This window comes from Asanoa hainanensis, from assembly GCF_900188485.1.
Taxonomy (GTDB): Bacteria; Actinomycetota; Actinomycetes; order Mycobacteriales; family Micromonosporaceae; genus Asanoa; species Asanoa hainanensis.
This window is the reverse complement of sequence record NZ_FZPH01000001.1, coordinates 623764-679721: the sequence shown is the minus strand read 5'-3', so window position 1 is coordinate 679721 and position 55958 is coordinate 623764. Positions and strand designations below refer to the sequence as shown.

General features: G+C 72.2%; 53 protein-coding genes (2 of these 53 only partly in view). 25 read left to right on the top strand and 28 right to left on the bottom strand.

The features are described 5' to 3' along the window. Positions 1–106 carry the 3' portion of an NAD(+) diphosphatase gene (gene nudC, locus CHC05_RS03180; protein ID WP_089244402.1) on the top strand. 800 nt of this gene lie to the left of the window's left edge, so only the last 106 of its 906 coding nucleotides appear in the window; its start codon lies off the left edge, out of view; it ends in the stop codon at positions 104–106. On the opposite strand, the gene CHC05_RS03175 is transcribed toward nudC, so the two are convergent. The 5 genes from CHC05_RS03175 to CHC05_RS03155 are packed head-to-tail and all read right to left on the bottom strand — an operon-like array spanning position 89 to position 4211. Then, positions 89–769 carry an ElyC/SanA/YdcF family protein gene (locus tag CHC05_RS03175; RefSeq protein ID WP_089244400.1) on the bottom strand — a complete coding sequence of 227 codons (681 nt, stop codon included), beginning with the start codon at positions 767–769 and terminating at the stop codon, positions 89–91. The two genes, nudC and CHC05_RS03175, sit on opposite strands and share 18 nt — an antisense overlap. A gap of 28 nt (positions 770–797) precedes the next feature. Beyond that, complete coding sequence (locus CHC05_RS03170) at positions 798–1646, bottom strand: ADP-ribosylglycohydrolase family protein (protein WP_089244398.1); 849 nt, start codon at positions 1644–1646, stop codon at positions 798–800. 27 nt (positions 1647–1673) lie between these two features. Continuing rightward, positions 1674–2603 (bottom strand): NAD-dependent epimerase/dehydratase family protein, encoded by a 930-nt coding sequence (locus CHC05_RS03165; protein WP_089244396.1) that lies wholly within the window; start codon positions 2601–2603, stop codon positions 1674–1676. 41 nt (positions 2604–2644) lie between these two features. After that, complete coding sequence (locus tag CHC05_RS03160; protein ID WP_089244394.1) at positions 2645–3424, bottom strand: NAD(P)H-binding protein; 780 nt, start codon at positions 3422–3424, stop codon at positions 2645–2647. A gap of 10 nt (positions 3425–3434) precedes the next feature. Further along, positions 3435–4211 (bottom strand): SDR family NAD(P)-dependent oxidoreductase, encoded by a 777-nt coding sequence (locus tag CHC05_RS03155; protein ID WP_245870632.1) that lies wholly within the window; start codon positions 4209–4211, stop codon positions 3435–3437. A gap of 190 nt (positions 4212–4401) precedes the next feature. On the opposite strand from CHC05_RS03155, the gene CHC05_RS03150 reads away from it, so the two are divergent. The 3 genes from CHC05_RS03150 (at position 4402) to CHC05_RS40505 (ending at position 7595) form a co-directional block, all read left to right on the top strand. Next, positions 4402–6573, top strand: coding sequence for an MMPL family transporter (locus CHC05_RS03150; RefSeq protein WP_245870644.1), 2172 nt, complete (start codon positions 4402–4404; stop codon positions 6571–6573). Positions 6574–6673: 100 nt separating this feature from the next. After that, positions 6674–6943: a hypothetical protein gene (locus CHC05_RS03145; protein ID WP_089244392.1), complete on the top strand. Its 270-nt coding sequence runs from the start codon at positions 6674–6676 to the stop codon at positions 6941–6943. 253 nt (positions 6944–7196) lie between these two features. Beyond that, positions 7197–7595, top strand: coding sequence for a hypothetical protein (locus CHC05_RS40505; protein ID WP_144022456.1), 399 nt, complete (start codon positions 7197–7199; stop codon positions 7593–7595). Between the two features lie 57 nt (positions 7596–7652). Here CHC05_RS40505 and CHC05_RS03140 read toward each other — a convergent pair whose 3' ends face one another. The 8 genes from CHC05_RS03140 to CHC05_RS03105 all read right to left on the bottom strand — a co-directional run bounded on the left by CHC05_RS03140 (position 7653) and on the right by CHC05_RS03105 (position 13487). Continuing rightward, a complete protein-coding gene (locus CHC05_RS03140; protein ID WP_089244390.1) occupies positions 7653–8018 on the bottom strand; it encodes a hypothetical protein in 366 nt (121 codons plus the stop codon). 191 nt (positions 8019–8209) lie between these two features. Further along, complete coding sequence (locus CHC05_RS03135; RefSeq protein ID WP_089244388.1) at positions 8210–9583, bottom strand: hypothetical protein; 1374 nt, start codon at positions 9581–9583, stop codon at positions 8210–8212. Beyond that, complete coding sequence (locus tag CHC05_RS03130; protein WP_089244386.1) at positions 9580–10080, bottom strand: SigE family RNA polymerase sigma factor; 501 nt, start codon at positions 10078–10080, stop codon at positions 9580–9582. The genes CHC05_RS03135 and CHC05_RS03130 overlap by 4 nt, the downstream gene beginning before the upstream one ends. 62 nt (positions 10081–10142) lie before the next feature. Continuing rightward, positions 10143–10505, bottom strand: a complete 363-nt coding sequence (locus CHC05_RS03125) for a hypothetical protein (RefSeq protein WP_089244384.1) — start codon at positions 10503–10505, stop codon at positions 10143–10145. An 8-nt stretch (positions 10506–10513) separates the two neighbouring features. Next, entirely contained in the window at positions 10514–11071 is a 558-nt protein-coding gene (locus CHC05_RS03120) for a hypothetical protein (RefSeq protein ID WP_089244382.1), read from the bottom strand. Next, positions 11064–11645, bottom strand: a complete 582-nt coding sequence (locus CHC05_RS03115; RefSeq protein ID WP_179266027.1) for an RNA polymerase sigma factor — start codon at positions 11643–11645, stop codon at positions 11064–11066. The genes CHC05_RS03120 and CHC05_RS03115 overlap by 8 nt, the downstream gene beginning before the upstream one ends. 196 nt (positions 11646–11841) lie before the next feature. Then, on the bottom strand, positions 11842–12462 hold the full coding sequence (locus tag CHC05_RS03110) for a DAK2 domain-containing protein (protein ID WP_089244381.1): 621 nt from the start codon (positions 12460–12462) through the stop codon (positions 11842–11844). 8 nt (positions 12463–12470) lie between these two features. Beyond that, positions 12471–13487, bottom strand: a complete 1017-nt coding sequence (locus tag CHC05_RS03105; protein WP_089244379.1) for a dihydroxyacetone kinase subunit DhaK — start codon at positions 13485–13487, stop codon at positions 12471–12473. Between the two features lie 162 nt (positions 13488–13649). Here CHC05_RS03105 and CHC05_RS03100 point away from each other — a divergent pair, with 162 nt between their 5' ends. Then, on the top strand, positions 13650–14495 hold the full coding sequence (locus tag CHC05_RS03100; protein ID WP_089244377.1) for a methyltransferase domain-containing protein: 846 nt from the start codon (positions 13650–13652) through the stop codon (positions 14493–14495). A 180-nt stretch (positions 14496–14675) separates the two neighbouring features. Here CHC05_RS03100 and CHC05_RS03095 read toward each other — a convergent pair whose 3' ends face one another. Beyond that, a complete protein-coding gene (locus CHC05_RS03095) occupies positions 14676–17702 on the bottom strand; it encodes an AfsR/SARP family transcriptional regulator (RefSeq protein ID WP_089244375.1) in 3027 nt (1008 codons plus the stop codon). Between the two features lie 80 nt (positions 17703–17782). Here CHC05_RS03095 and CHC05_RS03090 point away from each other — a divergent pair, with 80 nt between their 5' ends. The 6 genes from CHC05_RS03090 to CHC05_RS03065 all read left to right on the top strand — a co-directional run bounded on the left by CHC05_RS03090 (position 17783) and on the right by CHC05_RS03065 (position 25346). Then, positions 17783–18304 (top strand): PadR family transcriptional regulator, encoded by a 522-nt coding sequence (locus CHC05_RS03090; protein ID WP_089244729.1) that lies wholly within the window; start codon positions 17783–17785, stop codon positions 18302–18304. Next, a complete protein-coding gene (locus CHC05_RS03085; protein WP_089244373.1) occupies positions 18301–18978 on the top strand; it encodes an ABC transporter ATP-binding protein in 678 nt (225 codons plus the stop codon). Before CHC05_RS03090 ends, CHC05_RS03085 begins: the two co-directional genes overlap by 4 nt. Next, positions 18975–21209 carry an ABC transporter permease gene (locus CHC05_RS03080; RefSeq protein WP_089244371.1) on the top strand — a complete coding sequence of 745 codons (2235 nt, stop codon included), beginning with the start codon at positions 18975–18977 and terminating at the stop codon, positions 21207–21209. The genes CHC05_RS03085 and CHC05_RS03080 overlap by 4 nt, the downstream gene beginning before the upstream one ends. 62 nt (positions 21210–21271) lie before the next feature. Further along, entirely contained in the window at positions 21272–22036 is a 765-nt protein-coding gene (locus CHC05_RS03075; RefSeq protein WP_089244369.1) for a YaaA family protein, read from the top strand. Positions 22037–22121: 85 nt separating this feature from the next. Continuing rightward, on the top strand, positions 22122–24290 hold the full coding sequence (locus tag CHC05_RS03070; RefSeq protein ID WP_089244367.1) for an MMPL family transporter: 2169 nt from the start codon (positions 22122–22124) through the stop codon (positions 24288–24290). Positions 24291–24341: 51 nt separating this feature from the next. Continuing rightward, complete coding sequence (locus CHC05_RS03065) at positions 24342–25346, top strand: hypothetical protein (protein WP_089244365.1); 1005 nt, start codon at positions 24342–24344, stop codon at positions 25344–25346. On the opposite strand, the gene CHC05_RS41270 is transcribed toward CHC05_RS03065, so the two are convergent. The 4 genes from CHC05_RS41270 to CHC05_RS03045 form a co-directional block, all read right to left on the bottom strand. Beyond that, the gene (locus CHC05_RS41270) at positions 25336–26466 is read right to left on the bottom strand and encodes a Gfo/Idh/MocA family protein (protein ID WP_179266026.1); all 1131 of its coding nucleotides are present in this window, start codon (positions 26464–26466) and stop codon (positions 25336–25338) included. The two genes, CHC05_RS03065 and CHC05_RS41270, sit on opposite strands and share 11 nt — an antisense overlap. Then, entirely contained in the window at positions 26463–28865 is a 2403-nt protein-coding gene (locus tag CHC05_RS03055) for a glycoside hydrolase family 38 N-terminal domain-containing protein (protein ID WP_089244361.1), read from the bottom strand. The genes CHC05_RS41270 and CHC05_RS03055 overlap by 4 nt, the downstream gene beginning before the upstream one ends. Continuing rightward, the gene (locus CHC05_RS03050; RefSeq protein ID WP_089244359.1) at positions 28862–30736 is read right to left on the bottom strand and encodes a glycoside hydrolase family 127 protein; all 1875 of its coding nucleotides are present in this window, start codon (positions 30734–30736) and stop codon (positions 28862–28864) included. The genes CHC05_RS03055 and CHC05_RS03050 overlap by 4 nt, the downstream gene beginning before the upstream one ends. Positions 30737–30806: 70 nt before the next feature. Continuing rightward, a complete protein-coding gene (locus tag CHC05_RS03045; RefSeq protein WP_245870631.1) occupies positions 30807–31853 on the bottom strand; it encodes a LacI family DNA-binding transcriptional regulator in 1047 nt (348 codons plus the stop codon). A 258-nt stretch (positions 31854–32111) separates the two neighbouring features. Here CHC05_RS03045 and CHC05_RS03040 point away from each other — a divergent pair, with 258 nt between their 5' ends. The 6 genes from CHC05_RS03040 to CHC05_RS03015 are packed head-to-tail and all read left to right on the top strand — an operon-like array spanning position 32112 to position 41023. Continuing rightward, positions 32112–33515: an ABC transporter substrate-binding protein gene (locus tag CHC05_RS03040; RefSeq protein ID WP_089244357.1), complete on the top strand. Its 1404-nt coding sequence runs from the start codon at positions 32112–32114 to the stop codon at positions 33513–33515. Next, positions 33512–34462, top strand: a complete 951-nt coding sequence (locus CHC05_RS03035; protein WP_089244355.1) for a carbohydrate ABC transporter permease — start codon at positions 33512–33514, stop codon at positions 34460–34462. Before CHC05_RS03040 ends, CHC05_RS03035 begins: the two co-directional genes overlap by 4 nt. A 14-nt stretch (positions 34463–34476) precedes the next feature. After that, positions 34477–35328 carry a carbohydrate ABC transporter permease gene (locus tag CHC05_RS03030; protein ID WP_089244353.1) on the top strand — a complete coding sequence of 284 codons (852 nt, stop codon included), beginning with the start codon at positions 34477–34479 and terminating at the stop codon, positions 35326–35328. A gap of 3 nt (positions 35329–35331) precedes the next feature. Continuing rightward, complete coding sequence (locus tag CHC05_RS03025) at positions 35332–37368, top strand: MGH1-like glycoside hydrolase domain-containing protein (protein ID WP_089244351.1); 2037 nt, start codon at positions 35332–35334, stop codon at positions 37366–37368. Continuing rightward, a complete protein-coding gene (locus CHC05_RS03020) occupies positions 37365–39971 on the top strand; it encodes a glycoside hydrolase family 2 protein (protein WP_218824407.1) in 2607 nt (868 codons plus the stop codon). The genes CHC05_RS03025 and CHC05_RS03020 overlap by 4 nt, the downstream gene beginning before the upstream one ends. Then, positions 39968–41023, top strand: coding sequence for a glycoside hydrolase family 172 protein (locus CHC05_RS03015; RefSeq protein ID WP_245870630.1), 1056 nt, complete (start codon positions 39968–39970; stop codon positions 41021–41023). The genes CHC05_RS03020 and CHC05_RS03015 overlap by 4 nt, the downstream gene beginning before the upstream one ends. Here the strand turns inward: CHC05_RS03015 and CHC05_RS03010 are convergent. Continuing rightward, positions 41016–41546, bottom strand: a complete 531-nt coding sequence (locus tag CHC05_RS03010) for an LOG family protein (RefSeq protein ID WP_089244347.1) — start codon at positions 41544–41546, stop codon at positions 41016–41018. The genes CHC05_RS03015 and CHC05_RS03010 overlap by 8 nt on opposite strands. Before the next feature lie 33 nt (positions 41547–41579). Between CHC05_RS03010 and CHC05_RS03005 the strand changes: the two genes are divergently transcribed. After that, on the top strand, positions 41580–42524 hold the full coding sequence (locus CHC05_RS03005; protein ID WP_089244345.1) for an NAD(P)-dependent alcohol dehydrogenase: 945 nt from the start codon (positions 41580–41582) through the stop codon (positions 42522–42524). Here the strand turns inward: CHC05_RS03005 and CHC05_RS03000 are convergent. Both CHC05_RS03000 and CHC05_RS41985 read right to left on the bottom strand, forming a co-directional pair. After that, positions 42517–42846 (bottom strand): hypothetical protein, encoded by a 330-nt coding sequence (locus CHC05_RS03000; protein WP_144022455.1) that lies wholly within the window; start codon positions 42844–42846, stop codon positions 42517–42519. The two genes, CHC05_RS03005 and CHC05_RS03000, sit on opposite strands and share 8 nt — an antisense overlap. A gap of 60 nt (positions 42847–42906) precedes the next feature. After that, positions 42907–43218 (bottom strand): dihydrofolate reductase family protein, encoded by a 312-nt coding sequence (locus CHC05_RS41985; RefSeq protein ID WP_218824406.1) that lies wholly within the window; start codon positions 43216–43218, stop codon positions 42907–42909. Between the two features lie 343 nt (positions 43219–43561). On the opposite strand from CHC05_RS41985, the gene CHC05_RS02990 reads away from it, so the two are divergent. Then, the gene (locus CHC05_RS02990; protein WP_089244341.1) at positions 43562–44497 is read left to right on the top strand and encodes an RNA polymerase subunit sigma-70; all 936 of its coding nucleotides are present in this window, start codon (positions 43562–43564) and stop codon (positions 44495–44497) included. Here the strand turns inward: CHC05_RS02990 and CHC05_RS02985 are convergent. Both CHC05_RS02985 and CHC05_RS02980 read right to left on the bottom strand, forming a co-directional pair. Beyond that, positions 44494–44964 carry a PPOX class F420-dependent oxidoreductase gene (locus tag CHC05_RS02985; RefSeq protein ID WP_089244339.1) on the bottom strand — a complete coding sequence of 157 codons (471 nt, stop codon included), beginning with the start codon at positions 44962–44964 and terminating at the stop codon, positions 44494–44496. The two genes, CHC05_RS02990 and CHC05_RS02985, sit on opposite strands and share 4 nt — an antisense overlap. A 9-nt stretch (positions 44965–44973) precedes the next feature. Continuing rightward, positions 44974–45984, bottom strand: a complete 1011-nt coding sequence (locus CHC05_RS02980; protein ID WP_089244337.1) for an aldo/keto reductase — start codon at positions 45982–45984, stop codon at positions 44974–44976. 55 nt (positions 45985–46039) lie between these two features. On the opposite strand from CHC05_RS02980, the gene CHC05_RS02975 reads away from it, so the two are divergent. Together CHC05_RS02975 and CHC05_RS02970 are read left to right on the top strand one after the other, a co-directional pair. Then, complete coding sequence (locus CHC05_RS02975; RefSeq protein ID WP_089244335.1) at positions 46040–46720, top strand: TetR/AcrR family transcriptional regulator; 681 nt, start codon at positions 46040–46042, stop codon at positions 46718–46720. A 27-nt stretch (positions 46721–46747) separates the two neighbouring features. Beyond that, the gene (locus tag CHC05_RS02970) at positions 46748–47587 is read left to right on the top strand and encodes an aldo/keto reductase (protein WP_089244333.1); all 840 of its coding nucleotides are present in this window, start codon (positions 46748–46750) and stop codon (positions 47585–47587) included. 160 nt (positions 47588–47747) lie between these two features. Here CHC05_RS02970 and CHC05_RS02965 read toward each other — a convergent pair whose 3' ends face one another. Beyond that, a complete protein-coding gene (locus CHC05_RS02965) occupies positions 47748–48587 on the bottom strand; it encodes an alpha/beta hydrolase (RefSeq protein ID WP_089244331.1) in 840 nt (279 codons plus the stop codon). A gap of 90 nt (positions 48588–48677) precedes the next feature. After that, positions 48678–50204, bottom strand: a complete 1527-nt coding sequence (locus CHC05_RS02960; protein WP_089244329.1) for an alkaline phosphatase D family protein — start codon at positions 50202–50204, stop codon at positions 48678–48680. Between the two features lie 201 nt (positions 50205–50405). Here CHC05_RS02960 and CHC05_RS02955 point away from each other — a divergent pair, with 201 nt between their 5' ends. Next, on the top strand, positions 50406–50642 hold the full coding sequence (locus CHC05_RS02955) for a hypothetical protein (RefSeq protein ID WP_144022454.1): 237 nt from the start codon (positions 50406–50408) through the stop codon (positions 50640–50642). Here the strand turns inward: CHC05_RS02955 and CHC05_RS02950 are convergent, their stop codons facing one another. After that, positions 50643–51662, bottom strand: a complete 1020-nt coding sequence (locus CHC05_RS02950; protein ID WP_089244325.1) for an aldo/keto reductase — start codon at positions 51660–51662, stop codon at positions 50643–50645. A 95-nt stretch (positions 51663–51757) separates the two neighbouring features. Here CHC05_RS02950 and CHC05_RS02945 point away from each other — a divergent pair, with 95 nt between their 5' ends. Together CHC05_RS02945 and CHC05_RS02940 are read left to right on the top strand one after the other, a co-directional pair. Then, the gene (locus CHC05_RS02945; RefSeq protein ID WP_245870629.1) at positions 51758–52324 is read left to right on the top strand and encodes a TetR/AcrR family transcriptional regulator; all 567 of its coding nucleotides are present in this window, start codon (positions 51758–51760) and stop codon (positions 52322–52324) included. A gap of 28 nt (positions 52325–52352) precedes the next feature. Further along, positions 52353–53477 (top strand): alpha/beta hydrolase, encoded by a 1125-nt coding sequence (locus tag CHC05_RS02940; protein ID WP_089244321.1) that lies wholly within the window; start codon positions 52353–52355, stop codon positions 53475–53477. Positions 53478–53732: 255 nt separating this feature from the next. Here the strand turns inward: CHC05_RS02940 and CHC05_RS02935 are convergent, their stop codons facing one another. Then, positions 53733–54296, bottom strand: a complete 564-nt coding sequence (locus CHC05_RS02935; protein WP_089244319.1) for a TetR/AcrR family transcriptional regulator — start codon at positions 54294–54296, stop codon at positions 53733–53735. Between the two features lie 80 nt (positions 54297–54376). Here CHC05_RS02935 and CHC05_RS02930 point away from each other — a divergent pair, with 80 nt between their 5' ends. Further along, entirely contained in the window at positions 54377–55282 is a 906-nt protein-coding gene (locus CHC05_RS02930) for an SDR family oxidoreductase (protein ID WP_089244317.1), read from the top strand. Here CHC05_RS02930 and CHC05_RS41980 read toward each other — a convergent pair. Then, positions 55264–55958, bottom strand: the 3' portion of a protein-coding gene (locus tag CHC05_RS41980; protein ID WP_218824405.1) for a sigma-70 family RNA polymerase sigma factor. The gene runs 271 nt beyond the window's last position; 695 of the gene's 966 nt are visible here — the last part of the coding sequence; its start codon lies beyond the right edge, outside the window — the gene reads right to left on this strand; it ends in the stop codon at positions 55264–55266. The genes CHC05_RS02930 and CHC05_RS41980 overlap by 19 nt on opposite strands.

Here is a 55958-nt window from a genome sequence, read left to right as displayed (position 1 = left end):
GCGCATCGTCGACGGCCCGGGCTCAGGCCCGGTCGACTCGATCGGCGGCCACCTGTTGCGCTCCTGGGCCGGCCTGTGTGCGCCCGCGTCAGCCGACCAGCAGTGACCGGTGCTGTCGCCAGAGCCACGCCAGATACTCGCGCAGCTCGGCGGGCGTGGCCAGGAAACCGCGGTCCGCGTACGTGAGGATGCGGTCGACCTCGCCCGGGATGAGCTCGTACGCGGTCGCACCGGTCTCCGGCACCCGTGCGCCCGGCGCGATCGCGGCCGGCACCGGGATCAGCGGGATGCGGACGCCGTCGTCGCTCATCGCCCGCAGGACCGTGAGATAGACCCGGAGCAGGTGGTACGCCGAGACGGTGACCGCGAGGCTCGTGATGCCCAGGGCCCGCACCCGCTCGACGATCCAGGCGGCCTGCAAACCGGTGTTCGGCGCCGCCTCGGCCTGGATGTCGACGCCGTCGACGCGGGTCAGCCCGAGGCCGCGCAGGTAGTCGACGGTGAGCTCGGCATAGGTCGCCTCCGCCGGGTTCCCGTTGGCCACCAACAGGGTGCGCAGCCGCGGATTGCTCTCCCAAAGACGGATCGCGTGGGTGAGCCGCCACTCCTCACCCTGCCCGGTGGCCACGACCAGCGCGTCGACCCGGTCGGCCGCGGCCTGCGGCAATGACAGCACCACCGTGAGCGCGTCCACCACCTCGAGCAGCCGCCCGGCGGGGAAGCGGTCGACGCCGCTGAGGACGCGGGGCGCCGCACCGTGGAAAACCATTCACACTCCTGATCTTGGCCCCACCAGCCTAATAGGCCGGCAGCGGCTCACGCCGCCGCAACCACGCCGCCGGCACGGTGACGTGCGTCGCGACGATGCCGCCGACGATGGCCGCGGTGGTGTCGACGTCCCCGCCGGCCTCGACGCAGGCCGTGATCGCGGCGGGATAGTCGTCCAGGTGCGTGGCGGCGACCCACAGCGTGAACGGGACCGTGTCGAAGGCCAGCACCCGCGAACCGTTGCCCAACTCGTACGCGGCCTCCGCGACGCTGACACCGAGCAGCCCCCGGGCGCGGACGATGCCGGACCGGACGCGGCTCTCGGCGAGGTGGTCGAGGACGACGTCGAGCAGCTCGGTGGAGGAGGAACGATGTGCGGACGCGGCGACCGCGACGGCGACGGCACCGAGGACCGCCTCGGGGTGGGCGTGCGTGACCTCGGCCGAGAGCATGGCCTGCAGGGCGGCGGTGCGGTGGTCACCGGCGTAGAACGCGCCGAGCGGCGCCACCCGCATGGCCGCTCCGTTGCCCATGGACCCGTTGCCGTCGAACGCGGCCCGGGCGGCGACGCGCCAGGGCACGCCCTCGCGGATCTGGCGCAACAGGACCACGGCGCCGCCGCCGTAGCCGCGGTACGGCTCGAACCGCTCGGCGAAGCGCGCGGCCAGCCGGTCCTGGTCGATGGCGCCGTGCGCGCGGAGCTCGTCGACGACGGAGCAGGCCATCTCGGTGTCGTCCGTCCACGGCCAGGGCGCGTCGGGCAGGTCTCCGGCGCGCAGCGCCGCCAGGCTGGTGCCGGGAACGAAGAACTGGGCGCCGAGCGCGTCGCCGACGGACAGGCCGTCCAGGCTGTCGTGGCAGAGGTCGAGCATGGTCATGTGGGGCCTATTGTGCCCCGACGTCGATCAACTGGCGACCCAGGCCCGGAAGCCCTCTCGCCAGCTCGGGTAGCGCGGCTCCCAGTCGAGCTCGGCCCGGGCCTTCGCGTTCGAGCAGCCGCGGGCCTCGGTCATCTGGGTGACGATGAACTCGCCGGCGAGGACCCGGCCCAGCCAGGCTGGCAGCCGCATCGGTGGCTTCGCGCCGGTGAGCTCCGCCAGGTACGGCAGCCACTCCGCGACCGGTGCCGGCTCGTCGTCGGCGACGTTGTAGACGCCGGGCGCGCCGCGTTCGACCGCCGCCCGGGTCGCGGCCGCGCCGTCGCTGGTCTCGATGAACGACCAGACGCCCGTGCCGCCGCCGACGACCGGCATCTGGCGCTTGCGGACCGCGGCCAGCATCGGGTCCGTGGTGGGGTCGCCACCGTAGAACGTGCCGTAGCGCAGCACGATGCCCTCCGGCACCGCCTGCGGCACGGTCGTGTCCACGTAGCGGATCGCGGCCATCGCCTGTGCCGCCGACGGGACCGGTCGCGCGTCGAGGTCGTCCTCCTCGGTCTTGACCGGGCCGCCGGAGCGCGCGTAGACGAAGTTGTGGCCCTGCGCGACGACGCGGCGGGTGCCGGCGCGCTCGGCGGCGGCCAGCAGGTTGTCGGTGCCCCGGGTACGCAGCTCGTTGGTCGCCGCGAACTCCTGGTCGAGCTTGCGGAGGTTGTGCGCGTTCGCCAGGGCGGTCATCTGGTGCACGATCACGTCCGGCGCGGCGGCCAGCACGGCCGTGATCACCGCTTCGCGGTCGAGCCCGTCGACGACCACCGGCTCCGCGCCCTGGGCTCGCAGACCGTCGACCTTCGCCGGCGTACGCGTGGTCGCGGTGACCTGGTGTCCGGCGTCGACCAGCCCCGGCACGAGGTGCCGGCCCAACGCTCCGGTCGCTCCGGTGACGAAGACTCGCATGTCCGTCGTCTTCCCGTGAGACAGCGGGTCAACCCGGCGTTTTATGCGTTGTTTGTCGGGTTTTCTGCCGGACGACCGGTGAGCTCCATGACCGCGTCGGAGGTCCGCTCCCACCGGTTCTGCCGGATGGCCGCGAACATCGAGCTGTAGGCGTAGACCCACCACGGCTCCTCGCCCAGCCGCGTCAGCGTCGCCGCGAACTCGGCAGAGGTGGTGTCGGCATACGAGTATCCGGCGGCCTCCGCGATCTTCGCGACCGGCAGGCTCTCCGGCCCGGTCACGTCGTGGTGCCGGTTGGTGGGCCCCCGCAGGGCCAGTGCGGCCAGGCACCGCGCGACGTCGCTGCGGGCGACCAGCGAGACCCGGGCGTCGCCGGCCGGCAGCGCGACGGAGTCGGTGCCGGCGCTGGCCTGGCGCAGCAGGCTGTGGAAGAACTCGGTGTAGAGGCCGGCCCGGACGATCGAGTACGGGATGTCGCCGGCCCGCAGGAGCCGCTCGGTGTCGCCGTTGGTGAAGGCGTAGCAGAACGGCGAGTCGAGATCCACGTCCAGGCCGCTGAGGAGCACGACGTGCGCGACGCCGCTGGCCGCGGCGGCCGCGAGGACGTTGCGGTGGTGCACGATGACGCGGGCGGCCTCGCCGTCGCTGGACACGAACACCAGCTTTCGGACGCCGTCGAGCGCCGCAAGAAGTGCGGCCGGGTCGTCGTAGGGCGCGCTGCGGCTGGACAGCGCCACCACCTCGTGGCCACCCGACGCGGACAGCAGCCGCACCACCTCGCCACCGACGTTGCCCGTGCCACCCGTGACCGCGATTCTCATCCGTACAGGTCTACCAGGCGGTCGCGCCGCCCTCGACGGCGTAGTTCGCGCCGGTGATGAAGCCGGCCCGGTCGGAGGCCAGGAAGACCGCGAGCTCTACGACTTCCTCCGGCCGCGCGAACCGCTTGAGCAGCGTCTTGGCGGTGATCGCGTCCCGGGCCACCTGGTTGTCGCCCAGGTCGCGGTCGGCGGCCGGGGTCAGCGTCGGCCCGGGGCTGATCGTCACCGCCCGGATGCCGACCTTGGCGCCCTCCAGGGCGAGCTGCCGCGTCATGCCGATGATGCCGGCGTTCGCCGCACAGTGCCCGACCATGGGCGGGTTCTCGCCGGCGATCATGCCGGCCATCGACGCGGCGTTGATGATCACGCCACCGCCGCGCTTCGTCAGGTGGGGCCAGGCGTACTTCGACACGAAGAACGGGATGTCCAGCTCGCCGGCGATCGTGAAGCGCCAGTCCTCGACCGAGTAGTCGGGCATCGGGCCGAAGCGCAGCGCCGCCGCGTTGTTGTAGACCACGTCCAGCCCGCCGTACGCCCCGGCGGCCTGCTCCACGAACCGGTCCACCTGCCCGGGGTCGGTCAGGTCGACCGGTGCGACGCCGGTCATCTGGCCGCCGGTGTGCCGGACCTGCTCGACCGTCTCGTCGTTGCCGGCGACGTTGAGGTCGCAGCCCACCACCTTCGCGCCCTCGCGGGAGAAGGCCAGCGCCGCCACGCGCCCGAGCCCGCTGCCCGTACCGGTGATCAGCACAACCTTCTCGTCGAGCGTGGTCATCGTGGTGCTCACCTCGTTCCTCCCGACCACGCTACGCCGGCCGTGCGCCGCTCCGGTTCGAACGCGTGTTTCCGTGGCTGCCGGGGCAGGACGGGCGTCCGGGACTGGTCCTTTTTGGACCGATCAGCCCATCGATAATGGGCCGCGCGGTTTGGGTGCACCGCGTACGCTCTGTCATCTACCGTGGGGCGGCTTGGGGGGCATGATGTTCGAACGGTTGGGGCGGTTCGTCGTCTACAAGCGATGGTGGGTGATCGTCGCCTGGCTGGCGGCCGCCGCCGCGTCCATCGCGTTCGCGCCGTCCCTGGTCACCACGTCCGACCAGGCCAACTTCCTGCCGAGCAGCTACGAGTCGATCCGCGCGACCGAGATCGCCCAGGGCGCGTTCGGCGAGTCCGACGGCGCCACCGCGACGATCGTGGTCAAGCGGTCCGACGGCGGTGAGCTGACCGCGGCCGACCAGGCCACCGTCGGCCGGCTGGCCGAGGCGATCTCCGGGGCCGGCATCGCGAAGGTCACCGGTGCCGTCACCGCACCGCAGGCGGTCTCGCCCAACCGGCTCGTCCAGCTCGTCACCGTGGGCCTCGGCGACAACCCGCAGGATCCGACGCTCACCGCGGCCATCAAGGAGATCCGCACCGCCAGCGACCCGGTGCTCGCCGGCACCGGCCTCGAACGCCTGGTCACCGGCGACATCGCGATGTACGCCGACAACGAGGACGCGTTCAACAACGCGCTGGTGATCGTCGGCGCGGCCACCCTGATCCTGATCGTCGTGCTGCTGCTGATCATCTACCGCAGCCCGCTCGCGGCGATCCTGCCGCTGATCACCGTCGGCATCGTCACCGTGGTCTCCACCGGGTTGATCGCGACGATGGCCGACGTGTTCGGCATGGACGCCGACCCGTCGATCGAGATCATTCTGACCATCGTGTTGTACGGCGTCGGCACCGACTACATCCTGTTCCTGCTCTTCCGGTTCCGGGAGCGGCTGCGTGCCGGCGACCAGACCAAGCCGGCCCTGGTCACCTCGGTGCACCGGGTCGGCGAGGTGATCGCGTCCGCCGCCGGCGCCATCGTGATCGCGTTCCTGGCCCTGCTGCTCGCCGTCTTCGGTGCCTTCCGCAGCCTCGGCCCGGCCCTCGCCATCGCGGTCGTGGTGATGGGCCTGGCCGCGGTCACGCTCGTCCCGGCCATCGTGTCGCTCTTCGGCACCGCGGTCTTCTGGCCGTCGAAGAGCTGGAAGCGCACCCCGAAGGGCACCACCTTCCAGCGGCTCGGTCGGTTCACCGGTCGCCGGCCCGCGGTCGTCGCGCTGGTCTCCGGCGGGTTGATGGTCGCGCTCGCGGCCGGCGCGCTGTTCATGAAGACCGACTACGACCAGAACGCGCAGCTACCCGGCGGCACCGAGTCGGCCGAGGGCTACGAGGCGCTGCAGGCCGGCTTCCCGGCCGGCGCGCTGGCCCCGACCCAGGTCATCCTCCAGGCCGACGGCGACGGCCGGATCGACGCTTCGTCGCTGCCGGCGGTCGCCGATCGGCTGCGGGCGGTGCCGGGCGTCGGCAGCATCATGCAAGGTCCCGACGGCAGCCCGGCGACGGTGAGCCAGGACGGTTCGGTGGCGCGGTTCGACCTGCTGCTGGCCGGCAGTCCGTACTCGAACGAGGCCCTCGCCCTCGCCGGTGGCGAGCTGCGCGACATCGCGCACGCGGCGGCGCCGCCGGGCACCCGGGCCTACGTCGGCGGGCTGAGCTCCGTCTTCGCCGACATCAAGGACGCCAACGACCGCGACCTGCGGGTCATCTTCCCGGTCGCGGGCCTGCTGATCGCGGTGATCCTCGCGCTGTTGCTACGCAGCCTGGTCGCGCCGGTCTACCTGATCGTCGCGGTGGTCCTGGGCTTCTTCTCGACGCTCGGCGCGACCGTGATCGTCTTCCAGGGCATCGCCGACCGGCCCGGCCTGTCGTTCTCGCTGCCGATCATCCTCTATCTGTTCGTGGTCGCCATCGGCACCGACTACAACATCCTGATGATCGCGCGACTACGCGAGGAGGCGCGGCTCGGCCACGATCCGCGCACCGCGGCCGACCTCGCCGTCGAGCACGCCGGCCCGTCCGTCGGCGCGGCCGGCCTGATCCTGGCGGGCACGTTCGCCTCGATGCTGCTGGCCGGCGTCTCGTTCCTGATGGAGATGGGCTTCTCGGTCTCGGTCGGCATCCTGATCGCGGCGTTCGTGATGGCGATGTTCCTGGTGCCCAGCGTGACCGCGCTGGTAGGCCGCCGCGCCTGGTGGCCAGGCCACGGCGACACGGCCCCACCCGTGGCGGAGCCTGAGCGGGCACCTGAGGAGACGGTGCTCGCGGATCGGCCCTGACCCATGAAGGCGCCGATGTGACGCATTGACAACGGTCTCCGAACCTGGGACACATGTCAGGTCCATCGGCGCCTTCTAGGAAAGAAAGGCTGTATCCGACATGAACTTCCTCTTCGCCATCATTATCGGCGTGGTCATCGGGCTGGCGGGCGGCTTCGCCCTGCGGGGCCGGCAGCCCAACGCCGTGTGGCTCGCACCCGCGCTCGCCGTGGCCGGCGCGCTGGTCGCGGCATTGCTGGCGCTGCTGTTCGGCGACGACCGCGACTACGGCTGGAAAGAAATAACGCTACAGATCCTCCTGGCCATCGTCGGCGTGGCCGTCACGTACTTCCTGGGCACCCGCAAGCCTTCGCCCACGCCAACCGCGTGAAGCGATGACGGCCCGAGCGATCGGGCTGCCATCCTCCGTTCCCAAGCCCACGCCGTCCGGCGCGAAGACTACAGTGGACCGATCTGGGTAATAGGCCGGCATCGGCGAATCATCGCTGGTAGAACGGAAGTGGGCGCTGCGGGACTGGTACCGATTGATCCATTTTGTCGAGCGGGGACATCTGCGACATCGGCAAAGACTAATGTCTACCTCGCGTCCGAGAAGATCTCTCGCGCGCGGAAGGAGACAGCGCATGCGACTGCGTGGGTGGATCGCGCCGGTGATGGTGGGAGTCGCCGTGGCCGCGGGGATGGCTATCGCTTCCCCTGCGAGCGCCGCCGGAGGAGGCTGTTTCACCGCTGTAAGGAGCGGTTGGAACATCGGTGTTTGCAGCAGCGACAACGGTTCGTCGGTCTTTGGCGACATCTACATCAACAGCCGGGGCACCTTCAGTAGCTGTTCCGTGAGCTACAAACTTGTCACCTCGAACTCTGGCACCCTACTGAAGCAGCGCGGAAACCACAGCTGCACCACGGGCCATCACTCGGCGATCTCCGCCGCGATGCCTGCCGGGGGCGCTATAACCGTGATGACCCTGACGGTGAACGGCAACTCTACTTATCTCACCGGCAGCAGTCCCCGTGCCTACTAGGCCGCAGACGTAACATCGCGGATGGCGGCCCGAGCGATCGGGCCGCCACCCGCCGTCTTAGCGCACCCCGGTCAGGGCGGCGTCCGCAGCCCGGATCTCCTTGCGGAACTTGGCGTGCGACCAGGTCTTCTCATCTCCGACGTTGATGCGGGCCCAGATGCCCTTGGCCGGGCCGATCTGCGTGGCTCGGGGAAGTCGGCGCACGACGGCTATCGGCTTGGTGCCGCTGAAGCTCGTCGCGAAGACCACAATGGATCGATCCGTGACGGCGACGATACGCCGACGGACCAGTGTCTCGCCCAGCAACCCGGCGAGCCCACTGAGCCACGGCGAAACGCCCGACTGGGCGAGGAAGACCTGTTGAACCTGTTCCTCCGGCAGCAGCGGCTGTGTGCGCGCAACCAGCTTGTCTCGCAAGCTCATTTCCGTGTTTCTCCGTTCCGATCCTTCAAGATCAACCGGCGCAGCCTAAAGCCACGAGCCCGGCCGACCCGTACCTCCAACCGGCCGGACTTGCCTGCCCGAACAGATGCCCGGAACGTCACCGCCGTGCGACGGCAACCCGCACCTCGACTGCGCGGCCTCCTGAGTTCACCAGGGCGCTACGTCCCCCGTCACCACGTCGAGTAATCGGTCTGAGGTGGTGACGCCGTCGGCAGCTTGGCGGCGGCGATGACCTTGCCGTCGCCGTCGAGGGCCTCGAAGGTGACCCGGCCGGCGTCGGGTCCGTCGACGACGGCCGCCGAGGCGGTCACCTCCGCCGTGTCGATGGTGACGCCGTCGCGGACGGCTCGTACGCTCTTCGCCCCGTCGGGCGCGATGACGAGCTTCGCGAAGCCCGCACTGAGCGAAAGCGGCAGCACGGCACCCGTGTCGGCCGGATTCGCCGGAGTCCACGTGAAGAAGCCCGTGTTGTTCGGACTCTCCGGCCCAAGCTTCGTGTGGAGGAGGTTGACGCGGAGCTGCCACCCGCCACCCACGAACGGCGTGGCGAGGACCACCGCACGGCCGTCGGCGCCGTCCAGGACACCGGCGAGGCGGCCACCCCAGATCACTTTGGTCGGCCCTGTGCTTCGGTTGGAGATGTCCCAGGTGGCGCCGAGCTCGTCGCGGGCGAGGTCTCGATCAATCTGGCCTCGGGCGCCCACAAGGGCGGCGTCGAGCTCGGCGTCGGTGGGCCGCCCCATCCCCGACCACCGAGAGGTCTCGGCCGGCCGCAGCTCCTTCACCGTCCCGGCACACACCACCCGCCACCATTCTGCCCGCTCCGTGGCGGTGGTTCGCACCACGAAGGATCCGGTCGGCTCCGGCGTCCAGACGTCGAGATCCGGGAGCGGTGCGGACTCCACGACGCAACCGGCCGGTGCCAACCCGAGCACTACGCCGGCGGCCGTGTTGCCGGGGCCGGACGGGTTGGCCCGAGTCTCGAACGGTTGCAGGGCGTCGCCGATGCCGGCGGTTGCTCTCGGGTCGGCCAACTCGCTAACCGACGCGCCGTTTCGGGCCACGAACCAGGCACCGCCGTTCTCCCATCGCGAGACGGGGTTGGGTGTGCGCCGGTGGAACGCGACGAACGCGACCCGGGTACTGCCGATGTCGTCGACATAGAGCACGTTGACCTCGCTGACCGGCGCGATGCTGCCATAGGCGCCCACCTGGACCCGCTCGTACACCAGCGCGCCGAACAGCTCGACGAATGCCGGGTCGGTCGTGCCGACCGCGCCGCGCACGGGAGAGTGCCGAAGCTCTTCCGCCCACTGATGGATGTCGCGGGGCCGCTCTACGACGGCCGGATCTTCACGGCTCGGCAGCAGCGGCAACGTGGCCGCGACCAGCGCGATCAGCGCGAGCCCCGCTCCCGCCAACCCCGCGCGCCGCCGGCGGACCCGTCGGAGGCGAGCGCGCAGGCGACCATACGGATCGGGCGCCGGCCGGACCTCGTCGGCGAGGTCGACGAGTGCGGCATGAACGCGTTCGTCCACGGTCATCGCTGGTTTCCCTTCATCAGTTCCTGTTCGCCGAGAGCGACGCGCAGCCGGGCCAGGCCGCGGGACGCGTGACTCTTCACCGTGCCGACCGGCCAGCCCAACATGGCGGCGACCTCGGCTTCGGGCAGGTCGTCGAGATATCTCAGGACCACCACCACCCGGGTACGCGGCGGCAGGCCGCGCAGGGCCGCGACCAGGGCGTGGCGCCGCACCACCCGGTCGGCCGGGTCGTCACCGCCGTGCTCGGGCGGCTGGGTGCCGACGGACTCCCGCGAGCGCACCCGATGCCACACGCTGATGTGTTGGTTGGCCATGGTGCGCCGCAGGTACGCGAACGGTTCGTCCACCTTGGACCAGCGCCGCATCACCTTGAGCAGTGCGGACTGCACCAGGTCCTCGGCGTCGTGCGCGGAACCGGTGAGCAGGTACGCGATCCGCAACAGATCGCCGTACCGCAGGTCTATGAACTCCCGGAACCCGCTGTCGTCTTCCGCCACCCGGTACTCCTTCTAGGCCGTCGCTACCTTCACGACCCGGGCGGCACGGGAAACGTTGCGGTTCAGTCGAAGATTCTTGTGGCGAGCAGGAACATCAGCACCGACATGAAGGTGAGCAGCAGGTGCAGGCCGAAACCGCCGACGTTGCCGGCCTTCCCGCGCCAGGTGACCGGGAAGCGGCTCGGCGCCACCCGCCGGGCCATCCGGATGACGACCGCCGAAAAGATGTTGGCGAGGATCGAGATCACCGCCAGGTACGGCAGCAGCGGGTGACCCAGGTTCGTCGCCGAGGTGAACCACGTCGCCCCGAACGCCAGCAGCGCGACCGTGAACGTCAGCTTCATCCACTTCGCACACCAGCGCGCGCGGGCGTCGCGGACGCGGTCCTCGGGCGAGATCTCGGTGCGGCGGCTGCTCCGGGTCATGCGGCAGGTTAGCCGGTCGACGCGTCCGTCGACGCCTTGGGCTCCTTGGAATTCTTCGGCTTCTTGGTCGGCTTGGGCGACTTCGACGGCTTGCCGGTGCCGTGCCCCCGGCCCCAGCCGTTGCCGTTGCCCGGAACCGCGCCGGGAGAGCCACTCGGAGACGCCGGCGGCGCCGAGGTGGCCGGCGGACGCGGTGGGACGCTCGGCCGGTTCTCGTGGACCACCCCGCCCGGCCGGCCCGGCGCCCGTTGGTCGGTGGATGCGGGGGGCGTCAACGACGGGGTCGGCAGCGTGCCCGTCGCCGCGGCGACCGCGAGCCCACCCCCGGCCAGCACCACCCCGGCGACCGCGACCTTGACGACCAGCGCGCGGCCGACCACCCGGGCCTTGCGCCCGGCGACCGGCACCGGATTGCGCGCCGCACGGAACGCCGCCAGCGCCGCGTCCTCGCCCCGCAGCTCCGCCGGGTGTGCCGGGGACCGCAGCGCGGCCAGTGCCGGCGGCAGCGGACCGCCGTCGAGCATCCGGTCGAGCTCCGCGTCCGTGAGCGGATCGCGATCAGCCATCGTGCCGCTCCAGGAGCTCGGCGAGCCGGCGCAGCCCGCGGTAGGCGGCCGTGCGTACCGCGCCGGCGCGCTTGCCCAGCACCCGACCGGCGCTGATCGCGTCGAGCCCGACCACGACGCGCAGCAGGACCGCCTCGGCCTGGTCGCGGGGGAGCGTGGCGATCAGCGCGAGGGCCCGTTCGGTGGCGACCGCGTCGGTCGCCGCGCCGGCGGTGTCGGCGGCATCGGCGAGCGTGGCCAGGTGTGTCTCGCCCGGCACCGTCTCGGGCCGGCGGCGGACGCGGCGCAGGTGGTCGAGCGCGCGGTGCCGGCCGACGGTGGCACACCAGGCCCGGAAGCCGGCGAGGTCGCCGGTGAACGAGGGCAGGTCGCGGCAGACCTGCAGCCAGGTCTCCGAGGCGACGTCGTCGGCGTCGGCGCCCACCAGCACGTGCAGGTAGCGCAGCAGGCCGGGGTGCACGAGCCGGTACACGGCCCGGAACGCGTCGTCGTCGCCGGCCAGCGCCGCGGCGAGCAGGTCGTCGGGCTCGGTCGGCGGCTCGATGGGCGACGAGCGCCGCGACGTTACGACCACGGCATGGTGGAGCCGAACCGCACGGAACGCTCCTCCCCGAGTGGACGCCGGACGCGTGGTGACGATTCCACCACGGCGCCCGGCGCACAACCCGGGGGACCCGGCTGTGCCCCTCCGCCGGGTCGCAGTGGGTCCGCTCAGCCCGGCCCCGGATCGTGATCCCACGACTGGGACAGCGCCGGACGGGCGCCGGATGTCACACCAGACGGGCCGGGTCGGGCAACTGGGCGCGGCCGGCCGGGTCGCGGTACACGGCCAGCGCCCAGAACAGCAGGGCCATGCCCATCGCGCCGGCGTCGGGGTTGCCCACGGCCCGCTGACCGACGTACGAGGCCCGCCCCATTCTCGGCAGCAGGTCGGAGGTCGCCCGGGCGTGGTCGAAGGCCTGGTTGGCCACCATGGTCCAGTCGACCGGGGGCCGGGCGGCGCGCAGGTCGTCGACCGTCGGGCCGAGGCAGTCGAGCATCGTCCGGTCGCCGACGCTGGCCTCGCCCACCCGGGAGATCGCCGCCGTCCCCGCGGCCAGGCCCGCGACCAGCGCGTCGTCGCCGTCACCACCCCGGTCGAGGCTGCCGCCGACGTCGTTGAACAGCAGCCCGATCAGCGGCCCGCTGGTGCCGCCGACCTCGTCCAGGAAGTACGTCGCCGCGGTCTCGAACTCGGTGGCCAGGTCGGCGTCCGGCGGGATCCGGGCGACCGCGCCGCGCAGGCCCGCACGCAGGTTGTCGCCGTAGTCGCCGTCGCCGGCCGCCTGGTCGAGGCGGGTCAGCTCGCCGTACGCGCTCTCCGCGGCCTCGTGGTAGAGGTTCATCAGCATGGCTGGCCTCACTTCCGGAGCCCGGCGGTCCAGGCCGGCGCGTCGAAGAGCCCGTCCCAGCCGCCGGACGGATGCGTCTCGACCGACGGTTCCAGCATGGTCATCGTGATCGAGAAGCCCTTCATGTCCAACGCCGGCGTGTACGGCCCGACGAGGCTGCGCTCCACCGCGATGTCCCGCGTCGCGAGCGCGTCGACCGTTTCAGCGAACACGTTGTAGAGCTCGATGTACGTGGTCCCGCCGAGCCCGTTGACGAACAGGAGCACGGACCGGCCGCCCGGCAGGTGGCTGACCACGTCGTCGACCATCCGGGCGACGAGCTCCTCCAGCGACGGCCGGGCGATGGTGTGCTGGGCCCGTTCGCCGTGGATGCCGACGCCGTACTCCAGCTGTCCGGGTTCGAGCTCGAAGCCCGGCTCGCCGGTGACCGGCGACGTCTGCGCGAGCGACGCGACCGCGATGCTGCGCGACCGCCCGACGATGGTCTCCCCGAGGGCGACGAGCTCGTCGAGGCCGGCACCGCGGTCGGCGGCGGCGCCGAGCAGCTTCTCGACGAGCACGGTGGCACCGGTGCCCCGCCGCCCGGTCGCGGTCTGCTGGCTCTCGGTGGCGACGTCGTCGTCGACGAGCACCCGCGCGACCGGAATGCCGTCGTGCCGCAACCGCTCGGCCGCGATGCCGAAGTTGATCCGGTCGCCGGTGTAGTTCTTCACGATGTGCAGCACTCCCGCGGGGCCGGCGGCCGCGCGGCTGCCCTCGTACACCTGCCGGTTGTGGGGTGAGGCGAAGACCCGCCCGGGCGCGGCCGCGTCGAGCATCCCGCGACCGACCAGGCCGACGTGCATCGGCTCGTGCCCGGAGCCGCCGCCGGAGAGCAGCCCGACCTGCCGGCGCGGATCCCGGTCGATCGAGCGGACGTAGACCGGATCGGTGCTCAGCTCCACGACATCGGCGTGGTCCCGGGCGAACCCGAGCAGGGCGCGGTCGACGTACTCGGTCTTGGAAGCGTAGAAGGGTTCCGCCATCGGCTCGTCTCGATTCCTGGTCGGTATCGGTCACCGGCGCGTTCTCCCCATCATGCGTCGGCCACGGGCACCCGTCCGGGGATCGGCCGCCTGGGATGGTGATCTCCGATCCCAAACCTCGCAGGAGGGCATTCGCGGGTCACCACGCACTAGATTGCAGGCATGGAACCGGTGTACGGCACCTGGATCCGGACCGCCCGGCTGCGCCGGTTCGCCGCGCTGAGTGGGGTTTGCCTGGCCGCGAGCGCGTTGGCGTTCTGGTCGCCGTGGTTCCTGCTGTTCCTCGTGCCGTTCGTGCTGTTCGGTTACATCACCACGATCCTCGCGCTGACCGTGCACCGGTTCGCGCCGCGCGGCGGTGACGTCCAGCGGCTGATCCACGACCTGATCGTCACCAGGGTCGAGGCGGGGGAGCGGGTGCTGGACGTGGGCTGCGGCAGCGGCAGCCTGGCCGTCAAGCTGGCGCTGGCGAGCGCGGACCGCCGGGTCGTCGGGATCGACTCGTGGGGCCGGGACTGGGCGTACTCACAGCGGCAGTGCACCGACAACGCCCGCCTCGAAGGGGTCGGCGACCGGGTGAGCTTCAGTCGGCAGAGCGGCGCCGCGATCGGGTTCGCCAACGGCGCGTTCGACGCGGTCGTGAGCTGCCTGACCTTCCACGAGATCCGCGACCTGGCCCACGCGGCAGACGGCGTCGTCGAGGCCCTGCGCGTCCTGCGGCCCGGCGGCCGGTACGTCTTCCTGGACCTGTTCGGCGATTCCGCGTCCTATCCGTCGCTGAACGACGTGCGGGAGGCGATCGGCGTTGCGGACGCGTCGGTCGCGGAGCTGACGAGCCTGGCGGACCTCGTGCCGTTGCCGTATCCGTTGCGGCATCCCAAGGTGCTCGGCCACGCGATGCTGGTCACCGGCACGAAGCGCGGGCCGGCGTGCCCCGCGCCGGACGACAGGGAGGACCATCCGGCTGCGAGGCCCGCAGGCTCCGACTGGACCGGCACGCCGGCCTAGGTCCGATCCCGCGGAACCTAGCCGGCGCCAGGCGGACGGCCGCGCCTTCCGCCTCCCCCGCTCGACCCGAGCCGACTCTAGAAAAAGGTGCCCGCACACCGACAGCGCCGCGCGCCGGGCCGCGACCCGGCCGGACCGCCCGCGCTGGTCGTGAGCTGGCCTTCCGGCGCCGAACCAAGATCACAAACGGATGGCAGTCGGATGGCGGCCCGAGCCGGGCAGCGCGGCCAGGGCCTCGGACGCCCGTGCCTCGATCGTGTGGTAGCCGCACTCCCGCGCCAGCTCCAGGCAGGCCGTCAGCCGCGCCGCCGCCTCGTCGGCGCGGTTCAGCGCCCGCAGCGCCAGGCTCTGCCGGATCAACACCTCGACCTGCTGGTAGGTCAGGTCGTGGTCGCGGCTCCGGGCCTCCGTCGCGGCCAGCACCACGAGCGCCCGACCGGGATTCCCCTCCGCGGCGACCAGGGCGGCCTCCGCGAGCTCCGTCATGCCGACGATGGTCGGGTCGACCGGGCCCGCGGACCGCTCGAGCGCGTCGCTGGCCAGCCGCCACCAGCGCCGGGCGTCGTCCAGGTCGGAGTCGTCGGACGCGATCGTGCTCAGCTCCGCGTACGCGTGCGCCACCTGGTCCTCGCGCCCCAGCTCGGTCGACAACAACGCGGCGGTCTCGAGCCAGGTTCGGGCGGCCGCCGTTTTGCCGGCCTCGTGTGCCGACTGGCCGGCGTTGATGGCGGCCGACGCGAGCAGCCTGGTCCCACCGGTCTCGCGGGCGATCTCGGCCGCTGCCTCGTAGCGTTCCAACGCCTCGGCGGGCCGGCCGAGCTCCTGGAAGCAGTTGCCGATGTTGCCGAGGGCGACGGCCTGCGCGTACCGCGAGCCGACCTCGCGGCTGAGCCGCAGGTCCTCGTTGAAACAGTCGAGCGCGGTCGCGAGCTCACCCACCCGCCGGTGCGCGAGGCCCAGGTGCCCGACCGCGACGGCCTGGCATTCCCGCCACCCGACCGAGCGGGCCAACCGCAGCGCCGCACCGTACGACGCGATCGCCGCGCGATGGTCCCCCTGCCGCCGCTGTGCGTCGGCGATGCCGAGATGGTGCAGAGCTCGACCGTGGACGCTGCCGTCGGCCTCCGCCGCGGCCAGGCCGTCGGCCGACACGGCGGCGAGGTCGAGCCAGGCGGCGCTGCCGAGCAGGTAGCCGCGCAGGCCGGCGGCCAGCCGCCAGGCGAGCCGGTGCCACCCGGCCTCGTGCGCGAAGCTCACGGCCCGCAGCAGGTTGCTCCGCTCGGCGGCGAGCCAGGCCCGCGCGGCCTCGGCCGCCATGGGCCTGGGCGGTCCTGGCTCGAGAGCCGCCAGCAGCGTCCGCGCCTCGGGGAAGAGCACGGCCGAGGCGGCGTCGAGCCCTTGGCCGAACCACTCGACCACTTCGCGCGGCCGGTCCTGCGCCACCGCGAGCTCGACCCCGAACGCCCGCGGCAGGTCGTGCAACGCCAGCCGCCCCGGCGCCGGTTCCTCGACGAGGTGGACGCCCCGCAGCCGGTCGAGGTCGGCGCGCGGCGCGAAACCGGCGAGTGCCGCCACGTCGAGGTCGGCGAACGGCAGCCCACAGAGCTGGTGGAAGGCCCGCTGCGTAGTCGGAGGAAGCGCGGCGTACGTCGAGCGCAGCACGGACCGCACGCCGGCGCCCAGGTCTCCGGGGTTGTCCAGCGCCGCCAGGCGCCCCGTGCGCAGCAGGTCGGCCTGCGCGTCGAGGCGTTGCCCGGGTGCGTCGGCCAGGTTCGCCGCGACGATCCGGATCGCCAGCGGCAGGCCACCGCACAGCTCGACCAGCTCGGCCGCGGCATCCGGCTCGGCCGTGACCCGCTCGGCGCCGAGCACCCGCGCGAGCACGGCGATCCCGTCCGTCGGCTCCAGCGTCCGCAGGGGAACCCGGGCGACGCTGTGGCTGGCGAGCAGGCCGGACAGGGAGTCCCGGCTGGTCACGACGACGAACCCCGCGGTGCCACCGGGGAGCAGCGCGCGTACCTGCGCCGCCGAGCCCGCGTTGTCCAGCACCACCAGGCAGCGCCGTGCGGCGGTGCGCGCCCGGAACACCGCACCCGCTTCGTCCACATCGGACGGCAGCTCGGCCCGGGGCACGCCGAGTCCGACCAGCGCCCGGTGCAGCGCCGCCAGCGGTGGCAACGGCGGCTCGTGCGGGTCGTAGCCGCGCAGGTCGACGAAGAGCGTGCCACCCGGGAAACGGCCGGAGTGCCGGTGCCCGAACCGCACCGCGAGCGCCGTCTTGCCGACGCCGGCGGTGCCCGTGACCAGCGCGACGCGCGGTCCGTCGGCGGCGTCCGCGAGCGCGGCGAGGGCGGCCAGCTCGCGGTCGCGGCCGGTCAACAGCGCGACGTCCATCGGAAGCTGGTTGACGGGCGGCGGCGGTGCGACCGGCACGGGAGCCGGGGGAGCGGTCGGCAGGCCGTCGGTATGCACGGCCGGGTCGTCGCGGAGGATCCGGCGCTCCAGCTCGGCCACCAGCCAGGACGGGTCCAGGCCGTGCCGGTCGCGCAGCAACCGGCCCACGTCGCGGGCGGTGGCCAGGGCGTCGGTCCGCCGTCCGGCGCGCACCAGGGCCAGCATCAGCAGCGCCACCGCGCGGTCCCGTTCCGGGTCGGTGTCGACCAGGTCGCGCAGCACCGCGATCTGCTCGTCGTGGCCGCCGAGCCGGATCCGCGCCTCGGCCAGCAGCTCCACGGCGTCGGCCCGCTGCCCGGCGAGCCGATCGCGGACCGGTCCGGCGAAGGGCGCGGCGACGTCGGCGAGCGCCGGGCCGCGCCACGACGCCAGCGCGGCGCGTGCCGGGCGGACGACGGCCGGCCAGGCGCCCCGCCCGGCGGCGGCGACGGCCCGGGCCAGGTGCCGCTGGAAGACCCGCTCGTCGACCTCGGCCGGTTCGGCCGCCAGCTCGTATCCGTCGGTGCGGGTCAAGATGCCGGCCAGCTCGCGGCGCAGGGCGGCGACGTCGTTCTGCAGCTGGGTGCGTGCGGTGCCCGGCGGTGCCGAGCCCCAGAGCGCCGCGCTCAGCTCGCGGGCGGGCACGGCGCGGTTGGCGGCCAGCAGCAGGTACGCGAACAGGGCGCGCCGGCGCGGTCGCTCCACTCTGGACCAACCGGTCGACCCGTGCACCTCGACCGGTCCGAGGAGCCGGAACTTGATTCGATCACCCATGGCCCGCACATCGTACGGGCGACGGCCAGGCACACCGCGTGTATACCCTCAGCGTATACATGTGGTGTATGGTCCTCGGCATGAGCGTTCCCCTGACCCTGCTCGGCCTGCTCGAACGCGAGCCCAGCCACGGCTACGACCTCAAGCGCGACTACGACACGTTCTTCGGCCGGGGCAAGCCGCTGCCGTTCGGGCAGGTCTACGCGACCCTGGCCAGGCTGGCCCGCGACGGCAAGGTGGTGATCGCGGTCGAGCCCGGCGACGGTCCGGAGCGCAAGCGCTACGTGATCACCGAGTCCGGGGCGTCCGAGGTGAACGCGTGGCTCGTCGAGCCGCTCGCACCGGAGCCGCACCTGCAGACCGTGCTGTTCGCCAAGGTGGTGCTGGCGATCATGCTCGGCCGCCCGGCGGAGGAATACCTCGACACCCAGCGCCGCGCCCACCTGGCCCGCATGCGCGAGCTGACCGAGGTCAAGCGCGGCGGCAACCTGGTCGACGCGCTGCTCGCCGACCACGGCCTGTTCCACCTCGAGGCCGACCTGCGGTGGATCGACACCACCGTCGCCCGGCTCGACGCGCTCACGAAGGAGGTCGCCCGATGATCGAGGCCCGCGCCGTGACCCTCTCGTTCGGCGAGACCCCGGCCCTCCGCGGCGCCGACCTGCGGGTCGCCGAGGGCGAGATCCTGGCCGTCATGGGCCCGAGCGGCTCCGGCAAGTCGACCCTGCTGCACTGCCTGGCCGGCATCCTGGTGCCCGACTCCGGTGAGATCCACTTCGCCGGCCAGCGTGTCGACACACTGGACGAGGGCGCGCGCAGCGCCCTGCGTCGCGACCGGTTCGGCTTCGTCTTCCAGTTCGGCCAGCTCGTCCCGGAGCTCACCGCGGTCGAGAACGTGGCCCTCCCGCTGTTGCTGGCGGGCACCCGGCGCCGTGCGGCGATCACCGAGGCGAGCGCCTGGTTCGCCCGGCTCGACCTCGACGGCCTCCAACAACGCCGCTCCGGCGAGCTTTCCGGCGGTCAGGCGCAGCGGGTCGCGCTGGCCCGCGGCCTCGTCTCCCGTCCCCAGGTGCTGTTCGCCGACGAGCCAACCGGCTCGCTCGACTCGCTGACCGGCGAGCACGTCATGGACCTGCTGGTCGGCTCGGCCCGCGAGCAGGGCACCACGGTCGTCGTGGTCACCCACGAGGCCCGGGTCGCCGCGTACGCCGATCGTGAGGTCATCGTCCGCGACGGCAAGGTGACCAGCCTCGACGCCGAGCCGGTGCGGTCGTGATCGCACTCGGCCTGCGCCTCGCCGTCGCCGGCGGCCGCGAGGCGGCGACCCGGCTCGTCGTCGTGGCGCTCGCCGTCGCTCTCGGCACCGGCCTGCTGCTCGCCACGCTGGCCGGCATCAACGCCACCAAGACGCAGAACCTGCGCTACGCCTGGCTCAACACCGGCGTCGCCGAGACGACCACCGCGGCGCGACCCGGTGTCGACCCGTTCTGGTGGCTGGGCCGGGGGAGCTACTTCCGCGGCGAAGAGCTGCTCCGGCTCGACGTGGCCGCGACCGGCCCGGCGACGCCGGTGCCGCCCGGCATCCCGGCGCTGCCCGGCCCGGGCGAGTTCTACGTCTCGCCGGCGCTGCACGACCTGCTGCGGACGACTCCCGCCGCGCAGCTCGGCGACCGGTTCCCGGGCCGCGAGGCCGGCGTGATCGGCGACGCCGCCCTGCCGTCACCCGACACCCTGATGGTCATCGCCGGCCAGCCACCGGAGGTCCTGGCGGCCCAGCCCCAGGCCACCCAGGTCAGTGCCATCCTCGGCGGCGGCCCGGCCACCTGTGGCCGCTGCATCGTCGGCCTCGACGACACGATGTTCACGATCTCCCTTTCGGTCATCGCGGCCGGGCTGATCTTCCCCGTGCTCATCTTCATCGGCACCGCCACCCGGCTCTCGGCCGCGCGCCGCGAGCAGCGGTTCGCCGCGATGCGCCTGATCGGCGCCACGCCCCGGCAGGTGTCCCTGCTGGCCACCGTCGAGTCGACCGTCGCCGCGGCCGCGGGTGCCCTGCTCGGGTTCGGCGTCTTCTTCGCCATCCGGCCGGGGCTGGCCGCGATCCCGTTCACCGGCGCCACGTTCTTCCCCAGCGACCTGACCCTCACCTGGGTCAACGTGCTGGCGGTGGTGGCCGGCATTCCGATCGGTGCCGCGGTGGCGGCGCGGCTCGCGCTGCGCCGGGTCCGCATCTCGCCGCTGGGGGTGACCCGCCGCGTGACGCCCAGGCCGCCGCGCGCCTGGCGGCTGATCCCGCTGGTCGCCGGCATCGCGGAGCTGGCCTGGTTCGTCGGCCGCAAGCCGGAGACCACCGACGGGCAGACCTATGCGTACCTGGCCGGAGTGGTCCTGATGGTGGCCGGCCTGGTGCTGGCCGGGCCGTGGCTGACCATGCGGGCGGCGCGCCTGGTGGCCGGCCGGGCGCAGCGGCCGGCGGCCCTGATCGCCGGTCGCCGGCTGGCCGACGATCCGATGGCGGCATTCCGCGCGGTCAGCGGGCTGGTGGTGGCGCTGTTCGTGATGACGGCGGCGAGCGGTGCGATCACGTCGTACGTCGCCGAACGCGCCCGGCCCGCCGCCGACTCGGTCGAGGCCACCTCGCTGACGCAGAACTTCCGGGCCGACGACCTGGCGCCGGGCAGCCCGGTGCCGTCCGTCTCGGACATCCCCGCCGACCTGTCGGCCATCCCAGGCGTCCGGGCGGTGCTGGCGGTCAAGGAGGGCGACCAGCAGCGGGCCCGCGACTCGGCGATCCCGGAGGGACCCGGCGTGATCGCCTGCGCCGACCTGGCCAAGGTCCCGGAATACGGGTCCTGCCCGCCGGGCGCGCGGACGGTGGCGGTCTGGAACGACCTGGTCGGCCCGCGCGAGCCGGGTGTCCTCCCGCATCAGCGCGTCTGGCCGGTTTCGACGATCACCGACCTCGACTCGCGGCGGCTGCTCTCCGTCGTCGTGCAGACCGACGGCTCGGACGCGGCCAAGGAGCAGGCGCGCACCGTGCTGGCCACGATGAACCCCTGGGCCATGCTCCCGGCCACCGAGGCGGAGTTCGAGACCGACTCGGCGCGGACCCTCGTGCAGTTCCAGCGCCTGGCCGACGTGGTGATCCTGGCCAGCCTGCCGATCGCCGGGTGCAGCCTCGCGGTCAGCGTGATCGCCGGCCTGACCGACCGCAAGCGCCCGTTCAGCGTGCTGCGGTTGACCGGGGTGCGGATCAGGATGCTGCGCGCGGTGGTCGCCCTGGAGACGGTGGTGCCGCTGGTGGTCGTGGCCGCGGTCGCGATCGGCGCCGGCTTCCTGGCGGCCACGCTGTTCCTGCGGGCACAGCTCGACTACCCACTGCACGCGCCGGGCGGCAGCTACTACGCGATCGTCGGCGGCGGACTGCTGGCGTCGCTCGGGATCATCGCCACGACGCTCCCGCTGCTCCGCCGCATCACCGGCCCGGAGACGGCCCGCAACGAATAGCCCCTCGGGGGTACGGGCCGCCCGTCGCTCGCCCGTACCCCCGATGCGGGCAAAATGGGCGTGTGATCATCCTGATGCACAGCTCGAAGACCATGCGGCGGCCGAGCACCGGCCACCGGCCGACCGGCACGCCCGTGCTCGTCGACCAGGCGCGCGAGCTGGTCGACGAGGTGCGGGCGTTGCCGGCGGCGGAGCTGGCGAAGATCATGAGCGTCTCGCCGGACCTCGCGGACAAGACCCGGCAGCAGTACGTGGACTGGAGCACCGATCCCGCGGAGCTCGCGCCGGCCGCCGAGTCGTTCGTCGGCGACATCTACAGCGGCCTGCAGGTCGACACGTTCACCGCCGCCCAGCGCCGCTACGCCGACAAGCACCTGCGCATCCTGTCCGGGCTCTACGGCATCCTGCGCCCGTTCGACGGCATCGCGCCGTACCGGCTGGAAATGGGCTACAAGCTCCCGCGCGGCACCATGTACCAGTTCTGGGGCCGGTCGATCGCCGACCAACTGCCGGCGAAGGGGCCGATCGTCAACCTCGCCGCCGTCGAATACAGCAAGACCGTCACCAAGTACGTCGACCCCGAGCGGATCGTCACGCCGAAGTTCCTCACCGTCGACCCGAAGTCAGGCCAGCCGAAGTTCGTCACCGTGCACGCGAAGATTGCCCGGGGCGCCTTCGCCCGTTGGCTGGTCACGAGCGGCGGCCGGGACCTGGCCGAGTTCGCCGAGATCGGCTACCGGCACGAGCCCGCGCACGGCACCGGGCGCGAGCCGGCCTTCGTGTGCGCCGAGTTCGGCGGCAAGGGCCTGTCCATCCGGCTAACCTGACCATTTCCCCCATCTGCGGCTCGGGGTTCGGGTCCGGGCCCGCCCCGGAGGTGTCGAGGGTGGACACCGGAGCAGGATCTCGGGTATGACGCAGACGACTCCGGCCACCCGGCCCGACACGACGCCGCTGCCGGCGCCGACCACCATGCTCGGCCGGCTGGGCCGCTGGTGCTTCCGGCGCCGCTGGACCGTCCTGGGGCTGTGGCTGGTCGCTGTCGTGGCCGGCGGGTTCACCGCCGGCCCGGTGTTCGCGGGACTCGACGACGACCGGGGCCCGTCGTCACTGGAGTCGGTGGCCGGCAGCGAGGTCATCTCCGACGCGTCGACCTCGGCCGGATCGATCATCGGGGTGGTGCGGGGAGTCGACCCCAATTCGCCGGAGGTACGCGCGGCGGTGCTCGCCGCGGCCGGCAAGCTGGGCTCCGTCAGTGGCATCACCGGCGTACTCACGCCGTTCGGCGACAGCCCGTCCGCCGCCGCACTGCGCGCCGAGGACGGACGCGGCCTGCTCCTCCAGGCCCGGCTGGCCGATCTCTCGGGAGACGATCTCGACACCGCCACCGACGCCGCCGTGACCGAGCTGCGCGCACTCGGGCCGGCGTTGAAGGCCGCCGGCGAGCCCGAGGCCACCGTCGAGGTCGGTGGGGGCCGGTTGGTCAACCGCCAGGCCAACGAGCAGGCGCAGAAGGACCTGTCGTTCGCCGAGCAGCTCTCCCTGCCGATCACCCTCCTCGTGCTGATCTTCGTCTTCGGCGGCCTGCTCGCCGCCGTGATCCCGGTGCTCGGCGCGATCGTCTCGATCGCCGGCTCGTTCACCGTGCTGCTGTTCTTCGCCAACATCACCACCCTCGACCAGAACGCGGTCACCGTCGTGACGCTGATGGGCCTCGGCCTGTCCGTCGACTATGGACTGCTGCTGGTCGCCCGCTACCGCGACGAGCTCGCCGCCGGCCGTTCGCCCGCCGACGCGATCGGCGCGGCCTGGGCGACGGCCGGGCGCACCATCTTCTTCTCCGCGCTGACCGTCGCGGCGGCCCTCGCCGGTCTGCTGGTCTTCGGCGTGACCGCCCTGTCCGCGCTGGGCGCCGCCGGCGTCTCGATCGCGCTGGTGGCGATGCTGGTAGCGCTGACCTTCAGCGCGGCCCTGCTGGGCCTGTTCAAGCGCTGGATCAAGCCGGCGAAGGTTAGGGCTCAACGTGACGAGGGCTTCTTCTACCGGCTCGCCCACGGCGTGCAGCGTCGGCCGCTGGTCACCGCGCTGGCCACCGCGGCGGTCCTGCTCGCCGCCGGCCTGCCGCTGCTGACCATGACGGTCAAGGTCGACGACCTCGACGGCCTGCCCCGCTCGCTGGAGTCGGTCCGGGTGATCGACGTGCTGGCCGCCGACTTCGCCCGCCCGGCCCAGCCGGCCGTCACGGTCGTGGCCCGCACCGACGCGGCAACTCTGGAGTCCTGGGCCAGGTCGCTGAACTCCCCGGACATCGCTGGCGTCCGCCCGGCCGAGCAGATCGCGCCGGGTGTCGCCACCGTCGACCTCGACGCCGTCGGCGACCCGGAGGGCGAGGCCGCGCTGCGCCTGGTCGACGCCGCGCGCGCCGACCGCCCCGACGGCGTCGAGTCGTGGGTGACCGGCATCGCGGGCTTCCACCGTGACCTCAACGACCTGCTGCTGTCCCGGCTCCCGTACGCGATCGCCCTGACCCTGCTGGCGATGGTCGTGCTGCTCTGGGCGATGACCGCGTCGCTGGTCGTGCCGATCAAGGCCGTACTGATGAACGTGGTCTCCCTGGGCGCCACCTTCGGCGTGCTGAACGCGGTCTTCGAGCACGGCTTCCTGGCGGGCGTCCTGCACACCCACGTCGTCGGCGGCCTCAGCCCGTTCGTCCTCGTGACGGTGTTCGCGTTCGCCTTCGGCCTGTCGATGGACTACGAGGTGTTCCTGCTGGCCCGCATCAAGGAACACGTCGACCGCGGCGAGCCGAACGACGTGGCGGTGCGCCACGGCCTGCAGAGCTCGGGCCGCATCATCACCTCGGCAGCGCTGCTCATGGTGGTGGTCTTCAGCTGCTTCCTGACGGGCCGGATCGGCACGGTGCAACAGATCGGCCTGGGCCTGGCGGTAGCGGTAGCGATCGACGCGACCCTGGTCCGCTGCGTCCTGGTCCCGGCGACGATGACCCTGCTGGGCCGCCGCAACTGGTGGTCACCCCGCCCCCTGGCCCGCCTCCACACCCGCCTGGGCTTCCGCCACTAGCGTCGTCGGTAGGATTTTGCAAAAGGCTGACGATCAAGGGAGCTTTTTGCCATGCGTTTCCGGACTGTTCACGGCCTCGGGCTGGCGGTTGCCATGCTCGCGTCCGGCCTGGTGGTGGCGGCCCCGCCGGCCGCCGCGGCCGTTGACCGCACGTTGCGGGTCTACAACAACAACATCGAGAACCTGGTCCGCAACAACGCCGACGGTACGTGTACGCGTGTCTCCGGGCCGGACCATCTGACCTCGATGCTCGTCGACGACGCGGGCCAGACCGGGACGGCCGGCGTAAAGGCGCCGGACCTGCTGATCGTCCAGCAGGTCCGCGGCACCGGGCAGGCGACGGCGTACGCGGACCAGCTCTCCGCGAAGTTCGGCCTGCCGGCCGGCACCTACAAGGCGATCGTGGCGTGGGACGACCCCGAGCCGTGGGGCGGCACCCACAAGTGCAGCCAGCAGGACCTCGGCGACCTGAAGAAGAAGCAGACCAACGGGATCATCTACAACTCGCAGCGGCTGAGCCTCGCGGCCGGCGACATCTCCAAGTACTGGAGCGCCGGCTGGCTCAAGCCCGGCACCTCCTACGCCAACGGCGCCGGCTGCACCCTCTACAAGCCACCGAACAACGACGACGGCAGCACCTACGAGTACAAGTGGAAGCGGACCAGCGCGATCGCGGCGCGGTTCACGCTCAAGGACTCCGGGACGTCCGTGTTCGCCGCCACCATGCACCTGCCCGAGGAGAACCGGCAGAACGCCTGCGCCGGTGACGGCGACAAGGGCATCGGCTCGACCGGCATCCACCTGGGCGCCGACGCCACCAGCCTGCTCAACGCGTCGACGATCCGGATCGTCGGCATCGACGCGAACCGCACCGGCATCCCGGCCAGCACGTTGTCGAGCTACGGCATGACGGGGTACGGCACCGCGGCCACCAGCGGATCCAGCAAGATCGACTACCTGTTCGTCCGAGGCACCGTGCAGTCGTCGCCAGTCGGCCACACCGTGGCCGCGACCAAGTCCAACCACAAGGCGTTGTACGGGTTCGTCAGCTACTGACCTGCTCCACCAGCGAGACCACGTCGACAGGGGCGCCGCCGGTCAACGCGGACCGGCGGACCGCCTCCATCAGGCAGAACGTCTCGATGCCCTCGACCAGGTCGGGGGAGTGCGCGGCGCCCGACCGGAGCGCGTCCGCGAAATACTGGAGATAGTTCGCGAACTCCCCGTAGTGCATGCCGTGCACCTCGTTGTTGAAGTGGTAGTGGCGGTACTCGTACAGCATGTCCTCCACCACCTCCGTGCCGTCCGGCGCCGTGTGCAGATAGCGCATGTCGTGGTACTGCGCCATCGACGTGCCGTCCGATCCATAGAGGACACACTCGATCGAGTTGCGGGCCCGGGGCAGTTCGTGCGTCCCGTAGTGGCCGAACACCCGGCCGATCCGGCCGTCCGCGGTCGTCGCGTTGACCGAGTAGATGTCGTACGACGCGCACCCGTGCGCCCGGGCCAGCGCCGAGCGGGCGCCCACGGCCGACACCGTCGCGATCGGACCCAGGTACCAGCGGAGCAGGTCCAGCGGGTGGCTCAGGCCGAGATAGACCCAGTCGGTGCCGTCGACGATCCACGGCGCCCGGTCGTAGTACCAGTCCATCCGGTGCGTGTAGTGGGCCTCGACCACCTCGACGTCGCCCACCTCGCCCCGCTCGAACGCGGCACGCTGGCGACGGAACGACTCGAAGAACCGGGTGGACTGGCCGACCAGCAGCCGCCGACCCGTGCGCCGGGCCGCGGCCAGCACCGACCGGGCCGCGGCGAAGTCGTTGACGATCGGCTTGGTGCACACCACGTCCTTGCCGGCCTCGAACGCCGCGACGATGTGCTCGGCGTGCAGGTGGTCCGGCGTGTAGACACCCACGATCCGCACGTCGTCGCGGGCCAGCAGCTCGGCGTACGACGCGGTCATCGCCACGTCCGGCACCTCCGCGCCCACCTCGGCCCGGGTGGCGGGATCGAGGTCGCAGCCGGCCACCGGCCGCACGCTTCGGGTCCGATAGGCGGCCAGCAACGCCGTGCGGCCTTCGTGCAGCCCGACCACTCCGAGCCCGAGCGGTGCGGGGTCCGAGTCGTCCCGGGGGTACGAGTGCACGCCGCGCGCGACGCGGGGGAAGTGGCTCACGTTGGCTCCTCGGTGCGGTGGACGGTCGCCCAGACCTCGCGGTGGGCATCGAGGTCCCGGGCCTGCTTGGCCGCCTCGACCAGGTCCAGCACGACAGTGGTGATCTCGAACGGCCGCAGGGCGACCGTGACCCGCGAGCCCTCGACGGGCAGCGCCTCGCGTAGCTCGCCGAGGGTGGTCGCCCGCCAGGCTCCGGCGACGGTGCCGTCCACCACCAGCTCCGCCGAGCCGGCGACGCCCGCGAACTCCACCAGCCGGACCAGCACCGGCCGGTCCAGCGCCGTCGTGGCGTGGTCCGGCAGCGCGGTCCCCGCGTAGCCCGTCTCCCGGTAGACCGCGGTGACCACGGCGCCCGGCAGCCCGTCCAACCGCAACAGGGAGTACGACTCCGGCTGGTCGCCGCCGGGCCCTGACGGGCGGGCCACCAGGACCGGCCGGGTGAACTCCTGCGCCAGTCGCCAACGCGTGGCGGAGTCCAGGCCCCGGTGCGGCAGCACCCGCACCCGCGCGTGCACCGAGGCCGAGAACTTGTCCTCGTCCCACGGGTCGCGCATGGACAGCACGTTCCAGAATCCGGTGGTCGCCCGCAGGAAGCCCTGGCTGCCGTCGTGCAGCCAGAGCAGCCCGGCACCGTCCGCGTCGAGCAGGTCGACCAGCTGCAGCCCCGTGAACGGGTCGACGACCTCCTCGAACTCCTGCGGCGAGGTCATCCAGTCGCCGGTCGGGTACTTCCGCGGATAGCGCCCCCGACCGGTGACCGGGGTGACCGCATAAGGGGTGTCGTGCAGCACGGTCCGCACGTCCAGGTCCGGCTCCACCAGCGTCATCAGGCTGGCGTGGTGCCGGCCGTCCGGCGGCGCGATCGCGTCGGCGTCGAAGGACAGGTCGACGGCGTCGAGCTCCGGCGCGAGCGCCACGGTCAGCCGGACCTCGTCGCCGGCCGGCGAGCCGAGGCGGATGACGACCGCGTCGCCGGCGACGTCGACCGAGACCGGCGTGTACGCGACCTCGGTGCCGTCACGCTCGCAGCGCAGGCCGCCGAGCCCGGACGGTCCACAGTCGAGCGATCCGATCCGGCTCACCACACCGCGCCGGCGGTCGACGGTCACCGCGAAGGAGCCCCGCCGCAGGGTCACGGTCGCGGCGGACTCCTCGACCGCCACCTCGGGCGCCGGCCCTGTCCCGGCGAGCCCGGTCCACCCCAGGGCGGGCACGTCCACGCGCTGACCGTCGACGACCGCGGTCCGTTCCCAACCGAGCGGGTTGACCACGACGGTCCCGCCGCCCACCCGGTCCGCGAGATGGGCGACCGTGCGGTCCAGCACCGCCCGAGCCAGCGTGTGCCCGCGCTCCAGGCCCGCGTAGCCGACGTGGCCGCACAGCCCTTCACACTCGTCGTTGTCGTGGTGCTGGAAGGCCAGCAGCTCCCGCCAACCCTCCTCAAGCTCCCACACGGGATAGACGTCCCAGTGCGGATAGGGCCGTCCGAGCCGCCCGGCCAGCACGCTCAACGACTCCGCGGAGAGCAGCGCCTGCTCGGTCTCCCGGCTGCGCCGGTGCCCGCGATCGCCGTTCTTGCCGACGCTCATCCCGTGGAAGACGTCGTCCATCGTGTACGCCCGCGCCGGCGCGTCCGTGCCGACGGCGTCGAGCACCTCGGACAGCGTGCCGAACCGCACGTCGATCCCCGGCGTGGACAGCAGCTCCGTCATCCCGTCGACCAGCAGCTCGGACCGGCACATCCAGTCCGGCGACGGCAGCAGCTCCAGCCACTGCTGGATGACCGGCGCCGGCGATTCAGTGAGCAGGGGATGCGCCCGCAGCGCGGCGAAGTCCTCCGGCCACTGGTGCAGGTTGAGCGGACCGCGCGGGGTGCTGAGGATCCGCGTGCCGTCCAGGCCCTCCCAGCGGATCGCCGGGACGTCCTCGACGGGCACGTGCGGGGTGTGCCAGGTCCACTGGAAGAACAGCGACGCGTACCGGTAGCCGGTGTCGGCCAGCAGTTGCGGCAGCTGCGGATAGAAGGAGAACTCCTCCTCCCAGAAGCTGACCGGCCGCACGCCGAGCAGCCGCCGCACGGCCCGGACCCCGTAGGTGAGCTGCCGCACCGCCGACTCGCCGTGGTGGAACAGCGGGTACGGCTGGCCGTAGCTGGCCCCGACGACCTCGACGGTCCCGTCGGCGACCGCGTCCCGCAACAAGGCGAGCGCGGACGGTTCCTCGGCGGCCATCCGCTCGAAGCCGACACCGTCGAAGTTCAGGTTGCCCCGCGCGCCCGTGGCGGCGCTGAACGCCAACATGTCCCGGACGGACGCGCCGAGCACGCCGTACCCCCACAGCCACTGCATGTCGACCCAGTGGAAGTGGTTGCCGAACGTGTACCAGACGGGCCGGCTCACCGGTCGGCCAAGGGAATGAACACCCGCATCTCACCCGGCGCCCGGTTGGCCCACGCGTAGTAGGGGATGGCCGTCACCGGCACGGACGAAGTCGGCTCCGGCGAGCCCGAGTAGGTCCGGTAGAGCGGCCCGTCGTCGACCGCGACGGCCGACCCGGTGGCGGTCAGTGTCGTGACCCCGCCGAGCAGGTCCGCCCGGTGCTCGGCCGCCCATTCCTCGGTGCCGCGCAGCCGGAGCCCCGCGACCGGAGTCTCGTGGTCGGCCTGCTCGACGCAGTAGACCAGCGGCCCGCGGGCCAACGCGACACGGTGGTGCGTGGCCGCCACGCGCGGGTGCGCCACCAGCGCGCGGACCTCGGTGCCGAAACCGAGCTCGACGCTGTCGCCGGCGGTCCAGGTGCGCCGCAGCGCGACCTGCCGCGACCCGGCCTCCACCGCGGCGTCCACGCCGTTGACCCGGACCGTCACGTCGCCGCCGGCCCAGCCGGGCACCGGGAGGAACAGCGTGAACTCGGTGGGCGCGGGCGGCGACACGGTCACCCCGACCGTGCCGCGCCAGGGCAGCCCGGTGGCGACGTCCACCCGCACCGGCGTCCCGTCGGCCAGCCGCAGGTCGGCCTGGTTGCCGATGTAGAGCTGCACCCACAGCCCCTCGTCGCTGGTGGTGTAGAGGTAGCCGGGCAGGGAGGCGAGCAGCCGGGCGATGTTCGGCGGGCAGCAGGCGCAGCTGAACCACGGCTCGCGGCGGTGGCGGCCCGCGTCGGCGAGCGGGTTCTGGTAGAAGAACTCGGTGCCCGACTGCGAGAGGCCGGGCAGCACGCCGTTGTGCAGCGCGGTCTCCACCGCGTCGCGGTACTCGGGCTCGCCGGTGAGCAGCAGCAGGCGCCAGGCCAGGAAGATGTGCGCGATCGCGGCGCAGGTCTCGTTGTAGGCGCGGTCCGGCAGCTCGTACGCGTCGCCGAACGCCTCACCGTCCCACCGCGCGCCGACCCCGCCGGTGACCGCGGTCTTCCCGCCGGACAGGTCGGCCCAGAGTCGCTGCAGGGCGCCGCGGAGCTCCGCGTCGCCGGTCTCCAGCACGACGTCGGCCATCCCGGCATACAGGTAGAGCGCCCGGACGGCGTGCCCGGTCACCCGCGACTGGGTCCGGACCGGCTCGTGGTCGATCAGATACTCGCTGCCGTCCAGCACGCCCGCCCCGCGCGAGTCGAGCTGCCAGGTCGCCAGCGTCAGCCACCGCTCGTCGCCCGTGGTGCGGTAGAGCTCCACCAGCGCCATCTCCAGCCCTGGGTGGCCGCACGTGCCGGGCACCTCACCGGGCGCGAACCGCGAAGCGATGTGGGTGCACGCCCGCAGCGCCACGTCGAGCAGCGTGGTCTCGCCGGTGGCCCGCACGTGCGCCACGGCCGCGGCCACCAGATGCCCGATGCAGTACATCTCGTGCCGCACCACCAGGTCGGTCCAGCGCTCGCCGACGCGGTCGACCGAGAAGTAGGTGTTGAGGTAGCCGTCGGCGTCCTGGGCGCCGGACACCAGCTTGATGACCGCGTCGAGCCGGTCGCCGAGCTCCGCGGACGGGTCGGTGGCCAGGCTCCAGGACGCGGCCTCGATCCACTTGTACACGTCGGAGTCCGAGTAGTACCGGCCGCTGAAGTCACCGCCGACGCTGCCGGCCGCCCGCGCGAAGTTGCGCAGCGCCCCGGTCGTCTCGCACTGCTCGTGCTGGGCGGGGATCGTCACCTCGCGGTTGCGGCGCAGCCGGGGCGCCCAGAAGTCGTCCGTGACCCGCACGTCCTGCGGCGCGACCGGCCGCAGCCGCGCGTGCCGGCTGGCGGAGGTGTCGACGACGGGCCCATGGCGGTTTTCAGACATGCGGAGCTCCAAGCGCGGTGAGGTGCCGCCGGGCCCGTACGGGCCGGCGTGATGTGTGCAAGAAGGGGGTCTAGGCGTCGGGGACGAGCGGGCTGTCGTCCAGCCACTCGGTGCTGTCGGTGATCGGGGCCGGGCAGGACGCGCGGATCGCCAGCGAGCACGGCAGCCGGCGGATGCCCGGCTCCGGGTTGCCGTCGATCGCGCGCAGCAGGCTCTCGGCGGCCAGCCGGCCCAGCCGGTAGAGGTTCATGTCGACCGAGCACAGGCCCGGCCGGGTGGCGTTGGCGATCAGGGTCCAGTTGTCGAAGCCGACCAGGGCCACGTCGTCGGGGATGCCCACGCCGAGCCCGCCGAGCGCGTCCGCGACGCCCCGCCCGATCTGGTCGCTGCCGCAGAAGATGCCGTCGACCTTCCCGTCGGCCATCAGCTTCTGGGCGGCGTCGAAGCCGGTCCGCTCGGCGAACGGGCCGTACGTGATCAGCTCGTCGGGCAGCTCCAGCCCGGCCTCGGCCAGGGCCCGCCGGGCGCCGGCGACCCGTTCCCGGACCGCGAGCACGGAGATGGGCCCGGTGACGTGCGCGATCCGCCGGCAGCCCTGGCGCAGCAGCTGCCGGGCCGCCAGCCAGCCGCCGTGCTCGTCGTCGACGGTGATGCTGCTGTCGTCGGGGTTGCTGGAGGTCGTGTACGCGTACAGCACCGGGAACGGCAGGCTGCGCGGCAGCGGTGGGGCCGGGTCGGTGGCGCGGCCCGTGACGATCAGCCCGTCCACCCGGCGGGCCGCGAGCACGTCGAGGTAGTGCCGTTCGCGGACCGCGTCGCGGCGGGCGTCGCAGAGCAGCAGGCTCGCGGTGTCGACCGACAGCGAGTCCTCGACGCCACCGAGCAGCGGCGGCGTGAACCGCCCGTACCCGTCGCGGGTCAGCAGACCCACCGTGTACGTGCGGCCGGTGGTCAGCGAGCTCGCGTTGCGGTTGGGCCGGAAGTCGAGCTCCCGGGCCGTGTCCAGGATGCGCTGGCGGGTCTCCGGGCGCATCCGTCCCTTGCCGTTGAGCCCCTTGGAGGCGGTGGCCACCGAAACGCCGGCGGCGCGGGCGATGTCGCGGATCGTTGGCGCCACAACCACCCCTTCAGGCCAGTGCGAGAAACCGATTGCGCACGCTCGGCGCCGGTTGGCTATCGAACGTAGAGGCGCCGAGCAGGGAAAGCTAGAGGGTCACGTTGGTTCAAATTGAGAAACTGGTTTCCCACAGCTCAACCATTGACGGGGTTTCCCTGCGGTGGTTACGTTCCCTGCCAAGTTTCCGACGGAACGCTTCTGGCGACAGGCGAGGAGTCGGCCCTCGTCGCGCCCCCCATTCCCCCCGGCAGGAGCGAGATGAACGACAACGACGTGCGTAGCTCGGTGAACCGCCGAGCGCTGTTGCGCTGGGGACTCGGCGCCACCGCCGTGGCCGCCACCGGCCCGTTTCTGGCCGCCTGCGGCTCCGGTGACGACGAGGCCACGGCCGACGGCGAGGTCACGCTGAAGGTGGTGGGCTTCCAGGTACCGCCCGAGGAGAAGGGCTCCGAGCTCGACAAGGCGTACCAGAAGTTCCTCGCCGATTTTCAGACCGCGAACCCCAAGATCAAGATCGATCCGATCCAGGCGCCGCCGAACTTCGACACGCAGATCATCGTCGACCTGGCCTCCGGCAGCGCCCCCGACCTGTGGTCCCAGGACGCGTCCAGCCTGGCACCGCTGATCTCCCGCAAGCTGCTGCTCGACATGCGCAAGGTCACCGAGGCCCTGCCCGCGCTGACCACCGACCGGTTCTTCCCGCAGGTGCTCGAGATCCACAAGGGCGAGGACGGTGGCATCTACGGCCTGCCCAACGACTTCACCCCGATGGTCGTCTACTACAACCCCACGCTGTTCACGAAGGCCGGCATCACGCCGCCGCAGCGCGGGTGGACGTGGGACGACCAGCTCGCCGCCGCGCAGAAGCTCACGCTCGACAAGAACGGCCGCAACCGGCTCGACCCGGCCTTCGACGAGGCCAACGTCGTGCAGTGGGGCTACCGGCTCAGCCAGTACGCGTACCAGTGGGTCTACCGCATCTGGCAGAACGGTGGCGACGTCGTCTCGCCGGACCACAAGACCGCGACCGGCTTCCTGGACGCACCGGCGGCGGTCGAGGCCATTCAGTGGTACGCGGACCTGGTGCTCAAGCACAAGGTGGCGCCGTCACCGTCCACTCTGGAGAAGATGACCAACGCGTCGGACGCCAACGCGCTCTTCCTCGACGGCAAGTTCGCGATGTACGACAGCGGCCACTGGGCCCTGGTCGGGCTGACCGGCGCCAAGGGCTACTCGGCCGACAAGGTCGGCGTGGTGCCGCAGCCCAAGCGGGCGACCGAGGCCACCGCCCTCTACGAGTCGAGCTTCGTGCTCCGGCACGACCTGCCGAAGGCGAAGTACAAGGCCGCCGCGCAGTTCATCGAGGCGGCCACGAACCGCGGCTACCAGGACACCAAGGCGATCACCGGCATCGCGATCTCGGCCAACTCGCAGGCGGCCAGCGGGTCGCTGACGAGCGCCGACGCCAAGTTCGCCGCGCTCGACAAGGTCTTCGTCGACGCGACGACCGCCGGTCGACCGCCGTACGGCTCGAAGATCGGCGTCTACCCGACGATCGAGAAGGCGCTGGACGGGATGATGGAGAAGATCCTCCGCGGTGCGCCCGTCGCCGGCACGATCGGCGAGACCATCACCGCGATCAACCGGGAACTGGCCAAGTGACCAGCGCCGTCGAGGCACGCGCCGGGTCGGACGCCCCCACGGGGCAGCGTCCGGCCCGGCGCCGCCGGCGCCGGCGCAACGAACGGGTCGGCTACCTGTTCATCCTGCCGGCCACCGCCCACCTCGTGCTGTTCGCGCTGGTGCCGATCCTGTTCAGCCTCTACCTGTCCTTCCACGAGTGGACGTCGCCGAGCTTCCTCGAGGCGCCCTTCGTGGGGCTCGACAACTACGTCTCGCTGTTCAGCGACGACCCGTTCTGGCACGCGATGTACAACACCGCGTACTACACGGTGCTGTCCGTGCCGATCGGGATGGCCGTCAGCCTGGCTCTCGCGGTCGTGGTCAACCAGAAGCTGCGCGGCGTCAACGTGTTCCGTGCCGTGTTCTTCATGCCGGTGATCACCTCGTGGGTCGCCGTCTCCGTCATCTGGATCACGCTGCTGTCCCCGGACGCCGGCCTGGTGAACTACCTGTTCCGGCTGCTGCACCTGCCCCAGCAGAACTGGCTCGACGACCCGCACACCGCCATGTTCGCGATCGTCCTGATCAACACGTGGAAGACGGCCGGGTTCAGCATGGTGATCTGGCTGGCCGGCCTGCAGGCCGTGCCGCGCGAGCTGCTGGAGGCCGCCTCGATCGACGGCGCCGGCAAGTGGCGGCAGTTCTGGAACGTGACGCTGCCGCTGCTGGCACCCACGACGATCTTCCTGGTCATCACCGGCGTGATCGGCGGCTTCCAGGTCTTCACCCCGATGTACGTGATCACCGAAGGCGGCCCGCTCGGCGCCACCGACGTCGCGGTCTACCACATCTACCAGCGGGCCTTCGAGGAGTTCTCGATGGGCTACGCGTCCGCGCAGGCCTGGGTGCTGTTCGCGGTGATCTTCGTAGTGACCCTGCTGCAGCTGTGGTTCATCCGCCGGCGCGGCGAGTCGAACCTGATCTGACGACGGAGAGCCCGATGTCCCGACGCAAGACCCTGCTCGGCGTGCTGCGCGCCCTGCCGACCTACGTGATCCTGTCGCTCGTCGGCGCCTTCATGCTGGTGCCGTTCCTGTGGATGGTCACGACGTCGCTCAAGCCGTCCGGCACGACGTTCTCGTACCCGCCCGACCTGATCCCGGACACGTTCGACTTCGGCAACTACGTCAACCTGTTCACCCTCGCGCCGTTCGGCACGTACGTCCTCAACAGCGTCGTGGTCACCACGGTGACGGTGGTCGGGCAGGTGGCGTTCTGCGCGAGTGCGGCGTACGGCTTCGCCCGCCTGAGCTTCGCCGGCTCGAAGTCCATCTTCGTGCTGTTCCTGGCCACGATGATGATCCCGTTCCAGGTCACGATGATCCCGCTGTTCCTCATCGTGTTCAAGCTGGGCTGGGTCAACACGTACCAGGGGCTGATCGTGCCCGGTATCTCCAGCGCGTTCGCCATCTTCCTGCTGCGGCAGGCGTTCCTGACGATCCCGCGCGACTACCAGGACGCGGCCCGGATCGACGGTGCCGGCGAGTTCACGGTCTTCTTCCGGATCTTCCTCCCGCTGGTGAAGCCGGCCCTGGCCACGGTCGCGGTGTTCGCCTTCATGGGCACCTGGAACGACCTGCTCTGGCCGCTGCTGATCGGCCGCGACGAGGACATGCGGACCGTCGAGCTCGGCCTGGCCTACTTCAACGTCACCTCCTCGGCGTACGAGCAGCCGAACTGGCCGTTGATGATGGCCGCCTCGGTCGTGTCCCTGCTGCCGGTCGTGCTGGTCTACCTGTGCGCGCAGCGCTATTTCGTCGCCGGCATCTCGCTGTCCGGTGTGAAGGGCTGATCCTTGTTCCCGATCGACGACTACACCCCGCACGGCTACCTCGACATCCCGACGCACACCCGCAAGCTGTCGCCGCAGGGCGTCGTGCGCTCGCACGACATCGGCTTCCAATGGCATTTCCCGGCGTACGCGCGTGCTTACGGTGGTCGCCGGGAGGTCTACCGGGCCGGCGTGCGGATCGCGGCCGACGGCGTGACCACTCCCGATTTCGCGCCCTACCACTCCAAGGACCTGGTGGAGCTGCGGGCCGGCGCGCTCGCCGTCGAGTTCCACCTGGCCGGGCCGGACGTGCTGGTCGCGCGGGTGCGCGGCCGGGTCGCGGAGCGGCTGACGATCCGGGCCGACTACGTCCGGCAGATCGGGGCCGACCTCGGCTGGGGCGAGTCGGGGCTGGTCGGCCGGCAGGACGGTGACACCGTGCTGCTCCAGGGCTTCGAGGACGGTGAGGCGTTCGCGCTGTGGGTCTCGGACCCCGGTGGGACGGTCACCATCGCCGCCGAACCCTCGGCCTCCGGGCCCGGCCCGGTCACCGTGTTGGGCTCGCGGGGCGAGCGCGTCGGCCTCGCCGCGGTGGTGGAGCTGTCGGGCGCGCGCGACCACGACCTGACCGTGCTGCTGGCCCGTGGGCACACCGCCGCCGCTGCCCGTTCGCGGTTGGCCGAAGCCCGTTCACGCCACCGCGCGGTGCGCGCCGCACTGGTCGAAGAGGACCAGCGGTTCTGGGCGACCGCGCCGGTGCTCTTCGGCGACTGGCCGGACCACTGGCGGCGCGGGCTGGTCTACGACCTCGAGACGCTGCGGATGATGGTCAAGCCGCCGGCCGGCATCTACTCCCTGCCGTGGGACGCCATGCAGGTGCAGGCGCCCCGGGTCGTGCTCGGCGAGGCGGCGATCGACGCGTTGCTACTCGGCTACGCCGACCCCGCGCTGGCCCAGCGGCTCCTGCTCGGCACCTTCGCCGACGCACCCGAGCCCAACGTGCCGTGCTCGCGCGAGGACGGCAGCTACAACATGGTCTCCGCCGACGGCAGCGTGTGCGGCACCGGTCCACAGTGGGGCTACCCGTGGCTGGTCCTCGACCACCTGTGGGACGCCAACCCCGACCGGGACTGGCTGGACCGGATCTACCCGCACCTGGCCGCCTACCTTGACTGGTGGCTGGCGCACCGCTCCGACGAGGCCGGCTGGCTGTCGCACGCGTGCAGCTGGGAGTCCGGCCAGGACCTCTCGCCGCGGTTCGGCGACCAGCCGCTCGGCGGCGGGCATCCGACCCGCCACCTGCGCCCGGTCGACCTGCACGCCTCGGTCGCGCACGCCGCCCGGACGATGGCCCGGTTCGCCCGTGTGCTGGGTCGGGACCGCGACGTGGCCGGCTGGGACGCCCTGGCCGCGCGCTACACCGAGGCCACCGCGGCGCTCTTCACCGGCACGCGGTACGCCGACGTGGACGCCGGCATGGAACGGCCGACCGAGGTCGACGACGTGATGCTGCTGGCTCCGCTGGCCCTCGGCCTCGCCGGCGACGAACAGATGTCCGCGCTGCGGGCGGCGATCCGGGCCGTCGACCCGGCCGACCTCGTGTGGCCGATGTTCGTCTGGACCGCGGTCGACGCCGCGCGGGCGACCGGCGAGCACGACACCGCCGCCCGGGTGGCCGCGGACATCGTCGACCGGGCGTACACGTTCTGGGACGCCCGGACGACCGACGACGAGCGAACCCTGCCCGGGATCGCCTGCGAGTACTGGCCGCTGTCGGGTCGCTGCGGCGGCGAGGGCTACGGCTGGGGCGCGTTCGGCGTGCACCTGCTGCTCGGTGTCCTGGTCGGAGCCCGGTTCGTCGGCGACCGCCTGCTGGTCCGCCCGAACCTGCCCGGCTCCCTCCGGGTGCCCGGGACGGCGTACTCGGTGCGGTTGAGCCATCGCGGGCGTCCGGTCACGGTGACGCTGCGCCCGGTGGGCGACGGGTGCGAGGTGGAGGTTGCCGGCCGGACCCTCTCGCTGGCCTGGGCCGAAGAAGGTAGTTGGGAGCTGGGTTCGTGAGCCTCGTAACCGGTTGGGAATGCCGGCTGGTCGGCACCGACGAGTGGCGTGCCGTGCCGGTGCCCGGATCGTGGGAGCAGGCCGGCATCCCGTTGGACCATCCCGGGCCGGTCGAGTACCGGGCCACCATCGTTGCCCCGGCCGGTGAGCGGATCCGGCTGCGGTTCGGTGCCGTCAGCTATGCGTGCGAGGTGCTGGTCGACGGCCGGTCGGCGGGTCGGCACGTGGGCATGTGGGACAGCTTCGACGTCGACATCACGGGGCTCGTGACGCCGGGCCGGCCGGCCGCGCTGCTCGTGCGGGCCGAGAAGCCGGCCAGCCTGACCGGCGGGCCGGACGCGCCTCCGGTGCCGGGCACCTATCCCGCCCGGGAGACCCTCGCCGGCTTCCTGCCGTACGTCTGGGGTCACTCCCACGGCGGCGTCTGGCAGCCGGTCGAGCTGGTGGTCTCCGGCGCGTGCGCGTTGGGCTCCGTCGATGTGGCCGGCACTGCCGAGGGCTCGCTCACGGTCGCGGCCGAGCTGCTCGCGCCGGGCTCGTTCAGCGTCGAGGTGCACGACCCGGACGGCAAGCCGGTGGCGTCGGGGCACCGGGACGGCGGCGGGCCTTTGTCGCTGACGATCCCCGATCCGCGGCCCTGGTCGCCGGACGATCCCGCGCTCTACGCGGTCACGCTGCGCACCTCCGACGACGACTCGCGCACCGTCCACACCGGACTCCGCACGTTCGGAGCCGACGGCTCGCTGCTCCGGCTCAACGGCGACCCCGTCTTCCCCCGCATGATCCTGTCGTGGGGCTGGTATCCGGACCGGCTGCACCCCGATCCCGGGCCGGATCAGGTGCGGGCCGACCTGCTGGAGCTGCGCCGGCTCGGCTTCAACGGGGTCAAGCTGTGCCTGTGGTTCCCGCCCGACTACTACTTCGCGCTCGCCGACGAGCTCGGGATGCTGCTCTGGGTCGAGCTGCCGATGTGGCTGCCACACCCGACGCCGCACTTCCGGTCGCAGCTGTTCGCCGAGGCCGAACGGCTGGTCCGGGCCGCCGCCAACCATCCGTCGGTGGTGCTGCTCACGCTCGGTTGCGAGCTGTCCGCCGCCGTCGGGGCCGACGTGCTCGGGCCGCTCTACGACCTGGTCAAGCGGCTGGCGCCCGGGACGCTGGTGCGCGACAACAGCGGCTCCGGAGAGGCGTACGGCGGGCTGCTCGACGAGTTCGCGGACTTCGACGACCACCACTTCTACTGCGAACCCGCGTACTTCCGGTCGACCCTGGACCATTTCGCGCCGCGCTGGCGTACCCCCAGGCCGTGGTTGTTCGGCGAGTTTTGCGACCTGGACACCTTCCGCGACCTGCGCCGCTTCGACGCCGACCGGCCGTGGTGGACCAGCGCCGACCCGGCGGTCAACCCGCAGGGCGCGCGCTGGCAGTACGACGTGCCCGCCCACGAGGAGACGTTGCGCGGCAACGGCTTCTGGGACCGGGGCGAGGAGCTGGAGCGCGTTTCGGCGAAGCAGGCGGTGCTGCACCGCAAGGTCACGCTGGAGGCGGTCCGGTCCCGCGCCGACACCAGCGGCTACGTGATCACGGGGGAGCGGGACACCCCGATCAGCACCGCCGGTCTGTGGGACGACCTCGGCGAGCTCAAGGTGGCGCCGGCCGAGTTCGCGCAGTTCAACGCCGACCTCGTGGTATCCCTCGACTGGGACCGCCGGCGGGCCTGGGTCGCGGGCGGCGACCGGCCGGCACCGTGGGACACCTGGTGCTACGTGGCCGGAGCGCGCGTCCGCCCGCACCTCGTGCTGGCCCACCACGGACGGCGCGGTGGCGTGGCCGAGGCGCGCTGGCGGGTCGACCTCGTCGACGGGGCGGCGGTCGGGTCCGGGCGGTTGGCGGGTTCTGCGGCGGCTGGCAGTATCACCGGCCTCGGCATCGCCGAGTTCGTGGCGCCGTCCGTCGACCGGCCGCGGCGGGCGGTGTTGCGGGTCGAGGTCGACTGCGCCGGGCAGCACACCGTCAACACCTGGTCGTTCTGGTTCCTGCCCGACAACGGCTGGTCCGGCGCCGGGCCGGTGGCGGTGGTGGACCCGGCCGGCCGCCTCGCCGACCTGTCCGCCGTCGCACCCACGGTGGTCCCGGCGGACACCCCGGACGCGGTGCTGCTGGCCACCGACTGGACCGAGCCGGTGCGCCGGCACGTCCGGGTCGGTGGCAACGCCGTGCTGCTGGTCGACGCCGCGTGCGCGAACCCGCCGCTGCCGGTCGCCGAGATGCCGTTCTGGCGCGAGGCGGTCAAGGTGATCGAGCCGCACGAGGCGTGGGGCGACTTCCCGCACGACGGCTGGACGGACCTCCAGTTCGCCGGGCTGGCGCCGGACCTGGCCCTGTCCGCGGCTTCACTGCCGCTCGGCGCCCGGCCACTGCTGCGGCGCGTCGACACCCGGACCGGCGTGCTGCACGACTACGCCGTCGAGGTGCCGCACGGAGCCGGCCGGCTGGTCGTCACCACGCTGCGCTTCGACGGCTCCCGCGGCGACCAGCCGCTGGGACTGCGCCGCAACACGGGCGCGGCCTACCTGCTCGGGCAGTGGGTGAGCGCGCTGTGACGCTGGGTCCGTCGATGCTGACCGCGGGCCGGAGCCGGTCCGTCAGTCCCGAGAACCCGACCGGCGGCAAGGGCGCGGGCGGCGGTGCGACCACGGGCACAGGTGCCGCCGCGGCCCGCGACCTCGGCCCGGGCTGGAAGATCTCGCCGAGCGTCGAGGTGCCGGCCGGCGCCACGCACGTGCTCGGCGACCTGCCCGGCCCGGGCGTGATCCGCCACCTGTGGTGCACCACGCACCCCCGGCACTGGCGCTCCCTGATCCTGCGGATCCACTGGGACGGCGCCTCGGAGCCGGCCGTGGCCGTGCCGCTCGGTGACTTCTTCTGCTCGGGGTGGGGCGAGTTCGCCCAGGTGAGCTCGGTCCCGGTAGCGGTCAACCCGCACGGCGGCTTCAACGCGTACTGGGAGATGCCCTATCGGACCGGTGCCCGGCTGACGGTCGAGAACCTCGGGACCGAGCCGGCGCTGCTCTTCTACCAGATCGACTACGAGCTCACCGACGTCCCGTCCGACGCTGCCTATCTGCATGCCCAGTGGCGGAGGAGCAACCCGTTGCCGGACCGCACGGTGCACACCATCGTGGACGGGGTGACCGGTCCGGGCCACTACGTCGGCACGTATCTGGCGTGGGGCGTCAACACCTCCGGCTGGTGGGGCGAGGGCGAGGTCAAGTTCTATCTGGACGGTGACGAGGAGCTGCCGACCATCTGCGGCACGGGCACCGAGGACTACTTCGGCGGCGCCTGGAACTTCGACGTGCCTGGGCAGGGTTACACCGCGTACAGCACGCCTTATCTGGGAATGCCACAGGTGCTCCGGCCGGACGGGCTCTACCGCAGCCAGCAGCGGTTCGGGATGTACAGGTGGCACCTCCCGGACCCGATCCGCTTCGCCTCCGACCTGCGGGTCACGGTGCAGGCACTCGGCTGGCGGTCCGGTGGCCGCTACCTTCCCTTGCGGGACGACATCGCCTCGACCGCCTGGTGGTACGCCGCGGGCCGCGACCACGGCCCGGTGCCGCCGTTCGACCCGGACGACCTCGAGGTCAGCTGACCCGCTCGAGGTGCGTGAGCGCGTCCGCGGGCTCGTCCGCCACGTGGACGAGCGTGTCCAGCGGCACCGGAAGGAAGCCCTCCGCGTCCATCCGGCGCAGTTGCCGGGTGAGGCCGTCGTAGAAGCCCGCCGTGTTGAGCAGCACCACCGGCTTGTCGTGCAGGCCGTGCTTGCGCAGCTCGAGGATCTCGGTGACCTCGTCGAGCGTGCCCAGGCCGCCGGCCAGCACCACGACCGCGTCCGAGCGGGACAGCAGGAGCGCCTTGCGCTCGGCCAGGTCCTTGGCGACCACGAGCTCGTCGGCGCCGGTGCGCGCGAAGCCACGCAGGAACTCGACCGAGATGCCGACCAACCGGCCGCCGCTCGCGTGCACGCCGTCGGCGACGACCTTCATCAGGCCGGTGTCGGAGCCGCCCCACACGAGCGTGTGGCCACCCCGGCCGATAAGCTCGCCGAGTTCGCGCGCCGGCCGGGTGTAGCGCTCGTCGAGGTCGGCGGCTGACAGGAAGACGCAGATGTTCACTGTTGGATTCAACTACGGGGCATACTGCGTGCCATGAAAGCCGTGACGTACGACACGTACGGCCCTCCTTCGGTGTTGCGCTTCGAGGACGTCGACCGGCCGGTGCCGCGGGCCGACGAGGTGCTGGTTGCGGTGCACGCGGTCTCGGTCAACGCCTCCGACTGGGAGACGTTGATCGGCCGGCCGCTCTATTCGCGGATCGGCGGCCTGCGCCGGCCCGCGGTCCCGATCCTGGGCTCCGACATCGCGGGCCACGTCGCGGCCGTCGGGCCGGCGGTCACCCGCTTCCAGGTGGGCGACGAGGTCTTCGGCGACAACCTCGAACGCAAGGGCGGTTTCGCCGAGTACGCCATCGCGCGGGAGCGGGTGCTGGCGCCCAAGCCCGCCGGCCTGTCGTTCGAGGAGGCGGCCGCCCTGCCGCAGTCCGCGGTCATCGCCTTCCAGGGCATCCGGGGGCGCGTGCGGCCGGGCCAGCGGGTGCTGGTCAACGGGGCCGGCGGCGGGACGGGCGCGTACGCGATCCAACTCGCCAAACTCGACGGCGCGGAGGTGACCGCGGTCGACAACGCCGCGAAGCTCGACTTCATGCGCGCGGTCGGCGCCGACCACGTCGTCGACTACACCACGACCGACTTCACCCGCGCCGGCTCCCGCTACGACCTGGTGCTCGACCTGGCGGGCCACCACTCGGTGCTGGACCATCGCCGCGCCCTGGCCCCGGGCGGCCGCTACCTCTGGGTCGGCGGCTCGGTCGGCACGCTCTTCCAGGTGCTGCTCGCGGGCCCACTGGTCGGCCGGCAACGGCTGCTGGTCGTCCGCAACAGCCCCAGCGACCTGCTGGAGATGGCGGCCCTCTGCCTGGCCGGCACCGTCGTCACCCACATCGACCGGCGCTTCCCGCTCGCCGAGGTGCCCGCGGCCCTCAGCCATCTCGGTGAGGGCCGCGCGCTCGGCAAGGTCGTCGTCACCGTCACCTGACGGCCGGCTCCTGCCAGCCTCGGATGCACGCCAGCGCCCGCGCGTCGTCGTCGACGCCGGTCACCGCGCGGATGGCGGGCATCGACCGCGCGGGATCGGCGAGCAGCAGCCGCGCGAGCCCGGCCGGAGTCAGGTTGCGTGACGGAGCACCGGCGACGGGGGAGAGCGAGGCGTGGATCCGCCCACCCGCGGGCCACAGCCAGACCGGCCTTCGGCCGTCACCGGCGCGGACGGCCCGGCTCGTGACGCGGGCGTTCCTGACCGGCAGCGGTGCGCTGTCCACCGTCTCCTGCTTCGGCCAGGGCAGCAGGCGGTCGAACATCTCGGCTCCCTCCACGTCCGTCGATGCGCCACGGTAGTGATCGGCGCCGGTCGCGGCATCCTAGGAACGGACAGTTCGGTAGGTCAGGAAGGTGAGGTCCGCACCGATTCGGCGGGCTTCGGCCAGGCGCAGGGAGTACGGGGTCGCACCGAAGACCCGCTCGCCGCCGCCGAGGACGAACGGGAACACCATGAGCCGCACCTCGTCGACGAGATCCTGCTCCAACAGCGTGTGTACGAGCCGGCGGCTGGCGTACACGACGAGGTCTCCGTCCATCGTGTCCTTGAGCTTCGCGACCTCCTCGGGTGCGAGGACGGTCGAGTTGGCCCAGCGTGGCTCGGCGGGGTCGGTCGACACGACGTACTTCGGCATGGTGTTGAGCCGATCCGCCCACGCACCCGGCGCGGTCTGCCCAGCGGGTCGCGAACCAGTCGTGGCTGCGCCGGCCCAACAGCAACGCCGCGGCGGCCATCGCCTCGGCCTGCTCGACCTCGGCCCACGCGGCGCGGTCGGCGTCGGTGATCCGGGTGAACCACCCGCCCCGGTCGAAGCCCTCCTCGCCGGTCGGGTCCTGTCCGACGCCGTCGAGCGTCACGTTCTCACTGACAATGATTTTTCCCATGCCGGTACTGACACCGCGCCGCCCAGGAAGGGGGCGCCCCCTTTCGCCGGCGACCGGTGTCTGTACGGGGAGAAACGCGGAAAGGTGGGAGACATGACGGTGCTGGCCCGGGCCCGGGGCGGCGACGATGCGGCGTTCCGTGAGCTGACGGAGCCGTACCGCCGAGAGCTGCTGGTGCACTGCTATCGGATGTTGGGTTCGATTCAGGACGCCGAGGACGTCCTGCAGGAGACCCTGCTGGCGGCGTGGCAGGGCCTGGCCGACTACGAGGGCCGCGCGGCGCCCCGGACCTGGCTCTACAAGATCGCCACGAACCGGTGCCTGAACGCCCGCCGGTCGGCTGCCCGCCGCCCGGCCAAGGCGTGGGACGTGCCGCAGGTCGACCCGCCCGAGCCCAGCCGCCTGGGCGAGGTCGTCTGGCTGGAGCCGTTCCCGGACGCCATGCTTCCCGAGGCGAGCGTGGAGCAGGCGGAGTCGGTGTCACTGGCCTTCGTCACGGCGTTGCAGACGCTGCCACCCCGCCAGGTCGCGGTCCTCATCCTGCGCGACGTCCTCGGCTTCCACGCGGCGGAGGTGGCGGAGATGTTGGACGCCAGCGTCGAGTCGGTCAAGAGCGCGCTGAAACGGGCCCGAGCCACCCTGCCGGCCGCGCCGTCCCCGGACCCGGCGGCCGAGGAAGCGGTGGTGACCCGCTTCGTCGCCGCCTGGCAGTCGGCCGATGTGTACGGCCTGGTCGCCCTGCTGACCGACGACGTCTTCATGTCGATGCCACCGATCCCGTTCGAGTACGTGGGCCGCGACGCGGTGGCGAGCTTCAGCAGGGCCATCTTCGGCGCGGGCCGCCGCTTCGACCTGGTCCCGACGCGCGCCAACGGCCAGCCGGCCTTCGGCGCCTACCTACGCGGCCCCGAAGGCGTGAGCCACGGCGTGGGGTTGTACGTCCTCACCCTGGCCGGCGACCGGATCAGCGCCCTGACCCGCTTCGAGAACGGCGTCTTACCCCGCTTCGGCCTACCGCGCTCGATCTAGGCCGGGGCGCGGTCGGCGGGGAAGCCGCCGGTGGCGATCGGGCCCCAGGAGTCGATGGTGACGCGGAGCAGGGACTTGCCCTGGCGGCGCATGGCTTCCCGGTATTCCGACCAGTCCGGGTGTTCGCCCGCGATGCAGCGGAAGTATTCGACCAGCGCGTCCTCGGTCTCCGTCGACGGCATGTCGAGGACCTCGGCCGTGCCGTCGACCTGGACGTACGGGTCGTTCCAGTCGTCGGAGTGCACGAGGACGCTGGCGGCCGGGTTGCGGCGCAGGTTGACCGCTTTCGCGCGGTCCGGGTAGGTGGAGATCACGATCCGGCCCGCCTCGTCGACGCCGCCGGAGACCGGAGAGAGTTGCGGGCGGCCGTCGCGGCGGAAGGTGACCAGGGTGAGCCGGTGCCGGGTGCGGACGAACTCGATCAGTTCGGCCCGTCCGACCCGGTCGGCGGTTGCGATCTTAGGCACGTCGAAAGGCTAGCGCTCGCTGTCCAAGAGGTGCAGCTGCTGGTCCATGTAGCGGCCCCCGGAGGCGGCACCGGCGGGGATGGCGGCCTCGATCCGGGCGAGCACCTCGGGGGAGAGGGTCAGCTCGGCCGCGCCCAGCGACTCCTCGAGCCGGTCCCGGCGGCGGGCGCCGACCAGCGGCACGATGTCCTCGCCCTGGGCCGCGACCCAGGCGATGGCGACCTGGCTGGTGGTGGCGCCGAGCTCCGTGGCGACCCGGCCCAGCTCCTCGACGAGGCGGAGGTTGGCGGCCAGGTTCTCGCCGTTGAAGCGGGGCAGAGCGGCCCGGAAGTCCCGGGCGCCGACCTCGCGGTTGACCGACCAGTGGCCGCTGAGCAGACCGCGGGAGAGCACCCCGTACGCCGTCAGCCCGATCCCCAGCTCCCGCAGCGTCGGCAGGATCGCGTCCTCCGGGCCGCGCGACAGCAGGGAGTACTCGATCTGCACGTCGCTGATCGTCGCGACCGCGGCGGCCCGCCGGATGTTCTCCTCGCCCACTTCGGACAGTCCGATGTGGCGGATGTAGCCGGCCTCCTGCATGTCCTTCAGCGCACCCACGGTCTCCTCGATCGGGATGCTCGGGTTGAGCCGCGACGGCCGGTAGATGTCGATGTAGTCGGTGTCCAGCCGGCGCAGCGACTGGGCGAGCCGGTCGCGGACCGCCGACGCCGACACGTCGTACGGGACCGGCTGGAACGTGCCGTCCGGGTTCTTGCGGCTGCCGAACTTCACGCTGATCACGACGTCCTCGCGGCGCCGGCCGCGCAGGGCCCGGGAGACCAGGAGCTCGTTGTGGCCCGAGCCGTAGAAGTCGGCGGTGTCGATCAGGTTCATGCCGGCGTCGAGGGCGGCGTGCACGGTGGCGATGCTCTCGTCCTCGTCCGCCGGGCCGTACATGTCAGACATGCCCATGGCGCCGAGGCCGAGGGCGCCCACGACCGGTCCGGTCGTGCCGAGCTTGCGGGTGCCGATTGTCGTCATGCCCTGAACGTTAGCACCGCTCACACCAGAACGTTATCGGTGCTAACATGTGGCGATGACAACACCACGGCAACGGATCCTCGACGCGACAACCCAGCTGCTGGCCAGCGGCGGTCGCGAGGCCGTGTCGACCCGATCGGTCAGCGCGGCGGCCGGCGTCCAGGCGCAGACGATCTACCGCCAGTTCGGCGACATGGCCGGCCTGATCGACGCGGTGGCCTACGACGCGTGGACCCGCTACCTGACCCTCAAACAGGCCGAGGAACACCGCGCCGACGCGGTCGAGGACCTGGTCGCCGGGTGGAACCTGCACGTCCAGTTCGCCCTGGACAACCCGGCGCTCTATAAGCTGATCCACGGTGACCCGCGCCCCGGCCAGCCCTCGGCGGTCAGCGGCAAGGGCCACGAGCTGCTCAGCGGCATCCTGCGCCGGGTCGCCGCCGCGGGGCGGCTGCGGGTCCCGGTCGAGTCCGCCGCCCCGATGGTGTACGCGGCCAGCGTCGGCGCCGCCCTCGCGCTGATCGCCGCACAGGGCGACGGCACCCTCGCCGCCCACGCCGGCCTCTCCGCGAACCTCCGCGACGCCGTGCTGGCCACCGTGCTGACCGGCCACGCGCCGGAAGGGGCGCACGAGCGCGCGCTGGCCCTCAAGGCCGCCCTGCCGGGCGTCGCCGACCGGTTCAGCCCCGCCGAGCAGGTGCTCCTCGGCGAGTGGCTGGACCGCATCGCCCGCTGACCCGGCCCGGGTCCTACGCTGGGGATCATGGCACCGATCTCCATTCCGACGCGCACGCTCAACGACGGCCGGGAGATGCCCTGGCTCGGCCTCGGCACCTATCCCGCGAAGGGCCGCGCCGGGACCGACGCGTTCCTGCGCGCGATCGAGGCCGGCTACCGGCTGATCGACACGGCCTACAACTACGGCAACGAGGACGCGGTCGGCGCCGCCATCCGGGAGAGCGGGCTGCCCCGCGAGGAGTTCTTCGTCACCAGCAAGCTGGCCGGTCGCCACCAGGGCAAGCCGTACGTCCGGGAGGGCTTCTCCGCGTCGCTGGAGCGGCTCGGCCTCGACTACGTCGACCTCTACCTGATCCACTGGCCGCTGCCGAAGGTCGGTCGCTACGTCGAGTCGTACGTCGAGATGGTGGCGCTCCAGCAGGAGGGCCTGATCCGCTCGGTCGGCGTGTCGAACTTCCTCGACGAGCACATCACGGCCGTGGTCGCGGAGACCGGCGTCGTGCCGGCCGTCGACCAGCTCCAGGTCTCGCCGACGCACGCGCAGGCCGAGGTCGTCAACGGTGTGACCCGGCACGGCACGGTCGTGCAGGCGTGGAGCCCGCTGGAGCGCAACAGCGGCATCCTGGAGCACCCGACCGTCGTCGGCATCGCCGAGCGGCTGGCCGTCCAGCCGTCGCAGGTGGTGCTGCGCTGGCTGGTCGACCGCGACATCACGTCCGTGCCGGCGTCGACGAACCCGGAGCGGCAGCGGCTCAACGCCGACATCTTCGGCTTCGAGCTCGAGCCCGCCGACGTCGCGGCCGTCACGGCCATCGACGTCGGCAAGCCCGTCAAGCAGGACCCGCGTACCTGGGAAGAGTTTTAGGCCCTGTTTCAGGGCTGAGGCCGGGCTGCGGCGGGCCCAGGCGCCGCCTGGCCGCACGGCGCCTTCACCCGGATACAACACCGGTATCCGGGCAAAGCCGCCGCACACCCAGACGACCCCTGAACTCCGCCTCGCCTCGACCCCAGCCCTGAAACAGGGCCTAAGCGAAACGCTGGACGAACGCGAGGGCCGTCTCGGCGACCTCGCGCCACCCGGAGTCGATGGTCAGGGCGTGCCCGCGGCCCTTCATCTCCACGAACTCGGTCACCGCACCGGTGTTGCGCGCCTGCCGCTCGTAGGAGGCGTGCGCCACCGCGTGCGGGACCGTGTGGTCCTTCTCGCCGGACATCACCAGCATCGGCCCCCGCGCCGGGTTCTCGGTGTCGACCGTGACCTCGGTCCACGGGTTGAGGTTGGCGAACGCCGCCTGGAACAACGGCTCGCCCGGCGCCGGCACGGCGTACTCCGCGTACAGCTCGCGAGCCTCGTCCTCGCTCACGGCGTTCGCGAACGCGTAGCGGAACTGCTCGTACGTCAACGGCACCGCGCGGTGGCGGTTGGCCGGGTTGCCGAGCACCGGCGAAGCGGAGCGAAGGGCCGAGAACGGCAGCGGGAGTACGCCCCGGAACGGTGCCGGGTCGATCGCCACCGACGCGGCCGACAGCCCGCGGCCGGCGCTGATCTGGGTGATCAGGCCGCCGAACGAGTGGCCGACGATGGCCGGCTGCTGGTCGAGCTTGCCGATCAGGTCACAGAAGTGGTCGGCCACCTGCCCGACGCTCTTGCCGGCGAGCACCTCCGGGTGGGCGTTGGCCTCGGCGACCGTGTCCGGGTCGTCGGGCCAGCCGGGCGACACCGGCGCGTAGCCCGCCTCGGCGAACAAGGCGGACCACCGGTCCCAACTGCTGGGTAGCAACCACAGGCCGTGTACGAACACGACGGGCCGGCGCCCGCTGGCGTTCGCGTCGGCGATCTGCTGGAGATCAGAGGCTTGGGACATGGTGGTCCTCCTGTGTCGGTCGCGGCGGCCGGAGAGCACGGCCACCGCAACGAGTCTGCGCGCGATGACCGACGGAAAACAGGCCGAATGTCAGGGGCACGGCAGGGTCGTGGTCCACAGCACCGCGCCGTCGAGGTCGCGGAGGTTCACCGTGAGTTCTTTGCTGCGGCGGTCGATCCGCACCTCACCGAAGTGCTGGAAGCCGTCCAGCGGCGAGGTGTTGGCCACCGGCGGCGCGTGCACGAACACGGCCGTCGGGCCGAACGTGCCGTCCAGGGCGTTGGGGCCGAAGGCGCCGGCGTTGGCCGGCCCGGAGACGAACTCCCAGAACGGCGTGAAGTCGCCGACGGCGGCCCGCGCCGGGTCGTAGTGGTGCGCGGCCGTGTAGTGCACGTCCGCGGTGACGAACACGATGCCGGTCACCCCGTGCCGGTGCGCGTCCCGCAGGATGCCGGCGAACTCCGTCTCCCGGCCGAGCGGCGCACCGTCGTCGCCCTGTGCCACGCCCTCCTGCGCGGCCGGGCCGTCCGGCACGACCAGGCCGATCGGCAGGTCGTTGGCGATGACCTTCCAGGTCGCGGTCGAGCGGCGCAGTCCGTCGGTCAGCCAACGCCGTTGCGTCTCGCCGAGCAGGCCGCAGCGCGGGTCCGCGTACACGTTGCCGTCGTTGGGGTCCTTGTAGGTGCGCATGTCCAGGACGAAGACGTCCAACAACGGCCCGTACGACACCTTCTTGTAAACGGGTCCGGGTGCGATCGGCGTCCATTCGTAGAACGCCTGCCGGCTGCGGGCGGCCAGCACGTCGACGCGCTTCTCGGTGTAGCGGGCGTCGTCGAGGATCTCGCCCGGGTACCAGTTGTTGGTGACCTCGTGGTCGTCCCACTGGTTGAGCTGCGGCACCTCGGCGAAGAACCGGCGCACGTTGGCGTCGAGCAGGTTGTAGGCGAACTGGCCCCGGTACTCGGCCAGCGTCTCCGCGACCTTGCTCTTCTCCGGTGTGACCACGTTGCGCCACGCCCGACCGTCGGGCAGCGTGACGGACTCGGCCAGCGGTCCGTCCGCGTATACGGTGTCGCCGCTGCACAGGTAGAAGTCCGGGCGTACGCGCCGCATCGCCTCGAAGATCCGCATGCCGCCGAGGTCGGGGTTGATGCCCCAACCCTGGCCGGCGATGTCACCGGTCCACACGAACGAGAGGTCGTCGCGGGTGCCGGGCACGCTCAGGGAGCCGGTCAGCGGCGCGCTCTCCGCACGGTGCTCACCGACGACCCGCACCCGGTAGTACGCCCTCCGGCCGGCCCGCAGGCCGCGCAGCCGGGTGCGGCCGGTGAAGTCGGTGCCGGGACCGAGCACCGGGCCGAGCACGGTGTGCGCGCGTCGCAGGTCCGGGCGGTCGCTGACCTCGACCAGCATCCGGCCGACGCGGTCCGACCGGGTCCAGACGCTGACGGCACCGTCGTACGCGTCACCGGCCTGCACGCCGTGGGTCAGCACGGGACGGTCGCGGCGGATCCCGGGTGTGCGAGCGGCCGCGGGCGGACCACCGAGGGCGGCCGTCGTGCCGAGCGCCGCGGCGGCACCCAACAGTCCTCGACGGCTCCAGTTCTGTGCTGCCACGGGCGTGCTCCCTCCGATGGGGACTGCGGTGTCGCAGACACACCTACCGGGGCCGGACGACGGGCGGATGGCCGGCCGGTGAAGCCATCGTGGAATAACGCATCCGCAAGTCTGGATTAGATGACTGTTAATTCCGCGTCGGTCGGTGCGTCGCCCGGTTAGCGTGAGCGCGTCCCCCCGGATGCCCACCGGAGGCCTGCCGTGTCCCAGCCCAGCCAGCGTTCCGTGCTGCTTCGCCGGACGCTCCGCGCGGTGCCCATCGCGATCGTCGTGGTCGCCGTGACCGTCCTGTTCTTCGCCCCGTCGGCGGAGGGGCGGGTCCACCCCGCCTCCGTGCCGCCGTCGGAGTGGCCGATGGTGTCGCTCGTGAGCCTGGTCGTGCTCGCGCTGGTCGTGCCGACCGGCGTCGTGGTCCTCCTCGTGCGCCGCCGCTACTAGTCAGCGCCTCCGCAGGGCCTTGTCGAGCAGGGCCGGCGGGGTGTCGAACTTCTCGTGCGGGGCCAGGTCGACGCCCGGTGCGACGACCGTGTCGATCGCGTCGAGCACGTCCGGGGAGAGCACCGTGTCGGCCGCGGCGAGATGGTCGCGTAGGTGCTCCGGCGTACGGGGGCCGATGATCGCGCTCGTCACCGCCGGGTGTGCGGTGACGAAGCCGAGCGCGAGCTGGACCATCGTCAGGCCGGCCTCGGCGGCGATGCCGGCCAGGCGCTCGACCGCGTCGAGCCGGGCCTGGTTGGCGGGGCGGCCCAGGTCGAAGCGGTCCGGCAGCATGGTCGAACGGCTCGTGCTGATGCTCTGCCCCGCGCGGATCGCGCCCGACAGCCAGCCCGAGGCCAGCGGGCTCCAGACCAGCACGCCGAGGCCGTACTCCTGGGTCACGGGGAGCACGTGGCTCTCGACCGCGCGCTGCAGGATCGAGTAGCCGGGCTGTTCGCTGACATAGCGCCCCAGGTGGTGTTCGCGGGCCGCCCATTGCGCCTGCACGATGCGGTACGCGGGGAAGGTCGACGAGCCGAAATAGCGGATCTTTCCGGCGGTACGCAGGTCGGTCAGCGCGGACAGGGTCTCCTCGTCGCTGGTTCGTGGGTCCCAGCGGTGCATCTGGAACAGGTCGACATGGTCGACACCGAGCCGGCGCAGGCTGTCGTCCAGCGCCGTGACCAGCCAGCGGCGGGAACTGCCCTGGTGGTTGCGTTCGTCGCCGATCGGCATCGTGGCCTTCGTGGCCAGCACGAGGTCGTCGCGGCGGCCGGCGATGGCCTTGCCGACCATCTTCTCCGAGACGCCGGCGCCGTACATGTCGGCGGTGTCGATGATGTTGATCCCGGCTTCGAGGGCCGCGTCGACGATGGCGGTGGCCTCGTCCTGGGTGGTGCGGCCGATCGGGCCGAAGTTCATGGCGCCGAGGGCGAGGGTGCTGACCTGGACGCCGGTCCGGCCGAGGGTGCGGTACCGCATGTGGATCTTCCTTCGGGGTGTGGCACGATAGCAAGCGGAACGTTGCTCCGATTAAAGATACGGAGCGCTGTTCCGTTTAGCAAGGGAGGGTGTCGGTGACGGCGGCGAAACGGGCGGACGCCCGGCGCAACCAGGCGACGCTGCTCGACGCCGCCGCGGCGGTCTTCGTCGAGTCGGGCGTCGACGCGCCGGTACGCGAGATCGCGACCAGGGCCGGCGTCGGGATGGGCACCATCTACCGGCACTTCCCGACCCGGGCGGACCTCGTCGTGGCGGTCTACCGGCACCAGGTCGACGCCTGCACCGAAGCCGGCCGTTCGCTGCTGGCCGGGCCGACCGACCCGTACGCGGCGCTCGGGCAGTGGATCGACCTGTTTGTCGATTTTCTGGTCACCAAGCACGGGCTCGCGGACCTCATGCGGTCCGACAACGCCGGTTTCGAGACGTTGCACACCTATTTCCTGGACCGGCTCGTGCCGGTGTGCACGGACCTGCTGGCCGCCGCGGCCGCCGCGGGCGCGATTCGAGCCGACGTGGCGGCCTACGAGCTCCTGCGCGGCGTCGGCAACCTCTGCATCGGCGCCGGTCAGGACCCGGGGTATGACGCACGTCGCCTGGTCGCGCTCCTCATCGCGGGACTGCGTCACAACCCCGTCGCATGATCTTGGGTTTTGTGATGATGTTGCCGGTGTGATCGTGACCCGACGGCGGTTGGTCGGCGGCGCCGTCGCCGCGGCCGTGACCGGAGTGTTCAGCACCGCCGGCGCCGGCTACTACTTCTCCGGTGAGTTGCTCGGCGTCGACCGGACCCGTGACCTGGCGGTGCGGGTGCTCGCCGTCGAGGGCGACGAGGTCACCCTCAGCCGAGACCTGGACACCGCGAAGCCGATCGAGATCGGGTTGATGTGGCCCGAGGGCGCGGCCCGGCTCACGACGTCGGTGCGGGTGGTCGGCGACACCGTGGTGCGCCAGGTAGCCGAGCGCGAGGTGGGTTCGTTGCGGCCCGGCCTGGCGGTCCATGTCGACTACAACGTGTTCAGCACCGACCCCAAGGCCGCGTTCGGGCTCGACTTCGCGACCGTGCCCGTACCCGGTGAGCTCGGCGAACTGCCCGCGTGGCTGGTCCCGCCGCCGGGCGCTTCGCGGGCGGGCACCTGGGCGATCGCCATGCACGGCCGGGGAGCGAGCCGGCACGAGGCGCTGCGGGTGCTGCCGACCGTCGCCGGCGCGGGGCTGACCACGCTGGTGCTCGGCTACCGCAACGACCCGGACGCGCCGGCGAGCCCGGACGGCTACTACCACCTCGGCGACACCGAGTGGCGCGACCTGGCGGCCGGGATCCGCTACGCACGGGAGAACGGCGCGACCGGCGTGGTGCTGTTCGGCTGGTCGATGGGTGGCGGCGCGGCCCTGACCGCCCTTCGCCGGGTGCCTCTCGCGGAGGCGGCGCTGATCCGCGGGGTGGTCCTGGACAGCCCGGTGCTGTCCTGGGACGCGGTGATCGACTTCCAGGCCGCCCTGCGCCACCTGCCAGCCCCGATCACCTGGTCGGCGAAGCGGTTCACGGAGTGGCGGGGAGGGCTCTCGCTGGCCCGCCTCGACCAGGACCCGGGCGACCTGACCGTGCCCGCGCTGCTCTTCGTCGACGAGTCGGACCAACTCGTCCGCACGGACCGGGCACACGCGTACGCGTCGGCCCGCCCAGACCTGGTCACCCTGATCTCGACCCGCGACGGCGGCCACGTCGCATCCTGGAACGTCGACCCGCAGGGGTACGCGGCCGCAGTGACCGCCTTCCTGAACCGGGTCGCCTAGCGCCCGTCGCCTGAATCCAGGCGGCCCTACACGCTGGCTCCGCCGTCTGGTGTGGCCTTCGCGATCGGGTTTGCTGTCTGGCGCGGACCTGGGCGGGCGGCCGGGTCTGCGGTCTGGTGTGGCCTTCGCGATCGGGTTTGCTGTCTGGCGCGGACCTGGGCGGGCGGCCGGGTCTGCGGTCTGGCGTGGCCTCCGCGGCCGGGTCCGCTGTCCGGTGCGGCTCTCCGGGTCGTCCGCGTTGTCCGGACTGCGGCGCTAGGTCGCGGTCAGGGTCCTGAGCTCGTCGAACGACTCCCGCACCAGGTCCGGCAGGCTCCGCTGGCCTGTTTCGCGGATCCAGCGTTCGAAGGCGACCCGGAAGACCGCGATGCCGCTCTGGGCGGCGAGGCTTGCCGCCGGCTCGGGGATGCCGCGGTCGCGTAGGGCCTCGGTGACCGCGGTGGCGAGCGTCGCGAGCTTGACCACCTCGCGCTCCTGGAGCGACGGGTTCGCGTCGATGACGGCCTGCCGTGCCCGCGCCAGCTCGCGGCGCTCTTCCAGCACCGCCCCGGCCGCCGCCAGGGCCGCGCCGACCACGTCGACCGGCGGCGCGCCGTCGGGGGCCTCGGCCACCGCCTTGACCAGGACCTCCCGCAGCAGGCTCGACCCCGCGAACAGCACCTCGCGCTTGTCGCTGTAGTGCCGGAAGAAGGTCCGCTCGGTCAGCCCGGCGCGCGCGGCGATCTCGGCCACGGTGACCTGCTCGTAGCCGCGCTCGCCGTAGAGCGCGAGCGCCGCCTCCTCCAGCCGCCCGCGGGCGTTCGGCTCCCATCGACCCATGCCCCTGATCATAGGTGATAGCAGCCACTGACATCACCGTGCTAGCGTCGATGTCAGTCACTGACATGGAGGTATCCCTCATGCGGGTTTTCGTCACCGGTGCGTCCGGCTGGATCGGCTCCGCCGTGGTTCCCGAGCTCATCGCCGCAGGTCACCAGGTCACCGGGCTGGCCCGATCGGACGGCTCGGCCGCCGCCCTCACCGCCGCCGGCGCGGACGTGCTCCGCGGCGACCTGGACGACCTCGAGGTGCTGGGCGCCGCGGCGGCCGGCTCCGACGCCGTGATCCACCTGGCCTTCAAGCACGACATCGCCTTCACAGGCGACTTCGCGGGTGCGGCCGAGGCCGACCGCCGCGCGGTCGAGACCTTCGGCGCCGCCCTCGCGGGCTCCGACCGGCCGTTCGTGATCGCGTCCGGCCTGCTCGGGCTCACCCCCGGCCGCCTGGCGACCGAGCGCGACAGCCACCAGGCGACCGAGCCGGGCGGCGGCCCCCAGGGCCGGCACGCCACCGCGGACCTGACCGTCGCGCTCGCCGAGCGCGGCGTGCGCTCCACCGTCCTCCGCCTGCCACCGACCGTCCACGGCGACGGCGACAACGGCTTCATGGCGGGCATCGTCGGCATCGCGCGGGCGACGGGCGTCTCGGGCTACCTCGGCGACGGCGCCAACCGCTGGCCCGCCGTCCACCGCCTCGACGCCGCGCGGCTCTTCCGGCTGGCGCTGGAGCACGCACCGGCGGGCTCGGTGCTGCACGCCGTCGCGGACGAGGGCGTGCCGATCCGGGCCGTCGCCGACGTGATCGGCCGGCAGCTCGACCTGCCCGTCGCGCCGGCGACACCGGCACACTTCGGGTGGCTCGGGCAGGTCATCGGGCTGGACAGCCCGGCGTCCAGCTCACTGACCCGCGACCTGCTCGACTGGAGGCCGATGCAACCCGGCCTGCTCGACGACCTGGAGAAGGGTCACTACTTCCAGGCCGGCTGATCCGGTAGGTCCAGCGCCGCGAGCCGGGCCGGGTCGCTGATCGCCCTGATCTCGGTGATCCGCCCGTCGACCACGGTGAAGGCGAGCAGCGTGAGCGGGGTGCCGTCGGCGCGCCAGGCCAGGAACCCGGGCCGGCCGTCGACGAGCACCCCGCGCCCGCGCGCGCCCTGGCCGCCGCCGAACCGCGCGCCGGCCGCGACCTCGGTCGCCCCGATGGTCACGGTCAATCCGTCCGCGGTTTCGGCGGTCAGCCGCACCTCGGGGTCGAGCACCCGGAGCAACGCGGCGAAGTCGCCGCCGCGGGCCGCGGCCAGGAACGCCCGGACCACCTCGCGTTGCGCACGCACGGATCCCCCCGGTCGCCCGGTCCCGGGTGCGGATCCGGGCGGCCGCTCGGTCCCGGGCGCGGATCCGTCCGGCCGCTCGGTCCCGGGTGCGGATCCGGGCGGTCGCTCGGTCCCGGGCGCGGACCCCGTCGTCCGCTCGGTCCCGCGCACTTTCCGGCGGGCGCGGCTCGCCAGCATCTTCGTCGCGTCGGCGGACCGGCCGAGGATCTGGCCGATCTCCTCGAACGGCACCGCGAACAGGTCGTGCAGCACGAACGCCAGCCGCTCGCTCGGCCGCAGCGACTCGAGGACGACCAGCAGCGCCGCCCCGACCGAGTCGGCCACCTCCG

Excerpts from the sequence above, each read along its gene's own strand:
- CHC05_RS02970 (WP_089244333.1), top strand. The coding sequence starts at position 46,748 with ATGGCACCGATCTCCATTCCGACGCGCACGCTCAACGACGGCCGGGAG.
- CHC05_RS02965 (WP_089244331.1), bottom strand. The coding sequence starts at position 48,587 with ATGTCCCAAGCCTCTGATCTCCAGCAGATCGCCGACGCGAACGCCAGC.
- CHC05_RS03085 (WP_089244373.1), top strand. The coding sequence starts at position 18,301 with ATGATCGAGGCCCGCGCCGTGACCCTCTCGTTCGGCGAGACCCCGGCC.
- CHC05_RS41985 (WP_218824406.1), bottom strand. The coding sequence starts at position 43,218 with ATGCCGAAGTACGTCGTGTCGACCGACCCCGCCGAGCCACGCTGGGCC.
- CHC05_RS03005 (WP_089244345.1), top strand. The coding sequence starts at position 41,580 with ATGAAAGCCGTGACGTACGACACGTACGGCCCTCCTTCGGTGTTGCGC.
- CHC05_RS03160 (WP_089244394.1), bottom strand. The coding sequence starts at position 3,424 with ATGAGAATCGCGGTCACGGGTGGCACGGGCAACGTCGGTGGCGAGGTG.
- CHC05_RS02930 (WP_089244317.1), top strand. The coding sequence starts at position 54,377 with ATGCGGGTTTTCGTCACCGGTGCGTCCGGCTGGATCGGCTCCGCCGTG.
- CHC05_RS03100 (WP_089244377.1), top strand. The coding sequence starts at position 13,650 with ATGGAACCGGTGTACGGCACCTGGATCCGGACCGCCCGGCTGCGCCGG.
- CHC05_RS03145 (WP_089244392.1), top strand. The coding sequence starts at position 6,674 with ATGAACTTCCTCTTCGCCATCATTATCGGCGTGGTCATCGGGCTGGCG.
- CHC05_RS03050 (WP_089244359.1), bottom strand. The coding sequence starts at position 30,736 with ATGTCTGAAAACCGCCATGGGCCCGTCGTCGACACCTCCGCCAGCCGG.
- CHC05_RS03030 (WP_089244353.1), top strand. The coding sequence starts at position 34,477 with ATGTCCCGACGCAAGACCCTGCTCGGCGTGCTGCGCGCCCTGCCGACC.
- CHC05_RS03070 (WP_089244367.1), top strand. The coding sequence starts at position 22,122 with ATGACGCAGACGACTCCGGCCACCCGGCCCGACACGACGCCGCTGCCG.
- CHC05_RS03150 (WP_245870644.1), top strand. The coding sequence starts at position 4,402 with ATGATGTTCGAACGGTTGGGGCGGTTCGTCGTCTACAAGCGATGGTGG.
- CHC05_RS03170 (WP_089244398.1), bottom strand. The coding sequence starts at position 1,646 with ATGACCATGCTCGACCTCTGCCACGACAGCCTGGACGGCCTGTCCGTC.
- CHC05_RS03105 (WP_089244379.1), bottom strand. The coding sequence starts at position 13,487 with ATGGCGGAACCCTTCTACGCTTCCAAGACCGAGTACGTCGACCGCGCC.
- CHC05_RS03065 (WP_089244365.1), top strand. The coding sequence starts at position 24,342 with ATGCGTTTCCGGACTGTTCACGGCCTCGGGCTGGCGGTTGCCATGCTC.
- CHC05_RS03040 (WP_089244357.1), top strand. The coding sequence starts at position 32,112 with ATGAACGACAACGACGTGCGTAGCTCGGTGAACCGCCGAGCGCTGTTG.
- CHC05_RS03165 (WP_089244396.1), bottom strand. The coding sequence starts at position 2,603 with ATGCGAGTCTTCGTCACCGGAGCGACCGGAGCGTTGGGCCGGCACCTC.
- CHC05_RS02935 (WP_089244319.1), bottom strand. The coding sequence starts at position 54,296 with ATGGGTCGATGGGAGCCGAACGCCCGCGGGCGGCTGGAGGAGGCGGCG.
- CHC05_RS03120 (WP_089244382.1), bottom strand. The coding sequence starts at position 11,071 with ATGGCTGATCGCGATCCGCTCACGGACGCGGAGCTCGACCGGATGCTC.
- CHC05_RS02975 (WP_089244335.1), top strand. The coding sequence starts at position 46,040 with ATGACAACACCACGGCAACGGATCCTCGACGCGACAACCCAGCTGCTG.
- CHC05_RS03135 (WP_089244388.1), bottom strand. The coding sequence starts at position 9,583 with ATGACCGTGGACGAACGCGTTCATGCCGCACTCGTCGACCTCGCCGAC.
- CHC05_RS03090 (WP_089244729.1), top strand. The coding sequence starts at position 17,783 with ATGAGCGTTCCCCTGACCCTGCTCGGCCTGCTCGAACGCGAGCCCAGC.
- CHC05_RS03140 (WP_089244390.1), bottom strand. The coding sequence starts at position 8,018 with ATGAGCTTGCGAGACAAGCTGGTTGCGCGCACACAGCCGCTGCTGCCG.
- CHC05_RS03110 (WP_089244381.1), bottom strand. The coding sequence starts at position 12,462 with ATGCTGATGAACCTCTACCACGAGGCCGCGGAGAGCGCGTACGGCGAG.
- CHC05_RS40505 (WP_144022456.1), top strand. The coding sequence starts at position 7,197 with ATGCGACTGCGTGGGTGGATCGCGCCGGTGATGGTGGGAGTCGCCGTG.
- CHC05_RS03000 (WP_144022455.1), bottom strand. The coding sequence starts at position 42,846 with ATGTTCGACCGCCTGCTGCCCTGGCCGAAGCAGGAGACGGTGGACAGC.
- CHC05_RS02950 (WP_089244325.1), bottom strand. The coding sequence starts at position 51,662 with ATGCGGTACCGCACCCTCGGCCGGACCGGCGTCCAGGTCAGCACCCTC.
- CHC05_RS03095 (WP_089244375.1), bottom strand. The coding sequence starts at position 17,702 with ATGGGTGATCGAATCAAGTTCCGGCTCCTCGGACCGGTCGAGGTGCAC.
- CHC05_RS03175 (WP_089244400.1), bottom strand. The coding sequence starts at position 769 with ATGGTTTTCCACGGTGCGGCGCCCCGCGTCCTCAGCGGCGTCGACCGC.
- CHC05_RS02980 (WP_089244337.1), bottom strand. The coding sequence starts at position 45,984 with ATGACGACAATCGGCACCCGCAAGCTCGGCACGACCGGACCGGTCGTG.
- CHC05_RS02990 (WP_089244341.1), top strand. The coding sequence starts at position 43,562 with ATGACGGTGCTGGCCCGGGCCCGGGGCGGCGACGATGCGGCGTTCCGT.
- CHC05_RS03125 (WP_089244384.1), bottom strand. The coding sequence starts at position 10,505 with ATGACCCGGAGCAGCCGCCGCACCGAGATCTCGCCCGAGGACCGCGTC.